Genomic DNA, 55,696 nt, shown 5'->3' with positions numbered 1-55,696 from the left:
CGTCAGTTCGGGTGGAACACCACCTTCACGCAGCCGTCCGCCTTCTCCTTGAAGGTCTTGTAGAGGTCCGGCCCGTCCGCGAGGTTCGTGGAGCGGTGGGTGATGAGGGAGGTCGTGTCGATCTTGCCCGTCTGGATCAGCTTGGTCAGCGGCTCCAGGTAGCGCTTCACGTGGGTCTGCCCGCTCTTCATCGTCAGACCCTTCTGCACGATCGAGCCCATGTTGATCGGCACGGGACCGCCATAGACGCCCGGCACCGAGACGATGCCGCAGGGCCGCACCGCCTTGATCGCCTCGGCCAGCACGATGGGGCGCTCCGTCGAGGTCAGCTTCTCCTGCAGCGTGGTGACGAGGCCGGACAGGCCGTGCCCGCCGCTCGCCTCCATGCCGACGCAGTCGATCACCCCGTCGGCCCCCTGGCCGTTGGTGATCTCCTTGATCCGCTCGAAGACGTCTTCCTTCGCGAAATCGATGATGTCGGTGGCACCTGCCTTGCGGGCCAGCGCGATGCGCTCGGGCACAGTCTCGATGGCGATGATGCGCTCGGCCCCCATCAGCTTGGCGGCCTGGATGGCGAAGAAGCCGACGGGCCCTGCGCCCCAGACAGCGATGGTCTCGCCGCCCTGGATCTCGCAATGCTCGGCGCCCTGCCAACCGGTCGGCAGGATGTCGGTGAGGAACAGGACCGACTCGTCGTCCATGCCGTCGGGCACCTTCATCGGCGCGACGTCGGCCATCGGCACGCGCACGTACTCGGCCTGCCCGCCCCAGTAGCCGCCGGTCATGTGCGAGTATCCGAACAGACCGGCCGTGGTGTAGCCGAACTGGGCGGCGGCCATCTCGGCATTGCGGTTCGAGCGCTCGCAGACCGACCAGTTGCCGAGCTTGCACTGGCGGCATTCGCCGCAATTGATGTTGAAGGGCACGACGATGCGGTCACCCTTCCGGAACTTGGTGAAGCCCGCGCCGACCTCGACGACCTCGCCCATGAATTCATGGCCGAGCACGTCGCCGCTCTCCATGGCCGGCATCAGCCCGTCCATCAAGTGGAGGTCTGAACCGCAGATGGCGCAGGAGGTCACCTTGATGATGACGTCGCGCCCGTCCTCGATCTGCGGGTCCGGCACCGTGTCGCAACGGATGTCGTTCTTGCCGTGCCAGCACAATGCCTTCATCGCGGGGCTCCAGCGAAGGCGCCCCGAGCAGCGGCCTCGCACAACGGTTCTACGGGAGATCGAGAGCGCCCAAGATGGGCATCCTCCAGCACGAACCAGCCGCCGCGCGAAGTGTTCCTCAATTCATGACGGAATTCTGAAGCTTAACCCCAAGACTAATCTATGTTGCATCAAGGCTTTTTCGATGTTTAAGCCTGAAAATCACGCTTCGTCACCTTGGCATTCGCGGACCATGCGCCTTTGAGCCGCAATGATGGGCCAAGTCCGGAACTTTGCCGCGATGCTCTCGGTTCTCACGACCCCAAAGCGGCTGGAGGCACTCATACGACATCCGGGCGATCCCTTCAGGATGGCGGATGTCGCCTTCGCTCAAGCGCCGCGCCGGCTTGCTGAGACCGCGTGCGCGAACGAGACTCCGACGGGCTGAAGGATCGCGACGGGGAGGGCAGGGAGGACGCGTTCGGCACCGAGGCCGGCAACGCAAGCTCCATCAGGGAGATGGAGTGGAGCGGGTACCGGGAATCGAACCCGGGTATTCAGCTTGGAAGGCTGCTGCTCTACCATTGAGCTACACCCGCGCGGCACGCCGGATAGCACAGGGCCGCAAGCTTGAGAAGCGTGACGGCTGTGCGGCGTGTGATGCTCGGATCGGGATCGTTTGGTGGGGGAAGTAGGACTCGAACCTACGAAGCTTACGCAGCGGATTTACAGTCCGCCCCCTTTGCCGCTCGGGACATTCCCCCAAACGCCAGCCCGTCCGGGCCGCGGGGGCTCTTATGGTGGGGGGTCGCGCGGGTGTCAACAGCGCGTTGCGCGCCAATCCCTCATTCCGCACGGTCCGCGGAGGCGACGTCGCAGATGCGCAACTGCGCCCGCTCGGCGCCGCGCCAGCGGTCGCAGGCCAGCGTGCCGGCGACGTGGAACTCGCGGCCGATCCCGTTGAGCAGGGCGAGGCCGAGCGGGCTCTGGGCGCTGCGGAAGCTGATCGCCCCGATCGCCTGGCCGTCCCGGCTGCGCAGGCGGGCGCGGACATGGCCCGCGCCGACGATTCCCGCATCGACGATGCGGTGGTTGGCGAGCGCGAAGACCGGCTCCGGTGCGCCCTGGCCGAAGGGGCCGGCCCGCCCGATCAGCCGTACGGTCTCGGCGGTCGCCCCGCCCGCGCTCAGGCTCGCATCGATCAGCAGCACGTCGGCGGCCCGGGCCTGGGCCACGGCAGCGCCGAGGCACTGGGTGAGATGGGCCTCGAAGCGGGAGAGGTCGGTCCCGATCAGCGTCACGCCCGCCGCCATGGCATGGCCGCCGCCCTTGGCCGCCAGCCCCGCCTCGACGCAGGCGCGCACCGCCTGGCCGAGATCGGCGCCGGGCACCGAGCGGCCGGAGCCGGTGGCGGTGCCGTCGGGCCGCAGGGCGAAGGCGAAGGCGGGCCGGCCGAACCGCTCCTTGAGGCGGGCGGCGATCAGGCCGACCACGCCCGGATGCCAGTCGGCGCTGCCGGCGACCAGGACCGGCCGGTCGGGATCGAGGCCGAGCAGGCGGTCCATCCCGGCCTCGGCATCGGCGACCGCCTGCGCCTCGATGATCTGGCGCTCGCGGTTGAGCCGATCGAGCTCGGCGGCGATGCGCACGGCCTCGATGGCATCCTCGGTGGTCAGAAGCCGGGCGCCGAGCGCCGAATCGCCGATGCGCCCGCCCGCATTGATGCGCGGCCCGACGAGATAGCCGAGGTGCCATGCCTCCGGCGGGCCGTCGAGGGAGGCGGCGTCGAACAGGGCGGAGAGCCCGGTGCGGCCGCGGGCGCGCATCACGGTCAGCCCCTGGACCACGAAGGCCCGGTTGAGGCCCACCAGCGGCACCACGTCGGCGACGGTCGCCAGAGCCACGAGGTCGAGGGCATCGGTGAGCTTCGGCTCGGGGAAATCCCTGCCGAAGAAGCCCTCGGCCCGCAGGGCCCGGTTCACCGCCACGAGCGTGAGGAAGACGACCCCGGCGGCGCAGAGATGGCCGAGCCCCGAGAGGTCGTCGAGGCGGTTCGGGTTCACCAGGGCGCGCACCGGCGGCAGGGTCTCCGGCGCGGCGTGATGGTCGAGCACGATCACGTCGAGACCGAGCTTCTCCGCCTCCTCCAGCGGGCCGTGGCCGCTGGTGCCGCAATCGACGCAGACGAGGAGGCTGGCGCCCTCCGAGGCCAGGGTCCGCACCGCGGTGACGTTCGGGCCATAGCCCTCGCTGATCCGGTCGGGGATGTGGATGCGGGCGGTGACGCCGAGCTCGCGCAGGTAGCCGGCGAGCAGGGCCGCGCTCGCGGCGCCGTCCACGTCGTAATCGCCGAACACCGCGACGATCTCGCCCCGGCGCACCGCCCGGGCGATGCGCTTGGCGGCGAGCTCCATGTCGAGCAGGCAACCCGGATCGGGCATCAACTCGCGCAGGCGCGGGCGCAGATAGGCTTCGGCCTGGTCCGGCAGGACGCCGCGGCCAGCGAGCACCCGGGCGAGCAGGTCCGGCAGGCCATAGGCCTGGACCATCTTGGTGGCGTAGCCCTGCAGGGCCGGATCGGCGCAGCGCTCGCGCCAGGACCGCCCCTGGATCGAGGCGGCGACGCCGAGAAAGGCACGGGGTGCGGGGGAGGGGGCTGGCACGAGTCCCATCCTATAGCGGCGCGGCACGTCCGGCGCTGCCGCCCGAAAACGACAGCGGGGCGGGCATCGCTGCCCGCCCCGCCGATCCGCCCGAGGCTTCCGCCTCAGAACGCCTTGAGGATGTGGTCGACCACCTTCTTGGCGTCGCCGAACAGCATCATGGTGTTGTCGCGGAAGAAGACCTCGTTCTCGACGCCCGCGTAGCCGGAGCCCATGCCGCGCTTGATGAAGAGCACGGTCTTGGCCTTCTCCACGTCGAGGATCGGCATGCCGTAGATCGGCGAGGTCTTGTCGGTCTTGGCGGCCGGGTTGGTGACGTCGTTGGCGCCGATCACGAAGGCGACATCCGCCTGCGGGAACTCGCCGTTGATGTCCTCCAGCTCGAACACCTCGTCGTAGGGCACGTTCGCCTCGGCGAGCAGCACGTTCATGTGGCCCGGCATGCGGCCCGCCACCGGGTGGATGGCGTACTTCACGTCGACGCCCTCCTTCTTCAGCATGTCGGCCATCTCGCGCAGCGAGTGCTGCGCCTGGGCGACCGCCATGCCGTAGCCGGGGACGATGATCACACGCTCGGCGTTCTTCATGATGTAGGCCGCGTCGTCCGCCGAGCCCTGCTTGACGGGGCGCGTCTCGACCTGTCCGCTGCCGGCAACGGCGGTGTCTCCACCGAAACCGCCGAGGATGACCGAGATGAACGAGCGGTTCATCGCGTGGCACATGATGTAGGACAGGATCGCGCCCGACGAGCCGACCAGCGCGCCCGTGATGATGAGCGCGAGGTTGCCGAGGGTGAAGCCGATGCCGGCCGCCGCCCAGCCCGAGTAGGAGTTCAGCATCGACACGACGACGGGCATGTCGGCGCCGCCGATCGGGATGATGATGAGTCCGCCGAGCACCAGCGAGAGGATGACGATCAGCCAGAACAGGCCCTTCGACTCGGTGCCGATGAACAGCGCGAGGAGCAGGACCAGGCCGGCGGCGAGCAGCGCGTTGATCAGGTGGCGCTGCGGCAGCATGATCGGCTTGCCCGACATCCGCCCGTCGAGCTTGGCGAAGGCGATGACCGAGCCGGTGAAGGTGATGGCGCCGATGGCCACGCCGAGGCCCATCTCGAACAGCGACTGCTTGTGGAAGTGGCCGTTCTCGATGATGCCGAAGGCTTGCGGCGCGTAGAGCGCGCCAGCCGCCACCGCCACGGCCGCGAGGCCGACCAGCGAGTGGAAGGCGGCCACGAGCTGCGGCATGGCCGTCATCGGCACGCGCTTGGCGATCACCGCGCCGGCGCCGCCGCCGAGCCCCAAGCCGAGCAGGACCAGCACCCAGGCGCCGGCACCGGACGGCGGATGGCCGACCAGCGTCGTCAGGATGGCGAGCCCCATGCCCACCATGCCGTACATGTTGCCCTGGCGGGAGGTGGTGGGGTGCGAGAGCCCCCGCAGCGCCATGATGAACAGGACGCCGGAGACGATATAGAGAAGGGACGAGACGTTCTCGGACATCCGCTCAGCCCTTCTTCTTGTACATGGCGAGCATGCGCTGCGTGACGAGGAAGCCGCCGAAGATGTTCACGCTGGCGAGCACGATGCCGATGAAGCCGAACACCCGCGCCAGGCCGGTGCCCTTCTCGATCAGCGGCACGCCGACGGCCAGGAGCGCGCCGACGATGATGACGGAGGAGATCGCGTTGGTGACCGACATCAGCGGCGTGTGCAGAGCCGGGGTCACCGACCAGACCACGTAGTAGCCGACGAAGATCGCGAGCACGAAGATCGCGAGGCGGAAGACGGTGGGATCGACGGCGCCGTGGGTGGCCGCGGCCAGGCCGTGGCCGAGGCTGTCGGCGATCACCTGGGCCTGGTCGGCCGCGTTGCGCGCCGCGGTCGCCGCGGCCCGGGCGGTATCGGCCAGGACGCGCGTCTGGTCCGCCGCCTGATCAGGGGGGATGGTAGCCATTCGGATTCTCCGCGGGATCAGGCCGCTTTGGGCTGGAAGGAGGCGTGCACGACCTGACCGTCGCGCGTGAGATTCGTCGCCTTGACGAGCTCGTCGTCCCACTTCACCGCGAGCGCCTTCGACTCCTTGTCGATGAGGGTCTCGAGGAAGGCGTAGAGATTGCGCGCGTAGAGGCTGGAGGCCGTGGCGGCGAGGCGGCCGGCGACGTTGAGGTGGCCGACGATCTTCACGCCGTTTCCGGTCGTCACGATCTCGCCCGCCTTCGCGCCGGCGACGTTGCCGCCGCGCTCGACCGCGAGGTCGATCAGCACCGAGCCCGGCTTCATCGAGGCGACCATCTCCTCGGAGACGAGCTTCGGCGCCGGACGGCCCGGGATCAGGGCCGTGGTGATGACGATGTCCTGCTTGGCGATGTGGCCCTTGACCAGCTCGGCCTGCTTCGCCTGGTACTCGGCCGACATCTCCTTGGCGTAGCCGCCCGCGGTCTCGGCCTGCTTGAACTCGTCGTCCTCGACGGCGACGAACTTGGCGCCGAGCGATTCGACCTGCTCCTTGGTGGCCGGGCGCACATCGGTGGCCGTCACCACGGCGCCCATGCGGCGGGCGGTGGCGATGGCCTGGAGGCCGGCGACGCCGACGCCCATCACGAAGACGCGGGCGGCGGGCACGGTGCCGGCGGCCGTCATCATCATGGGCATGGCGCGGCCGTACTCGGCGGCACCGTCGACCACGGCGCGGTAGCCGGCGAGGTTGGCCTGCGAGGAGAGCACGTCCATCACCTGGGCGCGGGTGATGCGGGGCATCAGCTCCATCGCGAAGGCGCTGATCCCGGCCTCGGCCATCCCCTGGAGGGCGGCCTCGTTGCCGTAGGGATCCATGATCGCGACGACCGCGGCCCCCTGCTTGAAGAGCTTCAGCTCTTCGGGCGCCGGGCGGCGGACCTTCAGGACGAGGTCGGCGTCGCGCGCGGCCTCCTCCGCCGAGGCGGCGACGGTGGCGCCGGCCGCCTCGAACTCCGAATCGGGCACGCCCGCCTTGAGGCCGGCACCCGACTGGACAACGACCTCGGCTCCGAGCCCCTTGAATTTCTTGACCGTCTCCGGCACCGCCGCGACCCGCGGCTCCGCGGTGTCGGTCTCCGAAAGCACAGCGATGCGCATTCAGCCAAACCCCTTGTAACGACCGCCACCGAATGCGCGAAGCGCGACGGGTTTTCGAGGTGGTCAGGCTGCGTGTTGGTGATGGAAACGGTAGTCTGTAACCGTCACGCTCTTGCCGAGCGCACGACCCGATCAGGCGAAAGCGAGATACAGGCCAAGCAGCGCGGCGACGATTGCGGGGGCCTTCCAGCCGATCGGGCGGGCGAGGGCGCCGATCGCGCCGGCCGCGGAAGCGGCCACGACGCCGACGATGGCGGTGAGCCAAGCCTCGCGGATGCCGCCGACGGCGAGCGCGAGCACCCAGCAGATGACGACGCCGGTCGCGATCTCGACGAAGCGGACGAAACCACGATAGGTCTGTTCGTGGGTCTTGGCGTCCATCGCGGGGCTGTAGGCCGCCCCGGACACGGTCTTCGTATCAGCCATCGTGCGTTCGTCCCCTTTGACGCCTCTTTGTTCTGTCACGGGGGATGTAGCCTAAGCCCTTTCCTGCGGCAATCGTGTCACCCCCCCACAATCGGCCTAGTTTTTGGGCCGCGGGGGCGATTTTTCGCGGATTAATCCGGGCGGGGCAGGCCGACGGCAGCGAGCGCCGCGGCCTGGCGGGCCTCCAGCGCGTCGAGGGAGAAGCTCTCGATCTCCGCCTCGAACAGGCGGTGATAGTTCAGCTCCGAGCGCAGGTGGAGGAAGACCGCCCCGAGCCCGACCGCGGCCCGGTCCATGAAGACGAATTCCTGCGGCACCGTCACCGGCCCGCGCTCCTTCAGGGCCTGATGCACCTGGAAGGCCTGCCGGCGGCCGTACTCGCCCGGCTTGACGCCATCGGCCACGGTGCGGGTGCGGTCCTCGAGCAGCGGGCCGTAGATGAAGCGTGCCCAGATGTTGAGGATGTCGATGATCTCGCGGCTGAGGTTCTTGAAGCCCCAGACCTCGTAGGCGTGGACCATGCGGGCATCGTCGTTCTCCAGGAGGCCACGGTAGAGATCGACCACGCCGCCGACGAAGCGCGGGTGGAAGATGCGCACGCAGCCGTAATCGAGCAGGTTGATGCCCTGCGGCTCGGCCCCGTCCGAGAACACCGTGTAGTTGCCGAGATGGGGGTCGCCGTGGATCACCGCGGCGCGGCTGAAGGGATGCCACCAGGCCTTGAACATCGCCTGGGCGATTCGGTTGCGCACCTCCACGGGGCTGTCCGAGAAGGTCAGGATGCGCTCGCCGTCGAGCCAGCCGAGCGTCAGCAGGCGCTTGGTGGAGAGATCCTCCAGCACCCACGGGACGCGCACCGCATCGATATCCTTGAGCACCGCGCCGTAGAGGCGGGCATGCTTCGCCTCGCGGGTATAGTCGAGCTCCTCGCGCACGCGCGCGCCGATCTCCTTGGAGATCTCGCGGGTGTCGAGCCAGGTGTTCATCCGGCGGTGCAGGGCGAAGGCGAGTTCGAGCTGCTTCAGGTCGGCCTCGACCGCCGATTGCATGTCCGGATACTGCAGCTTGCAGGCGAGCGGCGCCCCGTCGAGGCCGGTGGCGCGGTGGACCTGGCCCAACGAGGCGGCCGCGGCCGGTTTCAGGTCGAAGCTCTGGAACTTCGCCTGCCAACCCGCGCCGAGTTCGGCCTGCATGCGCCGCTTGACGAAGGCCGCGCCCATGGGCGGCGCATCGGCCTGGAGTTTCTGAAGCTCGGCGGCATATTCGGGCGGCAGCAGGTCGGGGATGGTGGCGAGAAGCTGCGCCACCTTCATGATCGGCCCCTTCAGGCCACCGAGCGCCTGGGCCAGGGCCGCTGCGTTGGTGGTGCCCTCCTTGCCGAACAGGCGGGCGCCCGCCATGCGCGCGGCGACGGTGCCGACATTGGCGCCGACGCGGGCGTAGCGGCTGGCGCGGGCGGAGAAACGGTTGGCTTCGCGGTCGGTCTCGGCCATCTCGGGGACTGCTCACTCGTTCGAGAGGGCGAGATATGCCGCGCGCGGCGCAGCAACCAGGGGCCTGGGGCCCCGCGCCGCGGCTCGGAGCCCCCTGTTTCGACGCGCACGCTATGCCGGCCAGTTGTCGCGGATCCAGCGGGTGAGGCCGGCCTCGTCGATCTCGCCGGCGGCGAGGCCGAGGATAATCGCGGTCGCCTGCGCCTGATCCGGGGCAAAGCGCGCGCCGTTCAGGCGCAGGAACAGCATCATCGCCACGAAGGCGATCCGCTTGTTGCCATCGACGAAGGCATGATTGCGCGCGAGGCCGAACGCGTAGGCCGCCGCGAGGGAAGCCAGATCGGCTTCCTCGTAGCGCCAGCGGTTCACCGGTCGGGCGAGCGCCGATTCGAGAGCGTTCTCGTCGCGCAGGCCGGGCGGGCCGCCGAAACGGACAAGCTGGCGCTCATGCGCGACCCTGACCTCCTCCGAGGTCAGCCTACGGGGCTCGGTCATTTCGCGAGCGTCCGCAGGGTGTCGCGATATTCGTCCATGATCTCGTCGACCATCGACATCGCCTGATCGAAATCAGGGTCGTAGGGACTCAGGCGCACGCCCCCATCCGGCAATTCGGAGACGTGGAGCCACTGCCCCTGCTGGAGGTTCAGCCGCGACACGAGCTCCTTCGGCAGGATCAGGCCGGTCGAGTTGCCGACGCGCTTGACTTCGAGCTTCATGATCGGGCTCCCAGAGCGTTATACAGAACGTATAACACCCTGGGAGCCCTGCCGGAAGCGCAGCGTCAGCCCTCTCCCTCCATCGCCTCCAGCTCGGCGATCATGCCCTCGATCATGCCGAGGCCGATCTGCCAGAAGCCCGGATCGGTCGCGTCGAGGCCGAAGGGCTTGAGGAGTTCGCCGTAGGGCTTGGCGCCGCCGGCCGAGAGCAGGGCGAAGTAGCGCTCCACGAAGCCGCCCTCGGCTTTCGCATAGACGCCGTAGAGCGAGTTCACGAGGCAGTCGCCGAAGGCGTAGGCGTAGACGTAGAAGGGCGAGTGGATGAAATGCGGGATATAGGCCCAGTAGGGCTCGTAGCCCGCATCGAGCCGGATCGCCGGGCCGAGGGATTCCGCCTGCACCGAGAGCCAGAGGGTGTTGATCTGCTCGGTGGTCAGCTCGCCCTTGGCGCGGGCGAGGTGGACCTTCCGTTCGAAGGCATAGAAGGCGATCTGGCGCACCACCGTGTTGATCATGTCCTCGACCTTCGCGGCGAGCATGGCCCGGCGCTGGGTCGTGTCGGTGGTGGCACCGAGCAGTTTGCGGAAGGTCAGCATCTCGCCGAACACGCTCGCGGTCTCGGCAAGCGTCAGCGGCGTCGGGGCCATCAGCGCGCCGTTCGGCCCGGCGAGCACCTGATGGACGCCGTGGCCAAGTTCGTGCGCCAGCGTCATCACGTCCCGCGGCTTGCCCTGGTAGTTCACCAGCACGTAGGGGTGCACGGACGGGACGGTGGGGTGCGCGAAGGCGCCGGGCGCCTTGCCGGGCCGGGTCGGCGCGTCGATCCAGCGGCGGTCGAAGAAGCGCCGCGCGATGTTCGCCATGTCCGGCGAGAAGGCGTCGTAGGCCGAGAGCACGGTGTCGCGCGCCTCCGCCCAGGGGATGGTGCGCTGCTCGACCCGCGGCAGCGGCGCGTTGCGGTCCCAATAGGGCAGGGCGTCCACGCCGAACCACTTGGCCTTGAGGCGGTAGTAGCGGTGCGACAGGCGCGGATAGGCCGCCTGCACCGCCTCGACCATCGCCGCCACCACCTCCGGCTCGACGCGGTTGGCGAGATGGCGGGCATCGGCCACGTCCTTGAAGCCGCGCCAGCGGTCGGAGATCTCCTTGTCCTTGGCGAGGGTGTTGGTGATCAGGGTGAACACGCGCAGGTTCGTGCGCAGCACCTCGCTGATCGCGCCCGCCGCCTCGCGGCGCACCTCGCCGCTCGGGTCCTGGAGCTTGTTGAGGGTCGGCTCCAGCGGCAGCATCTCGCCCTGGATCGGGAAGCGCAGCGCCGCGATCGTCTCGTTGAAGAGCCGGTCCCAGGCGGCATTCGCGGTGACCGACTTCTCCAGGAACAGCTTCTCGACGCGGTCTTCGAGCTGGAAGGGCTTCTCGCGGCGCAGGTCCTCGATCCAGGGGGCGTAGTGCGCGAGGGGCTCCTGCGCGATCGCCGCATCCATCACCGCGTCCTCGACGCGGTTCAGCTCCAGCCCGAAGAACAGCAGCTCGCCGGAGGCGTCGGTCAGGCGCTCGCGGGTGTCGCCGTAGAACTTGGCGCGGACCTCGTCGGTGGTGTCGCCCGAATAGACGAGCCCGGCATAGGACATCAGCTTGCCGAGGAGATCCTCGATCGCCTCGTAGTCCCGCACGGCCTCGCAGAGGCGCTCGGCCGCGTCGGGCCCGGCCGCGAGCGCGGCGATGCGGCCGGCATAGCGCTTCCCGAAGTCCCGGCAGACGGCCTCCGCCCGTTCGAGATCCGCCCGGAATTCCGGCGCGTCGAGCCCCGGATAGAGGTCGCCGAGATCCCATTCGGGCAGGACGCCGAGATCGACCGCCTGCGCCGCGGCGCGGGCAGCCTGCGTCCCGGCCTGAGCCCCTGCGGCCCCGCGGCAGGGAGACACTGAGAAAAGTCGGTTCGGCATCGGTGCTCGGATCCCTCGCGGGCCGCCGGTCGTGGAAGCGGGGCCCTGGCTCGCCCTGATATCGAGCCGACGGGCGTGGGCTTCAACCGAGCCCCCGTCACCACCCGTGACAACACCGTCCGCGAAATCCTCGCATCGTCGTTAAGCGCAGCTTTACGCATCTGAGCGAGGCTGCATCTCGAAACGAAACACCCGCGCGACGAGCACCGGACGGCCGCCCTGGCGCGGGCGGTCCCGGCGCGACCGCGCGTGGACCAAGGGGATGGGCCGCATGACCACAACGGTGCTGATCGTCGACGACGATCCGGTGCAGCGCCGCCTCGCCGAGGCCGCCGTGCGCCGGTTCGGCTTCGAGACCCGCACGGCGGAGAACGGCGCCGACGCCCTGACGCTCGTGCGCACCGAGCCCGCCATCGACGTGGTGCTGCTCGACCTCGTGATGCCCGGCGGCATGGACGGGCACGCGGTCCTCGCCGAGATGCGCAAGAGCGGCCTCGACACCCCCGTGATCGTGCAGACCGCCAACGGCTCGATCGATGCCGTCGTCAACGCCATGCGGGCGGGCGCTGTCGACTTCGTGGTGAAGCCGGCGGGCGCCGAGCGCCTCCAGGTCTCCATCAAGAACGCGCTGCGCGTGGACCAGCTGGAGGAGGAGGTCCGGCGCATGCGCCGCCGCGCCTCCGGGTCGCTCAGCTTCAAGGACCTGACCTCACGCAGCCCCGACATGGACCGGGTGATGCGGCTCGCCGAGCGCGCGGCGAAGTCGAGCATCCCCGTGCTGATCGAGGGTGAATCGGGCGTCGGCAAGGAGGTGCTCGCCCGCGCGATCCAGGGCTCCGGCGAGCGCCGCGGCAAGCCCTTCGTGACGGTCAATTGCGGGGCGATCCCCGAGAACCTCGTCGAGTCGACCCTGTTCGGCCACGAGAAGGGCGCCTTCACGGGCGCCACCGAGAAGCATGCCGGCAAGTTCGTCGAGGCGTCGGGCGGCACGCTCTTCCTCGACGAGATCGGCGAATTGCCCCTCGACGCCCAGGTGAAGCTGCTGCGCGCCCTGCAGGAGGGCGAGGTCGACCCGGTCGGGGCCAAGCGCAGCGTGCGCGTCGACATCCGCTTGGTCTCGGCGACGAACCGCTCGCTCCTCGACCTCGTGAAGCAGGGCAAGTTCCGCGAGGACCTCTACTACCGCCTCAACGTCTTCCCGATGACCCTGCCGCCCCTGCGGGCGCGGCGCGAGGACATCCCGGACCTCGTGCGCTCCTTCTGCGCCCGCTTCTCGGCTGAGGAGGGCAAGCGGGTGCGCGCCGTGACGCCCGAGGCGATGGCGATGCTGACCCGCTACGGCTGGCCCGGCAACGTGCGCCAGCTCGAGAACGCCGTGTTCCGCGCCGTGGTGCTGGCGGACGGGGACGAGCTGACGGTGGCCGAGTTCCCGCAGATCGCCGCCCATGTGGAGGGGTTCGACGTGCGCGTGCCCGTCGCCCCGGGCCAGCCCATCCCGGCCTCGGGCGCCGTGCCGGAGCCGGTCCGCGAGATCGTGCGCGTCGAGGTGCGCGACCCGCACGCCATGTCCCTCGTCGCCGAGGAGACCGGCGAGATGAAGACGATGGACGTGCTCGAAGCCGAGATCATCCGCTTCGCGCTGCAATTCTACCGGGGCCGGATGTCGGAGGTCTCGCGCCGCCTCGGAATCGGCCGATCCACCCTGTACCGGAAGCTCAAGGACCTCGGCCTCGACGGCGAGGACAAGGCCGAGGACGCGGCCGCCTGACTTCGCCGCAGCGCTCCGCCGCGTGCGGGGGCATACGGCGGCGCTTGATCTCGTTATGGTACAGCAGGCGAAGCGGCCCCCGGGGCCGCCTTCCCCGGGAGTCTCGATGATGGGCGTTCCGCGCACAGCCCTGGTCGCACTGGCCGCGCTTCTCGCCGGCTCGGTGGCGGCGCGCGCCCTCGAGACCGCGACGCTGCGGACCGCGGCGGTGGGCACCGACGCGGCCGTGCCGGGCGATCCGGCCCGTCCGGCCGAGGCCGTGAAGGATCCGGCCAAAGACCCGGCCAAGGATTCCTCCAAGGACGCGGCCAGGGACACAGCCAAGGATCCGACGAAGGACGGAACGCAGCCGACGACGCCCGCCGAAGCGGTCGGCGTGCCGGCGAATGCCGCGCCCGCGACGGACGCGCCCGCTTCCTCCGACGCTGCAGGCGCGCCGGTCGAGCCGAGCGATCCCCAATCCGCCGCGCTCTACCGCCGGCTCGCCGCGCCCGCCCCGCTGCTCGCGCGGCTGACGGGCAAGGAGCGCGAGGCGATCCGCGCCTTCTACGCGCTCGGCGCCTTCAAGCCGGTCTGGATCGCGGACGGCGCCTACACGCCGGCGGCCAAGGCCGCGGCGGCCCGGCTCGCGGCGGCGGGGGAGGACGGGCTCGACGCCCGGGCCTATCCCGTCCCGGCCCTGCCGGCCGCGCCGAAGCCCGGCGATGCCGATGCCCAGGCCGCCTCACTCGCGGCCGTGGCGGAAGCCGACCTCAAGCTCTCGGCGGCGATCGCCCTCTATGCCCGCGATGCCCGCGGCGGGCGCGTCAACCTCGCCGCGATCTCGCGCCTGATCACCCCGAGCCTCGACCTGCCCAGCGCGGACGCGGTGCTGGCGCGCATCGCCAGCGCGGGCGCCGCGGCGGGCGACCAGCTCCAATCCCACAATCCGCATTCGGCGGGCTACCTCGCGCTCAAGGCGCGGCTCGCGAGCCTGCGGGGTCCGGCGCCCGAGGCCAAGGCCACGACCAAGGCGGCGCTCCGGCTGCCGCCCGGGCCCGTGCTGCGGCTCGGCATGCGCGATCCCCGCGTGCCGCTGCTGCGCGCGCATTTCGGGCTCGAGACGCGCAGCGCCGGCACGCTCGATGCCGGCCCGGGCGAGCCCGATGCCTACGACACGGCGGTGGCCGACGCGGTGCAGGGCTTCCAGCGCGCCCGGGGCCTCGCGGCCACGGGCGTGCTCAACGCCCAGACCGTTATGGCGCTGGCGGGCTCCGACGGGCGGGGCAAGGCGGCGACCGGCGACGAGGCCGCGCTCATCGTCAACATGGAGCGCTGGCGCTGGCTGCCGGCCGAGCTCGGCCCCGACTACGTGCTCGTGAACGTGCCGGAATACCGCCTGCGCGTGTTCCGCGGAGGCGCCCTGCGGGACGAGGCCCGCGTCATCGTCGGCAAGGCGGAATCGCCGACGCCGATCTTCTCGGGGGCGATGGAATACGCCGTCGTCAACCCGTCCTGGTACGTGCCGCCCTCGATCCTGAAGACCATGCTGCCCAAGATCGCCGCCTATGGCGGCAAGACCTGGGGCGGCTACGAGGTGGTGCGCCGCGGCGGCCAGGTCTCGCTGCGCCAGCCGCCGGGCGAGAAGAATGCGCTCGGCTTCATCAAGTTCATGTTCCCGAACGCGCATGCCGTCTACCTGCACGACACGCCGAACCGCTCCCTGTTCTCGGCCTCGTCGCGCGCCTTCAGCCATGGCTGCGTGCGCGTGGACGATCCCTTCCGCTTCGCCGGCACAGTACTGCCCGAGGCCTGGACCAGCGAGCGGCTGAAGAAGCTGATCGGCAAGGGCGAGCGCACCATCCGCCTCGACCAGAAGCTGCCGGTGCATCTCGCCTACTTCACCGGCTATGTCGACGATGCCGGCCAGTACCGCACGGCCCCCGACCTCTACGGCTACGACGCGCCGATGCGCGCCGCCCTCGGCCTGCCCGGCGGCGGCGGCCCGGCGATCGCGAAGGCGCCCAAGCGCGAGCCCGCCACGCGGAACGCCGAGGCGGCTCCGCCCCGCCCGCAGCGGCCGCATGTCCAGGCCCGGCAGGCGGCACGGCCACTGCCGCGGCCCGCGCGCGAGGAGGCCGGCATGGTCTATGCCGATCCGGATCCGTGGGCGGGCCGGCCCGCCCCGGTCGTGCGCGGCTGGTGGTGAGAGCCCCCTCAAGAAAACGTGCCTGAGGACAAGAATCCGTGAGCGTGCGCGGCCACACTTGCGGGCACGATTTCGCCACGGTCGAGCCTTAGCCGTAGGGAATCGAGCGGTGTCCAGGACGAGGACCCGATAACCGGCCGTTGACGGTTTTCGGCAACCTTGCGTTCACCATGATTCCCGCCGTCGCGGGTACCCGCATTGGGCAAGGATCATCGTGCGCAGGATCTCCCGCATCCGACCCGCCCGCCGTCTCGTCATCGCCGTCTCCGGCCTCACGCTCGCCCTGCTCGGCGGCACACGCGGCACCCAGGATGCGGTCGCCAACGGCGATACCCGCACGCTCTCGATCTATCACACCCACACCAAGGAGAGCGCGACCATCACGTTCAAGCGTGACGGTCGCTACGACCGCGCGGCGCTGGAGCAGCTCAACTGGCTCCTGCGCGACTGGCGCATGGACGAGCCGATCAAGATGGACCCGCGCCTGTTCGACACGGTGTGGGAGGCCTACCGGCAGGTGGGCGCGTCCGAGCCGATCCACGTGGTTTCGGCCTACCGCTCGCCCGGCACCAACGCCATGCTGCGCCGCCGCTCCCGCGCGGTGGCCGAGTACAGCCAGCACATGCTCGGCAAGGCGATGGACTTCTACCTGCCCGACGCGTCGATCGACCAGATCCGCGCGGTGGGGATGCAGATGCAGCGCGGCGGCGTCGGCTGGTATCCGCGCGCGGGCTCGCCCTTCGTGCATCTCGACGTGGGCTCGGTGCGCTCCTGGCCGCGCATGAGCCACGACCAGCTCGCCCGCCTGTTCCCGGACGGCAAGACCGTGCACCTGCCCGCGGACGGCCATCCGCTCGCCCGCTACGAGGAGGCCCGCGCCGAGGTGCTCGCCCGCGGCGGCTCGGTGGCCGGCATCACGACGCAGGTCGCGGCGGCCGAGGAGGATGACGGGCCGAGCGTCGGCAAGTTCCTGGCGAGCCTGTTCGGCGGCGGATCGAGCGCGCCCGAGCCGGCCCCCGCCCCGACTGCGAGCCGGCGGCGGCAGAAGCCGGCCATCGCGGTGGCCAGCGCCGATCCGGACGTGCAGATCGGCTCGGGCAACGCGCTCGCCTACGCCGCCCCGAACGCCGACCAGGCACTCCGCGGCTCGGCGCTCCAGCGGGGCGCCAAGGCGGATGCCAAGCCCGCCGACGCCAAGAGCCTGCTCACCGCCGAGACGCCCGCGCAGGCCGCCGCGAAGCCGGCCGACCCGCTGCTGCAGACGGTCGAGGCGCCGCTGCCGCCGCGCCGGCCCGCCGAGTTCGCCGCCGTCGCGGCCGCGGCGATCATGATGCCGCTGCCGCCGCAGCGCCCGGTCCAGCTCGCCGCGATGGGCCCGGTGGCTCTAGCCGCCCCGCCCTCCATGCTCCAGAAGAGCGAGATCCCGGCCGCACCCGCAATGACGCGCCGCGTCGCGCTGGTGCCGGCCGATGCCGACCCGAAGGCGCAGCTGCGCGCCCTGTTCGAGGCCGCGGCTGCGGACGAGGCGGCCACGCCCGCGCCGCGCGGCGCGCCGGTTCGGATCGCGACGGCCAAGGCGCAGGCCGATGCCGCGCCGGACGATCTGGTGGTGCCGGGCCCGGACGCGGTCGCGACGCGCTTCCGCGCGGCGAGCCCGGGCGACGACCTCACGACGCAGCGCTTCACCGGCTCGGCGACGCGCGCCGTACCCAATCGCCGCTGATGTCCGGGTGTCGAGAGGGCTCACCCCTCTCGCGGGTCCAGGGCGGAGCCCTGAAAAGCCTCGGGGCGCCGCCCCGAGACCCCGCCAAAGGGATGATCCCTTTGGGATTCCCTTACTGGGTGCGGCGGGCCTGGGCGACGGCGAGGGCCGAGACCAGCGTCTCCGCGTAGCTGCTTCCGCCCGCGATGCGCTCGGCATCGGCGCCGCTCTGCGTGGCGACGGCGAAGACCATGAGCGCGCCCGTGGCGAGGCCGCCGAGCGCGGCGATGGCCCACAGGTAGCTGCGTTCCACCAACCGCGGCAGCGGCATGGCAGGCGGGATCAGGGCAGGGGAGGAGATCGGGTCGCTCATGGCCGGCAATCCCGCGCATGGCTGAAAAGGGCCCGCGCGCAAGCGTTCAGGCACCTAGCATTCAACGTGCCTGAACGGCGCATGTTCGCCGCGCCGACCGCATTTTTTCCACAGGCCGGGCGCGGCTTGGCTAACCGGCGGTGAAGGCCGGGCGCCGAAGCGCCCGGCCTCGTCGCTCAGCCCTCGCCGCCGAGCACCTTGCCGAGCGCCGCCTGGGCCGCGGCGAGGCGGGCGATCGGCACGCGGTAGGGCGAGCAGGAGACGTAGTCGAGCCCGACCTCCTGGCAGAAGCCGATCGAGGCCGGATCGCCGCCATGCTCGCCGCAGATGCCGAGCTTCAGGCCGCTGCGGACCTTCCGGCCGCGCTCGACGCCGATGCGCACGAGTTCGCCCACGCCCTCCTGGTCGATCGTCACGAACGGGTCGGAGGGCAGGATGCCCTTCTGCGTGTAGGGGCCGAGGAAGGTCGCCGCGTCGTCGCGGGAGATGCCGAGCGCCGTCTGCGTCAGGTCGTTGGTGCCGAAGGAGAAGAACTCCGCGGTCTCGGCGATCTCGCCCGCCTTCAGCGCGGCGCGCGGCAGCTCGATCATCGTGCCCACCTGATAGGCAAGCGTGGCGTTTTTCTCCTCAGAGACGGCCTTCGCCATGGCGTCGATACGCGCCTTGACGATGTCGAACTCCGCCCGGGTGAAGACCAGCGGCACCATCACCTCGGAGGTGACCGGGCTGCCCGTCTCCTCGGCCGCCTGCACGGCCGCCTCGAAGATCGCCCGCGCCTGCATCTCGGCGATCTCGGGGAAGGCGATGGCGAGGCGGCAGCCGCGGAAGCCGAGCATCGGGTTGAACTCGGAGAGCTCGCGCATCCGGTGCCGGATCTTGTCCTCGGGCACGCCCGTGGCCGCCACCACCTCCTGCACCTCCGCGTCGGTGTGCGGCAGGAACTCGTGCAGCGGCGGATCGAGCAGGCGGATCGTGACGGGCAGACCCGACATGATCTTGAACAGCTCGACGAAGTCCTGGCGCTGGTAGGGGAGGATCTTGGCGAGCGCCGCGCGGCGGCCCTCCGCATCGTCGGCCAGGATCATCTCGCGCACCGCGATGATGCGGTCGCCCTCGAAGAACATGTGCTCGGTACGGCAGAGGCCGATGCCCTCCGCGCCGAAATTGCGCGCGGTGCGGGCGTCGGTGGACGTGTCGGCGTTGGCGCGCACCTTCATGGTGCGGTGGGCGTCGGCCCAGCCCATCAGCTGGGCGAAGTCGCCGGAGAGCTCCGGCTCCAGCATCTTCACCTCGCCCAGCAGCACCTGGCCGGTCGAGCCGTCGATGGTGATCCTGTCGCCGGCCTTGAGCGTCTGCCCGCCCACCGACAGGGTCTGGGCCTTGTAGTCGATGCGGATCGTGCCGACGCCGGAGACGCAGGGCTTGCCCATGCCGCGGGCGACCACGGCCGCGTGGCTCGTCATGCCGCCGCGCGTCGTGAGGATGCCCTCCGAGGCGTGCATGCCGTGGATGTCCTCAGGCGAGGTCTCGATGCGCACGAGGATGCACTTGCGCTCGGCCTTGCGGCAGGCCTCCGCGGCCTCCGAGTTGAACACGATCTCGCCGGTGGCGGCGCCGGGCGAGGCGGGAAGCCCCGAGGCGATCACCTTGCGCTCGGCCTTCGGGTCGATGGTCGGGTGCAGGAGCTGGTCGAGGGCGCCCGGCTCGACGCGCAGGATCGCCTCCTCCTGCGTGATCAGCCCCTCGCTGGCGAGGTCGACGGCGATCTTGAGGGCGGCCTTCGCCGTGCGCTTGCCGTTGCGGGTCTGGAGCATCCAGAGCTTCCCGCTCTCGATGGTGAACTCCATGTCCTGCATGTCGCGGTAGTGCTTCTCCAGGATCCCGTAGATCCGGGTCAGCTCGGCGAAGCTCTCGGGCATCGCCGTCTCCATCGAGGGCCGGTCGGACTTGGCCTCGATCCGCGCCTTCTCGGTGATGTCCTGCGGCGTGCGGATGCCCGCCACCACGTCCTCGCCCTGGGCGTTGATCAGGAACTCGCCGTAGAGCGCCCGCTCGCCGGTGGAGGGGTTGCGGGTGAAGGCGACGCCGGTCGCCGAGGTGTCGCCCATGTTGCCAAACACCATGGCCTGCACGTTGACGGCCGTGCCCCAGCTCTCGGGGATGCTGTTCAGCTCACGGTACTTCTTGGCCCGCGGGATCATCCAGGAATCGAACACCGCGCCGATCGCGCCCCAGAGCTGGTCCTGCGGCTCCTGCGGGAAGTCGGATCCGTGCTCGTCGCGGACGATCTTCTTGTAGGTCTGGATCAGGGTCTTCCAGTCCTCGGCCCCGAGCTCGGTGTCGAGTTCGACGCCCTTGCGCTCCTTGTAGTGCTCCAGCGCCTCCTCGAAGGCGTGGTGCTCCACGCCGAGCACCACGTTCGAGTACATGGTGATGAAGCGGCGGTAGGAATCGTAGGCGAAGCGCGGGTCGCCCGCGCTCTCGGCGAGCGCCGAGACGGTGGCGTCGTTGAGGCCGAGATTCAGCACCGTGTCCATCATGCCGGGCATCGAGGCGCGGGCGCCCGAGCGCACGGAGACGAGGAGCGGGCTCTCGGCGTCGCCGAAGGTGCGGCCGGTCAGCGCCCCGACCTTGGCCAGCGCCTCGTCGACCTGCGCCTTCAGCTCCGGCGGGTACTGCTTGTCGTGGGCGTAGTAGTAGGTGCAGACCTCGGTGGTGATGGTGAAGCCGGGGGGCACCGGCAGGCCGAGATTCGACATCTCGGCGAGGTTCGCGCCCTTGCCGCCGAGCAGTTCGCGCATCTGCGACTTGCCCTCGGCCTTGCCGTCACCGAAGGCGTAGACCCACTTCGCGTTCCCCGCGGTGCCCTCGCTTGCCATGTCGATCCCGTCCGTTCTGAAGGGTGCGCGACCGTGACCGGTCCGTGACCGCGGGTTGGACCATCTCGCGGTGCAACGCAAGGTGAACGCCCCTCACATCGTGTCGGATCGGGGGTGATGTTCTGCGGATGCGCCGCCGATTCCGGAGGGCTTCGCCCTCAGGTCAGGCTGCGGAACAGGCCGAGCCCGATCAGCCCGACCAGGATGAGATAGGCCGCGACGATATAGTTCAGCAGCCGCGGCATGATCAGGATCAGGACGCCGGCGATCAGCGCGATCACCGGCTGCAGGTTCGTGATGGTGATGGTCATCGGAGGCCTCGGCGGACTGGCCGGCCGGCAAGCTCGGTCGACAAGCTTGGCCGGCAGCTCGGCCATGATGCGACGCGCGATCCCGCCGATTGGTTCCCCGGCCGCCCCGCCAGCCGATGGGCAGAGGCTCGACTGTCGTCGCCGGAATTAGCGCCTCTCACAAAACTCCCGGCGACCGGGAGATCTCCCTCTGGGCACGACGGCGCAGCGGGAGTTGTGTGAGGTGCTCTTAGCCGCGCATTAACGACGTTTTGAGAACCTGGGCGGGTCGTCAAGGATTGTTCACGCCATGCCGAACGCCGATCCGCTGCTGCCGCGCCCCACCCTCCTCAGCCCGAGCCACCTCGCCCGCGCGCTCGATGCCCTGCGCTCCAGCGCGGCCTCGAGCGCGGAGGTCTGGCAGCTGCTCACGCAATCCTACACCGTCGATCTCGACGCGGTGGCCGCCCTGATGCCGGCCGAGGAGCCGGAGCCGGTCTGGCTCGACGCCCGCCGCTGAGAAGCGCTGGCACCGGTCCTGCAGTGCCTATGCTGCACTGCAACATTCCGGGGGCGGCGACTGTCGCCGGCCGGACTACCGGACGCCGCGGCGCCATCGCGGCATCCGGGGAAAGACAGGAACGAGAGACGGCGGGCGCCGCATGGCGGCCGATGCCGGCCTGAGAGGAGGGGACACCCGGAGCAACAACCACGCGGTGGCTCGGACGCCGGAGCACCCCGCGGACCTGTCGTTCACGCGCCGATCGAGGCGCCATGGGGGTCCGTCATGTCCGAACTTCTCGCCGTTGCCCTCGTCTGCGCCGGCACGCTGCTGGCCCAGGATTGCTCCCGCGACACCGCCCTCGACGTTGTCGTCACGCCAGCCCGCACGCCGATGGAATGCCTGATGCACGCCCAGGCGATGGCGGCCTCCGCCGGCCTGCCGGGCGGGGGCGACCGCTATCTCAAGATCGCCTGCGAGCATCGCCGCGCCGACGGCGTGCGCACCGTCGCGGGCCGGCCCTCCTGAGGCGCCCGGGCGCGCTTCAGGCCACCGCCCGGAGCGCGTCGCCGGTCCGGAGCGCGCCGCCCGCGATCACCTCCGCGTAGATGCCGCAATCGCGGTGGCCGAGGCGCGCGTCGATCGTCCAGGGGATGTCGAGGTCGCGGATCCCGCTCACCGGATCGACGTTCGTCGCCGCGCAGCGCTGCGTGCGCTGGGTCAGCTTGAGCCGCAGCCCGCTCGGCGCCTCGATCACGGCGCCCGACATCGCGAGCTCGGCCCAGGCGTCGAGCCCCTCGACGAGGAGGTTGCCGCGGAAGCGCAGCGGGTCGACCGGCGCGCCGACGAAATCCTCGATCGCCCGCACGCTGGCGAGGTTGATCAGCGAGACGAAGCCGATCTTGGAATCGGTGAAGCGGTAATGCGGCGGCGCCTCCAGCACCCGCGGCTCGCCGCGCAGGGCGTCCGGCAGGAGGCGCCGCATCAGGTCCTCCAGGACGCCGCGCCCCTCCGGCGTGTCGAGCCGGGCCGCGAGGGTCTCGCCCTCCGCCTCGACATACAGTGTCGCTGTGGCATCCTCGTACCGGGTGCGCAGCCGGGCCAGCGCCTCGTCGCGCATCAGCATCAGGTACTTGGTCTTGGGCAGGTGCCGGACCACGACCGGGTCGAAGCCGGAGGGCCCGTTCTCGATGGCGTAGAGCCGGTCGCCGGGGAAATAGCCGCTGGTCTCCAGCTCGGCGGATTCCACCCGCTCGGGGCTGAGGCCCTTCACGGGGTAGCGGTAGAGGGCGTGGATCGAGAGCGCGGCCATGCGCGCAGCGTGGCCCTGAAATGCCGCCGCGCGCAAGAGCTCTGCCGGGACTTGTGGTGCGGATTTGCAACACCACATCCCGGATACCGGCGGCCAACGGCGCCGGGGCCCTCGCGCGGCGGATAGCCGGAGGGCGACGTTTCGGTGGCGCCGCGCCTCTTGTCGGGCGGCGGATGCCGGTACGGGAGGGTTGTGAATGAATTTCGAGAAATACACCGAGCGCGCCCGCGGCTTCGTGCAGGCGGCTCAGAACCTCGCGATGCGCGAGGGACATCCCCAGCTTCAGCCGGGCCACCTCCTGAAGGTGCTGCTCGACGATCCGGAAGGGCTCTGCGCCGGCCTGATCGACCGCGCCGGCGGCCAGTCGCGCGTGGCACTCGCGCAGGTCGAGCAATGGCTCGCCAAGCAGCCGAAGGTCTCGGGCAACAGCGCCGCGCCCCAGGCGACGCGCGACCTCGTGCGCCTGTTCGACACCGCCGAGAAGGCCGCGGAGAAGGCAGGCGATTCCTATGTCACCGTCGAGCGGCTGCTGCTCGCGCTCGCCGTCGAGGGCAACACCGAGGCCGGCCGCGCGCTCCAGGCCGCGGGCGTGACCCCTGCCTCCATCAACGCGGCGATCAACGCGCTCCGCAAGGGCCGCACCGCCGACAACGCCTCGGCCGAGAACGCCTACGACGCCCTGAAGAAATATGCCCGCGACCTCACGGAGGCGGCGCGTGAGGGCAAGCTCGACCCGGTGATCGGCCGCGACGAGGAGATCCGCCGCACGATTCAGGTTCTGTCGCGCCGCACCAAGAACAATCCCGTGCTGATCGGCGAGCCCGGCGTCGGCAAGACCGCCATCGTCGAGGGCCTGGCGCTGCGCATCGTCAACGGCGACGTGCCGGAGAGCCTTCGCGAGAAGAGCCTGCTCGCCCTCGACATGGGCGCCCTGATCGCGGGTGCGAAGTATCGCGGCGAGTTCGAGGAGCGCCTGAAGGGCGTGCTCTCCGAGGTCCAGGCGGCCGAGGGCGGCATCGTCCTGTTCATCGACGAGATGCACACCCTGGTCGGCGCCGGCAAGGCGGACGGGGCCATGGACGCCTCGAACCTCCTGAAGCCCGCGCTCGCCCGCGGCGAGTTGCATTGCGTCGGCGCGACCACGCTCGACGAGTACCGCAAGCATGTCGAGAAGGATGCGGCGCTCGCCCGGCGCTTCCAGCCGGTCTTCGTCTCCGAGCCGACCGTGGAGGACACGGTCTCGATCCTGCGCGGCATCAAGGAGAAGTACGAGCAGCACCACGGCGTGCGCATCCAGGATTCGGCGCTCGTGGCCGCCGCGACCCTGTCGAACCGCTACATCACCGACCGCTTCCTGCCCGACAAGGCCATCGATCTGGTCGACGAGGCGGGCTCGCGCCTGCGCATGCAGGTCGATTCCAAGCCCGAGGAGCTCGACAACATCGACCGCGAGATCGTGCGGCTGAAGATCGAGGGCGAGGCGCTCAAGAAGGAGACGGATTCTGCCTCCCGCGACCGCCTGCAGCGCCTGGAGAAGGAGCTCGCCGACCTCGAGGAGCAATCCGCCACCATCACCGCGCGCTGGAAGGCCGAGAAGGACAAGCTCGGCGCCGCCGCGGAGCTGAAGAAGAAGCTCGACGAGGCCCGCAACGAACTGGCCGCGGCCCAGCGCCAGGGCCAGTACCAGCGCGCGGGCGAGCTCGCCTACGGCGTGATCCCCGGCCTGGAGAAGCGGCTTGCCGAGATCGAGGCCGCGGCGGAATCGGCGGTCGCCCGCGACGGCATGGTCGAGGAGGCGGTGACGCCGGCCCATATCGCGGGCGTCGTCTCGCGCTGGACCGGCGTGCCCGTCGACAAGATGCTGGAGGGCGAGCGCGAGAAGCTGCTCGCGATGGAGACGGAGCTCGGAAAGCGCGTGGTCGGCCAGCGCGAGGCGGTGGAGGCGGTCTCGACCGCGGTCCGCCGGGCGCGCGCCGGCCTGCAGGATCCGAACCGGCCGATCGGCTCGTTCATGTTCCTCGGGCCCACCGGCGTCGGCAAGACCGAGCTGACCAAGGCGCTCGCCGGCTTCCTGTTCGACGACGACACGGCGCTCGTGCGCATCGACATGTCCGAGTACATGGAGAAGCACGCGGTCGCCCGCCTCATCGGCGCGCCTCCGGGCTATGTCGGCTACGAGGAGGGCGGCGCGCTCACCGAAGCCGTGCGGCGCCGGCCCTATCAGGTCGTGCTGTTCGACGAGGTGGAGAAGGCGCATCCGGACGTGTTCAACGTCCTCCTGCAGGTGCTCGACGACGGGCGCCTGACGGACGGGCAGGGCCGCACGGTCGACTTCCGCAACACGCTCCTGATCATGACCTCGAATCTCGGGGCCGAGCACCTCGTGAACCAGCCCGCGGGCCAGGATTCCGACGCGGTCCGCGACGAGGTCATGGGCGTCGTCAGGCACCACTTCCGGCCGGAATTCCTGAACCGGATCGACGAGATCATCCTGTTCCACCGCCTCGCGCGCTCGGAGATGGGGGCGATCGTCGACATCCAGCTCAAGCGGCTCCAGAAGCTCCTCGACGAGCGCAAGATCACGCTCGACGTGGATGACGAGGCCCGCACCTGGCTCGCCGACAAGGGCTACGACCCGGCCTACGGGGCGCGGCCGCTGAAGCGGGTGATCCAGAAGAACGTGCAGGACCCGCTGGCCGAGCTCCTGCTCGCGGGCAAGGTCCATGACGGCGAGACGGTGCCGGTCACCCTCGGGCCGATGGGCCTGATGATCGGCGACGTGGCGGTCGGCGCCGAGCGCCGGCCGGCCAGCGCGACGCTGAACTGACCCTGAGCGGGCCCCGGCGCGGATGCGCCGGGGCCACCTTATTGAAGCGCAGCCCGGTCCGATCCCGTGCTACGCTCGCCCGGGCCGCTGGAGACCGGTGATTGATGGCGGAAACATCGACGCTCGTCGTTCGTCTACCGAAGGAGACGAGGGCCAAGCTCGATCGTTTGGCCAACCTGAACCGCACGACCGGCGATGTGCTGGCCGGAGAAGCCGTCACGGGCTATGTCGAGCGGGAGCTTGCCGTGATCGAAGCGATCGAGCGGGGGCGCCAGGACATTCGTGCGGGCCGCAGGACCGGGACGGACGATGTGTTCCGTGAGGTCGAGGCCGTCATCGCGGACGCCGAGGCGGCCCGGGCAGGGCAGTGACGCGACCGGTCATCTGGTCACCGGGGGCGCGGCAGGACGTCCTCGCCGTCGCGCGCTACATCGCCTCGGAGAACCCGTCTGCCGCCCGAACCGTCACAGCCCGGTTCAGGGCTGCCGCCGAGGCGCTAGGCGAAACGCCGACCGGCAGGCTGGGCCGGGTGAGCGGCACGTTCGAGAAGTCCGTCTCGGGACTGCCCTACAATCATGGCCTACGAGCGCGTGTCGCAAGCCGGCGGCGAGGTCTTGGCCATCCTGCACGGCATCCATACGGCCCGGGACTGGCCGTCCGAGGGATGGCCGGATTGATGTCGGGTGCCGATCCGGCAGGACACCCGGCCTGCGTCAGCATCCTCTTGCACTGCGAAGCCATTCCTCTGACAACATCTCAATGACCGCCGAACCGCTCACCTACTCCGTCGGCGACATCCACGGCTGCGCCGACCAGCTCGACGGGCTGCTGGAGCGGATCGAGGCGCATGCCGCGGGCCGGCCGCGCCGGCTCGTCTTCCTCGGCGACTACATCGACCGCGGGCCCGACAGCGCCCGGGTGATCGAGACCCTGCGCAAGCTGCAATGGCGCGAGCCCGATTCGGTGGTCTGCCTGATGGGCAACCACGAGGCGATGCTGCTGGAGAGCCTGCGGACGCCGGGCGCCGATGCGCACTGGATGGTCAATGGCGGCCTCACCACGCTCGAATCCTTCGGTGTCGAGGAGGCCGCTGCCCTGCCGCGCGACGTGCTCGACTGGATCGAGGCGCTGCCGACCCTGCACGCGGATGCGCGGCACTGGTACGTCCATGCCGGCTTCCACCCCGCGAGCCCGGCCCCCGACCCGGAGGTCCGCAACCGCCTCTGGATCCGCGAGCCCTTCCTGACCGAGGACCGCGATTTCGGCCGGCACGTCGTCCACGGCCACACGCCGCAGGGCGGGGGACGGCCGGAGGTGCGGCCCTACCGCACCAACCTCGATACCGGCGCGGTCTATGGCGGCCCCCTCACGGCGGGCGTCTTCACGGCCGGGGCGGGCGCGGCCGAGACATTCCTGCAGGTCCGTACCGGCTGAGCACCCGCGGCGCTTGAAGCGCGGCCGTTCTCCGACAGTTTCACCCCCGCCGCGGCCTGGGCCGCGTGGGAGACGCCGATGCCGATGGACGCGCCCGTGACACAGAGTGACCGCTCGAAGGACAGCGCGCTCGCGCGCCTCGCGCTGCGCTTCACCGACTGGGCGGTGAAGTGGTTCCCGGACGCCTTCGTCTTCGTCGCCATCGCGGTGGTCGTGGTGGCGCTCGCGGCGCTCCTCAACGGCGCGCCGGCCCAGGCCGTGAGCAAGAGCTTCGGCGACGGCTTCTGGAGCCTGATCCCCTTCACCATGCAGATGGTCTTCGTGACCATCGGCGGCTACGTGGTGGCGACCTCCGCCCCCGTCCAGGCGCTCATCGACCGGATGGCGCTGGTGCCGAAGACCGGCCGCGGCGCCATCGGCTTCGTGGCGCTCGCCACCATGCTGTCCTCGTTCCTGAGCTGGGGCCTCAGCCTGATCTTCGGCGGACTGCTCACCCGCGCGCTCGCCCGCCGCACCGACCTGCGCATGGATTACCGGGCGGCGGGGGCGGCGGCCTATCTCGGCCTCGGTGCCACCTGGGCCATGGGCCTGTCCTCGTCGGCCGCGCAGCTCCAGGCCAACCCGAAGAGCCTGCCCCCGGGCCTCCTGCCGATCACCGGCGTGATCCCCTTCAGCGAGACCATCTTCCTCTGGCAGTCGATCCTGATCGCCGTCGTCCTCGTGGTGCTCTCGACGGTGATCGCGCTGGCCTCCGCCCCGGGCCGCGAGACGGCGGTGACGGCCGAAGCCCTCGGCGTCGACGTGTCGAAGGAGGACGACCGCCTCCCGCCCCCGACCCAGCCCGGCGAGTGGCTGGAGCACGCGCCGATCCTCACCGTGCTGATCGGCCTCCTCGCGGCCGGCTGGCTGGTGCAGGAATTCGCGCGCCAGGACTGGAAGGTCGCGATCTCGAACCTCAACACCTACAACCTGCTCTTCCTGATGCTCGGCTTCGTGCTGCACTGGCGCCCGAAGCGCTTCCTCGCAGCCCTCGGCAAGGCGGTGCCGGCCACCGCCGGCATCCTGATCCAGTTCCCCTTCTACGCGGCCATCGCCGCGATCCTGACGGGGGCCAAGAACGGGGCCGGCCACAGCCTCTCGGACGTGATCGCCCATGCCTTCGTGGCGCTCAACACGCAGGGGTCCTTCCCGCTGGCGATGGGCATCTACTCGGCGATCCTCGGCTTCTTCATCCCCTCCGGCGGCGGCAAGTGGCTGCTCGAGGCGCCCTACGTGATGCAGGCGGCCAACGAGCTGAAGGTGCATCTCGGCTGGGCGGTGCAGGTCTACAATGCCGCCGAGGCGCTGCCGAACCTGATCAACCCGTTCTTCATGCTGCCGCTGCTCGGCATCCTCGGGCTGAAAGCGCGGGACATCGTCGGCTTCAGCTTCCTCCAGCTGATGGCGCACCTGCCGGTGGTGCTGTTCCTGCTCTGGGCGCTCGCCTTCACGCTGGAATACCATCCGCCCGTCATGCCCTGACGGGACGGTCCGGGACCGCCGATTGAGTCGCATTGACCCCGCGGGCGGGTGCATGCTCGCTTGCCCGCGACGACAGACCGGGAGGAACCATGCAGCACGACGGTTCGGGCGACGGCGCGGCGCCGGCCCGGGAGGCGGGACTGACCGGCCTCGTCACGCCACCCCTGTCGCGACGCGGCTTCGTGATGACGAGCCTGATGAGCGGCCTCACGCTCGCGACGACCCGGGTGGAGGCTCAGGCGATCCACACCGACAGCGACGGGATCGAGGCCGGCGAGGTCAGGATCCCGGCCCAGGACGGGCCGATGCCGGGCTACCGCGCCGTTTCCAAGGGGCCCGGCCCCTTCCCGGTGGTGCTGGTGATCGAGGAGATCTTCGGCGTCCACGACTACATCAAGGACATCTGCCGGCGGCTCGCCAAGGCGGGCTACTGCGCGGTGGCGCCAGAGCTCTACGCCCGCCAGGGCGACCTCTCGACGATGACGGACGCGCAGCAGATCGTGCGCGACGTGATCTCGAAGACGCCGGACGCGCAGTGGATCGCCGATCTCGACGCGGCCGCGGCCTATGCGGGCTCCGCCGCCAAGGGCGATCTCGGCCGGCTCGGCGTCATGGGCTGGTGCCGGGGCGGGCGGGGCGCCTGGCTCTACGCGGCGCATCGTCGCGACCTGAAGGCCGCGGTGGCCTGGTACGGGCCCCTCGGCGGCCAGCGCAGCGACATCCAGCCCCGCAATGCCGGCGACGTGGCAGGCGAGATCAACGCGCCGCTGCTCGCCCTCTATGGCGGCGCCGATACCGGTATCCCGGTCGCCTCCGTGGAGGAGGCGCGCGACAAGGCGAAGGCGGCCGGCAAGTCCGTGGAACTCGTGGTCTATCCGGAGGCGCCGCACGGCTTCCACGCCGATTACCGGCCGAGCTACCGCAAGGCCGCCGCCGAGGACGGCTGGTCGCGCGCGCTCGCCTTCCTCAAGGCCAACGGCGTCGGCTGAGCGGGCCGCCGCCGCGGCTCAAGTTCCGCGGGCTGTGCCCTGCGGGACACGGCTTCGCAGTGCGGAATATGCCAGGGTGTTCAAGCGGAGCCGCGCCTTCCCGGGCCCGGGGACCCGTCCGGCCGAGATGCGGCGGACGGGTGCCGGCGGCGGCGGCGATGCGTTGATCGATTGGACGGACGCACCGTTCAGCCCCTGTTGTGAAGTGTCCCGGCCCATGAGCGACGCGAAACCGCCAGGACATAAGCCCGTCATCCTCGTGGTTGAGGACCAGCCGGACGAGCGCTTCCTCGCGGCGACGCTGCTGGAGGATACCGGCTTCCGCGTGATCGAGGCCGAGACGGCCGAGATGGCCCTCGCCATCCTCAACGACCGCGCCGACGAGGTCAGCGTGGTCTTCTCCGACGTACGCACGCCCGGCCCGATCGGCGGCTTCGAACTCGCGCGCATCATCGGCGTCACCTGGCCGCGCGTGCGGGTGCTCCTGACCTCGGGCGATGCCGGCGATCAGCCGAGCGACCTGCGCGTCTCGGCCACCTTCATCCCGAAGCCGTGGCGGGCGGAGGACATCCTGGCCTGGGTCGAAGAGGCGGCCGGGCGCCCCCCGAGCGCCGATTCGGGCCCCACGGTGATCGGCCCGGGTGGCAAGATAATTTCCGGCGGCATGGAAACCTGAGGCGCGGGGCGCCCGTTGACGGGGTCCAATCGTGCCCGGCTTCAGGGCATCGTCTCGACGCGCTCTCCTTCGCCGGGCCGGCATCCCATCCGGCTCGAGGGTGCGCCAGCCCCCCAAGAAAGCGCCGGCATCCGAGCCCGTCATGAAGATCATCGCCGAGAACCACGCCGCCGACCTGCCGCGCGACGCCTATGCCGCCCCCGCGCCCCTGATGCTCGACGCGATCGCCTGCGACCTGCGCGCACTCTACGGCGAGACGGCGAGCGACCTTCCTGACCGGCTCCTGGCACTGGCGCGCCGGCTCGACCGCGCCCCACGGCACGGGTCCGCCCAGGCCGCCTGAGACCAGACGGCGCTGAGCTCGGCTCATCGCCATCTGCCCGCGCGACGGCGCGGCGGTCGTCCGCCGGACGCGTTGATCCCGACCACGGGTCGGGATCAACGCACTTTGGCATGACCGCACCGCTGCCCATCGGGCAACACGCGCGCGAATTCTCGATCCCGCGCGCCGATCGCAGGCCCTGATCTGCCCAGGCGCATCGCCAGGGCGGCGAGATCTGCTATGAAGCCGCCTCCGGCGTAGCCGGCACCGCCCCGCGTGATCGAGTCCTCCATGCGCCTGAAAGCCCGCCGCGTTCTCCTTGCCGCCGGCCTTCTCGCCGCCTCGGGCCTCCTCGCGCCCGCACTGGCGGCGGCGCCTCCCGGACAGCCCAAGGACGGCCCGGGCGGACCCGGGGACAAGCAGGCCACGGTCACCAAGCGGGCCGTCGGGCGCGCCAGCGCGGCGACCTTCGTCTTCTACGCCGCGGGCCCGGCGCCGTCATCGGGACGGCCGGTGGCGATCTTCCTGCACGGCTGGGGCGCCGTGAACCCGCAGAGCTACGGCGCCTGGATCGACCACCTCGTGCGCAACGGCTACCTCGTGCTGTTCCCGCGCTTCCAGGAGGTGAACCGCACCCGGCCGGCCGATGCGAGCGCGCTCGCCGGGCGCCTGGTCAAGACCGCCCTCGACGAGCTGGCCGCGGACGCCGACGCCAAGCCCGACACGAGCCGGGTCGCAGTGATCGGCCATCTCGCCGGTGTGCCGATCGCGATGAACCTCGCCGCCGAGGCAGCGGGCCTCGGCCTGCCCGCGCCGAAGCTCGTCTTCGGCACCATGCCGGGCGGTATCGCGAGCGGCCCGAAGGCGCGCGGCATCACGCTGGCCGACCTCTCCGCGGTGCCGGCCTCCACCATGATCATCACCGTGATCGGCGATCGCGACGCCCGCGCCGCCGACGCCGCCGCGCGCCGCCTGCTGCGCGAGGCCGACAAGGTGCCCGTGGAGCGCAAGCTCTTCGTGCGCGCCCTCTCGGACGACCACGGCTTCCCGGCACTCACCGCGACGCTCGCCGCCCCGGCCGGGGTGGATTCCGCCTATGACGGCGCCGCGATCAAGCTGCCGCCCGAGCCGAAGGATTCGAAGCCCGCACCGTTCAAGTGGTCGGCCGACATGGCGCTCTCGGGCGAGCAGCAGACCCTGGTCTCGCAGATCAACAACGCGCGCACCGATACGCTCGACTACCTCGCCTTCTGGAAGGCCTTCGACCTCGCTGCGGCGGCGGCCTTCTCGGGTAGCGACGCGGCCTCGCTGAAGATGAACCCGCGCTTCGCCGACATGGAGCGCTGGAGCGACGGCTGGCCGGTGAAGCGGCTCGCTGTCGAGACCCCGCGCCCGCCGGCCGCCCACACGGCCCCCGCCGCCGCGCAGGGCGCCGCACCGGCCGCCCGCCGGTAGGGCCATCGCGCGGCCTGTGACGGCGGCGCAACAAGCTTGGCTTTTCGCGGGCGCCCAGGCGATTTGCTGGCGCACCACTTGCTACGCTCGGCCCCTGGAACAAGGGGGTGCGAAGCCATGCCTGATTTCGTCGCCGCGCTGCTCTCGGCGGTCGCCTTCTGCGTCGCGCTGGTTGCGCTGAACGCGCTCACCCGCAGCCTCGTGCACTGGCACCTCGCCCCGCACGCCCTGTCCGAGAACGGCATCCTGCAGTTCGGCGGCGCCCTGGCACTGGCCCGCGTCGCCTACCGGCGCGTTCCCACCCGGCGGATGCCGAGCTGAAACCGCGGAATCCAAAGGGATCATCCCTTCGGCGGGGTGCCGGGGCAGTGCCCCGGCGTCTTCCAGGGCTTCGCCCTGGACCCACGAAAGGGATGATCCCTTTCGAAACCCGGACCTTCAGGGATAGAGGCGCGAGCGGCTCCAGCCCGTGCCCGCGCGGGTGAAGCGCACCCGGTCGTGCAGGCGATACTCGCCGTTCTGCCAGAACTCGATGGCGACCGGATCGATACGGAAGCCCGTCCAGTTCTCGGGCCGCGGGATCGGGCCGTTCTCGTAGCGGGCGGCGAGTTCCGCCACCTCGGCCATCAGCGTCGCCCGGTCGGCGAGGGGCCGGGATTGCCGGCTCGCGCGGGCGCCCAGCCGGCTCTGCGGGTGGCGGCTCGCGAAATAGGCATCCGCCTCCTCCGCCGCGACCCGCGACACGGGGCCGCGGGCGCGCACCTGCCGGCCCAGGCTCTTCCAGTACAGAACCAGGGCAGCCTGAGGGTTCTGCGCCAGTTCCTCGCCCTTGGCGGATTCGACGTTGGTGTAGAACACGAAGCCGCGCGCGTCGAAGCCCTTGAGGAGGACGATGCGCACGTCCGGCAGCCCGTCCGAGCCGGTGGTGGCGAGCGCCATCGCGTTCGGATCGACGGGCTCGGACCCTTCCGCCTCGCGCATCCAGTCCGAGAACAGGGCGAAGGGATCCTCGGCCAGGGTGAAGTCCGGAACCGTCGGATCACCGTTCCTTAACGCTCCCACGGGCTATGTCCTCTCGTGGCATCCGGGTCGGGGGCACCGATGTGGAGCCCGCACGTTAGGCCCCGCATGGTCATGATCGCACGGTGTCAGGTGTAATGCGTCGCCGCGGCTGTAAATACCCCGCCAGCCCTCCCGTCCCCGGCCTACGCCCCCATCGTGTCGCTCTCTGCCTGGGGCTGCTCGCCCTGCTGGGCGGATGCAGCCAGCCGCTCCTCGTCTTCCGCGGCGAGGCACCGGCCGAGGTGGTCGCAGAGGCCGCCCCGCCGGAGGAGCCCATCGTCACGGGCAGCATCTCCAAGCGGCCGGCGCGCTTCGGGTCCGATCTCGGCGAGGAGGATTGGCGCCGCGCCAACGCCGCGCTCGGCGTCGCGCTGGATCCGCAGGGCAACGGGCGCCCGGTGAAATGGGACAATCCGGAGACGGGCCTGCGCGGCTCGATCAACCCGACGAGCCTGCCCTACGTCTCCAACGACCTGATCTGCCGCGACTTCCTCGCCTCGGTGATCGGTCCCGAGACCAGCCGCTTCGTGCGCGGCACCGGCTGCAAGCCCTCGGGCGGCGCCTGGGAGTTGCGGAAGCTGCGCGCCTCGAAGAGCGCCTGACGGGCGCGCGCCGCGCTGTCGCCAGGGGGTGCTTGACGGAGCGGCGGAACGAGTCGACTTTCGGCACCTGAACCGTTGCAGGGATGCAACATGGACACCACATGCCGGTCGAGACCGCCGATCGGCGACGGTGTACGACAGGCAAGTTCCGAACCTAAGCGATGCGCAATCCCTACGACGTGCTGGGCGTCTCCAAGACGGCGAGCGAGGCCGAGATCAAGAAGGCCTATCGCCGGCTGGCCAAGGAATTCCACCCGGACCGCAACAAGAACGACGTGAAGGCGAAGGACCGCTTCGCCGAGGCGAACTCCGCCTACGAGATCGTCGGCGACGCCGAGAAGCGCAAGCAGTTCGACCGCGGCGAGATCGACGCGGACGGCAAGCCGCGCGCGACCGGCTTCGAGGGCTTCACCGGCGGCTTCGGCGGCCGCGGCGGCGGCTTCGAGGGGTTCCCGGGCGGCCGCGGCGGCGGTGGCGGCATGGGCGAGGACATCTTCTCGCACATCTTCGGCGAGGCGTTCCGCGCGGGCGGGGCCGGGCCCGGCGGCGGCTTCCAGCGCCAGGCGGCGCGCGGCGAGGACGTGGCGGCCGAGCTCAGCGTCACCCTGGAGCAGGTGGGCGCCGAGGAGAAGCTGCGCCTCGCGCTCCCCACGGGCCGCGAGGTCGACGTGATGGTGCCCAAGGGCGTGGCGGACGGCCAGACCATCCGCTTGCGCGGCCTCGGCCATCCGGGCGGCCCCCGCTCCGAGCCCGGCGACGCGCTGCTCACCATTCGCATCCTGCCGCATCCCCGCTTCAAGCCGGAGGGCGCGGACCTGCGCGTGACGGTCGACGTGCCGCTGGAGGAGGCGATCCTCGGCGGCACCATCCGGGTGCCGACCCTGACCGGCGCCGTCGAGATGAAGATGCCGGCGATGACGAGTTCCGGCCGCACCTTCCGCCTGCGCGGCAAGGGCCTGCCGAAGAAGGACGGCACGCGCGGCGACCTCTTCGCCATCACCGCAATCGTGCTGCCGGACGCGGACGAGGCGGCCCTCACCGAATACGCCCGCACCCGCCGCGCCGCCCGCGCGGCCTGAGGGCTCCCGCAGGGCACGGTCAGCGAAGAACTGATCCATATCTCAAATTGAGATATGGACGCCCATGCGCGTGATCTCGAACAAGGCCCTGACGGATTTCGCACAGCTCCATTCCCAAGCCGGTCCGCCCATGCAGGCGTGGCGCAAGACGATCGAGACGAATGCGTTCCTGAACTCCGCCGACCTGAAGAAGGCTTTCAACGCGACGGATCGCGCGAAGGGGTTCTGCATCTTCGACATCGGCGGCAACAAATTCCGGATCGTAGCTGCCATCCACTTCAATGCGCAGAAACTGTTCGTGCGGCATGTCTTCACGCACGAGGAATCCGACGCATGGAACAGGTGACGTTCAGCCGCTCGGAAGTCGACGACCTCGCCGGCCATTACCGCGCGCTCGCGCATCGGATCCCGCTGCACACCATCGAGACCGACGAGGGGTACGACGCGGCCGTGGTCTGCCTGAACGGCCTGCTCGATGCGGGCGCCGGCGACGAGCATCATCCCCTGCCCCCCTGCTCGATCTCCTCGGCGCGTTCATCGCCGCCTATGACGACGAGCACCATCGCCGTCCCGATGCGCCGCCGGCCGAGATGGTCCGGCTGCTGATGGACCAGCACGGGCTGCGGCAGGGCGACCTTCCGGAGATCGGCAGCCAGGGCGTCGTCTCCGAGGTCCTGAACGGCAAGCGCGCCCTGAACACCACCCAGATCCGGCGCCTGTCGGAACGGTTCCAGGTCAGCCCGGCCGCCTTCTTCTGAGGTGACATCGGGACTCCGCCGGCATACAGGCCCGCCTCCCTGTGTCCGCCCCGCCCTTCCGTCCCCCGCTTGCCTCCGCTAAGGAAGCCGGCGGCGCGCGGCGTTCCCGGATCCGGGTCCGGGCCGCCGGGCTGCGTCGGCGGCATTGTCAGGTGAGTCATGGCGGAAAACGGCGCGGGTGAGGATCGCGGAGCACGCGCCGGGACCGGCCTGCTCGCTGGCAAGCGCGGCCTGGTGCTCGGCGTCGCCAACAACCGCTCGATCGCCTGGGGCATCGCCAAGAGCGCCCACGCGCACGGCGCCGAGCTCGCCTTCACCTACCAGGGCGAGGCCCTGAAGAAGCGGGTCGAGCCGCTCGCCCGGGAGCTCGACGCCCGGGTGATCGGCCATTGCGACGTCACCGATCCCGCCTCGATCGACGCCGTCTTCGCCGAGGCCGCGAAGGCCTTCCCCGAGGGCATCGACTTCGTCGTCCACTGCATCGCCTTCTCGGACAAGGACGAGCTGACCGGGCGCTACATCGAGACCAGCGAGGGCAACTTCACCAAGTCGCTGCTGATCTCGTGCTACTCCTTCACGGCGATCGCCCAGCGCGCCGAGAAGATCATGCGCCCCGGCGGCTCGCTGCTGACGCTGACCTATTACGGCGCCGAGAAGTGGATGCCGCACTACAACGTGATGGGCGTCGCCAAGGCCGCGCTGGAGGCCTCGGTGCGCTACCTCGCCGCAGATCTCGGGCCGAAGGACATCCGCGTCAACGCGATCTCGGCCGGGCCGATCAAGACGCTGGCCGCTTCCGGCATCGGCGACTTCCGCTACATCCTCAAGTGGAACGAGTACAACGCCCCCCTGCGCCGGACGGTGACGATCGGCGAGGTCGGCGAGACCGCCGCCTACCTCATCTCCGACATGAGCCGCGGCATGACCGGCGAGATCCTGCACGTGGATGCGGGCTACCACGTCGTCGGCATGAAGAACCCCGAGGCGCCCGACCTCTCGCTCGACAAGGATTGAGGCTCGGAGCCTGTTCGACGCGCTGGTCCGCCGGTGAGCCGACGCGACCGGCTTGGTCCCAAACAACCACCTCATCCTGAGGTCGCGGATGGGACCTGCCGGCTGAACAGGCGCTCAGTCCGGCACCTTGAGGTCCGCGATGCCCTTCGCGGCCTCCGGGTAGCGCGGGTCCATCGCCTCCAGCGTGTCGGCCACGGTGCGGGCGACGACGAGGTTGCGGAACCACTTGCGGTTTGCCGGCACCACATGCCACGGCGCGTAAGGGGTCGAGCACTGGGTGAGGGCATCGCCGAAGGCGGCCTGATAGGCGTCCCAGGACTTGCGCTCGACGAGGTCGGCGGGATCGAACTTCCAGTGCTTCTCGGGATCCTCGATGCGGGCCTCAAGCCGCGCCTTCTGCTCCGCCTTGGAGATGTGCAGGAAGAACTTCAGGATCGTGGTGCCCGAGGCGGTGAGCAGCCGCTCGAAATCGTTGATGAGGTTGTAGCGGGCCCGCCAGACCTCCTCCGGCACGAGGCCCTTCACCCGCACCACGAGCACGTCCTCGTAATGGCTGCGGTTGAACACGCCGATCATGCCGCGGCCCGGCGTCCTCGCATGGTAGCGCCAGAGGAAGTCGTGATCGAGTTCCTCCGTGCTCGGCACCTTGAACGAGGTCACCGCGCAGCCCTGCGGGTTCACGCCCTGGAGCACGGCGCGCACGGTGCCGTCCTTGCCGCCCGTATCGATGGCCTGGAGCACGATGAGCAGGCTGCGGCGGCGCTCGGCGTAGAGCCGCTCCTGCAACGCCTGGATGCGCGCGCGCTCCACGTCGAGCGCATCCTTCGCCTCGGCCTTGTCGAAGCCGCCATCCGCGTCGGGATCGACCTCGGCGAGGCGGAAGGGCATGCCGGGTGTCACCGTGACGATGCCCGGAGCCACCCGCACCGGCGGCTTGGCGGCCGGCTCCGGCACCCGCTCCTCGATCGCCGGGGCCGCGCCCGCCCAGAGGGCGGAGGAGGGCGGACGCCCGGCGGCGAGGCCGTGGCTCGCGGCGGCACCCGACGCCGCGGCCGGCCCTGTCACCTGCTTTGCGCCCGGCGACTGGCCGCGATGCTGCTTCCCGTGCTTCTTCGGCATCGATGGTCCGTGGTCCGGGGTCGGATGGTGCCGACCGGCGGGATGAGGGGGAATGGCGTGAGCTTGGCAACGACCGGCGGGACCCGTGGTTCCCGGCCGCACGGGTCGGCCTGACCATGCGGACGATCTACTTCGTCCGCCACGGGCAGACCACCTGGAACGCCGAGGGTCGGCTCCAGGGGCAGCGCGATGTCGACCTCAACGCGGTGGGCCTCGAACAGGCGGCGCAGGTCGGCGACCGCCTGCGCGCCGTCGCGGGCGATGGGCTGGCCGAGGCTGTCTACCTGGCGAGCCCGCTCACCCGGGCGCGGCGCACCATGGAGATCCTGCGTGGGCGCCTCGGCCTCGAGCCGGAGGGCTACCGGACCGATCCGCGCCTGATGGAGATCCATTTCGGCGCCTGGGAGGGCTCGACCTGGTCCGAGATCCGGCGCCGCGATCCGGCCGGCGCCCATGCGCGCGACCGCGACCGCTGGGGCTACCGCCCGCCCGGGCTGAAGGCCGAGAGCTACGCCATGCTGACCGAGCGCGTGGGGCCCGTCATCGCCGGGCTCGACCGCGACGCCGTCGTCGTGGCCCATGGCGGCGTCGCCCGCGCCATGCTGGTCGCCCTCGGCCTGCTCGACATCCAGGCCGCCCCACGGATCGGCGTCCGCCAGGGCGTCGTTCTGGTGGTGGAGCACGACGGCTGGCGCTGGGCGTGAACGCCGCGGCGACCGGCCGTTCAAGCCGGATTCACCAGACCTGCGCGATCTTTGCCGGTGGCGCGGGCGGCCGAACCCGCCTATCCCCGGACGCCCGCCGGCTCCCTGCCCTGATAACGGCGCGATCGGGGACGAAGAGTCCGGGCAGACAGGGGAGGCCGGGCATACGGGGATCGGCGCTCCCCGGCGTAGCGGCAGCGGAGTAGCGGATGAGCAGTCTCGCCGAGATGTCCCGGCCCGAGACGGACCGGCACGGGGCGAGGCCCCGCGCGGTCCTGCGCGGCGAGACGCGGCCCGACCTGATCCGCGACGAGGTCCTGGCCGAGATCTTCCGCGAGACGGCGCGGGCCAGGGCCGACCATCCGGCCCTGATCGACGGCGCGACCGTGGCGGCCGGCGGCCTCCACCCGCATCTCAGCTACGCGCAGGTGCTCGCCCGTGCGGAAGCGATCGCCGCGGGCCTCGCCCATCGCGGGATCGGGCCGGGCGACGTGGTCGGCCTCTGGATGGCGCGCGGGATCGACCTCCTCGTCGCGCAGATCGGCATCACGCTCTCGGGCGCGGCCTGGCTGCCCTTCGACGCCGAGGCGCCCGCCGACCGCGTCGGGATCTGCCTCGGCGACGCCGCGGCCAAGGCCCTCCTCGTCTCGCCGGCGCTCGCCGCGCAGGCCCCGGACGCCGCCCCGGCGCTGACGCCGGAGGCGCTCGCCGCCGCGACCCCCGCGGACGCGACGCTGCCGGACCCGCGCGCCGCCGGCCTCACCCCGGAGCACCCGGCCTACCTGATCTACACCTCGGGCTCGACCGGCGTGCCCAAGGGCATCGTCATCAGCCACGCCAACATCTGCCACTTCCTGCGCTCGGCGAACGCCCTCTACGGCATGCGCGCCGACGACGTGGTCTTCCAGGGGGCTTCCGTCGCCTTCGATCTCTCGATGGAGGAGATCTGGGTCCCCTATCTCGTCGGCGCGACCCTGTTCGTGGCCTCGCCCGCCATGATGGGCGATCTCGAGTCGCTGCCCGGCATCCTGGAGGCGCAGCGCATCACGGTGCTCGACACCGTGCCGACCCTGCTCGCGATGATCTCGGGGGACCTGCCCCATCTGCGCCTGGTCCTGCTCGGCGGCGAGGCGCTGCCCGAGCCCCTGGTCGCCCGCTGGGCCACGGGGCGGCGCCAGCTCTTCAACACCTACGGGCCGACCGAGGCCACGGTGGTGGCGACCGCCGCCGAGATGCGCCGGGGCGAGCCCGTCACCATCGGCGGCCCGATCGCCAACTACACCGCCTACGTTGCCGACGAAGCTCTGAACCTGCTGGGGACGGCCGAGCAGGGCGAGTTGCTGATCGGCGGCCCCGGAATCGCCAAGGGCTACCTCAAGCGCCCGGAGCTGACGGCGGAGAAGTTCATCGCCAACCCCTTCGCGGAGGGCGGCATCGACCCGGTGCTCTACCGCTCGGGCGACGCGGTCTCGCTGGACGAGGCCGGCAACATCCTGTTCCACGGCCGCATCGACGATCAGGTCAAGATCCGCGGCTTCCGGGTGGAGCTCGGCGAGATCGAGTCCCGCATCCGCGCGCAGGACGGCATCAACCAAGCGGCCGTGGTGCTGCGCGCCGATGACGGCGTCGACCGTCTGGTGGCCTTCCTCGTGCCCGAGCGCGGCCACACCGTCGACCGGGCCGCGCTCCGGCGCAGCCTCTCCGAGCAGATGCCGCCCTACATGGTGCCCGGCCATTACGAGCTGACCGAGACGCTGTCGCGGCTCACCTCCGGCAAGGTCGACCGCAAGGCGCTCAAGATCGCGCCCCTCACCATCGTCGCGGCCGACGGCGAGCAGGAGCCGCCGGCCAACGAGACCGAGGCGGTGCTGCTGGCCGCCGCCAAACAGGTCTTCGGCAACCAGCCCATCGACCTCTCCGGCGACTTCTTCGCCGATCTCGGCGGCCACTCGCTCATCGCCGCCCGCTTCGTCTCGGCGGTGCGCGAGGCGCCGGCGCTCGCCGGCATCACCCTGCAGGACGTCTACGCGGAGCGCACCCTGCGGGCCATGTCGGACGCGCTGATCGCCCGCACCGGGGGCGTCGGCGCCGAGACCGCGATCCGCGACCTCTCCTTCGAGCCGCCGCCGCTCCTGCGCCGCGCCCTCTGCGGCCTCGCCCAGGCCGTGGCGCTGCCCTTCGTCATCGCGCTCGCCACCTCGCAATGGCTCGGCATCTTCGTCACCTACCTGCTGCTCACCGGCGGCGGGCTCGGCTTCTTCGGCGAGATGGCGGTGCTGCTCGCCGTCTATGTCGGCATCAACGCCACCACCGCCTGCATCGCGGTCGGGGCCAAGTGGCTGATCCTCGGCCGCACCAAGCCGGGCCGCTACCCGCTCTGGGGCGCCTATTATTACCGCTGGTGGCTGGCCCAGCGCCTCGCCCCCCTGGTCCACGTCAAATGGCTGCAGGGCTCGCCGGCCATCGCGATCTATCTCCGCCTGATGGGTGCGAAGGTCGGCCGCGACGCCCTGATCTCCGATATCGAGGTCGGCGCGCCCGACCTCCTCAGCATCGGGGAGGGCGCCTCCCTCGGCGGCCGGCTCGTCATCGCCAACGCCGAGATCGTCGGCAACGAGTTGGTGATCGGCTCGGTCCGGATCGGCGCGGATGCCGCGATCGGCACCTCCTGCGTCGTCAGCCACGACACGGTGATCGGGGACCATGCCGAGATCGCCGACCTCACCACCATCCCCGCCGGCACACGGGTCGGTCCCTGCGAGCGCTGGGACGGCTCGCCCGGCCGCAAGGTCGGAACGGCCGACCCCGCGGCGCTGCCGCCCCCGGCCGAGGCGCCGGCCGGACGCCGGGCCCTGTTCCTCGCCCTCTACGTGGCTTTGCTGGCCGCGATCCCCGCGATCGGCCTGCTGCCGATCTTCCCGGCCTTCTTCATCTTCGACCAGATCTCGGACCAGCTCGGCTTCATCACCGACATCGACTACCACTGGTACCTGCCGCTGCTGACCTGGCCCACCGCCATGCTGATGACGGCCGGCACGGTGCTGCTGATCGCAGGGATCCGCTGGCTCGTCCTGCCCCGCCGGCGCTCCGGCGCCTACTCGGTCCATTCCTGGTTCTACCTGCGCAAGTGGTCGCTGGCGCTCGCCGTCGAGGTGACGCTGGAGACGCTCTCCTCGCTCTTCGCCACGGTCTACATGCGCGCGTGGTACCGCCTGATGGGCGCGCGGATGGGGCAGGGGGCCGAGATCTCCACCAACCTCTCCGGGCGCTACGACCTCGCCGAGATCGGGGCGAAGAACTTCATCGCCGACGAGGTTGTCTACGGCGAGGAGGAGATCCGTCGCGGCACCATGCATCTGGCCGAGGCGCGCACCGGGGCGCGCGTCTTCGTCGGCAACGACGCGGTGATCCCGCCGGGCGCGGTGATCCCCGACGACGTGCTGATCGGCATCAAGTCGAAGCCGCCCGCCAACGAGCAGATGGCGCCGGGCGAGACGTGGTTCGGCTCGCCGCCGATCCGGCTGCCCGTGCGCCAGAAGGTCGATCTCGGCTCCCTCAGCCAGACCTTCGAGCCGGGCCTGTGGCCGAAGCTCAGGCGCGGCATCTTCGAGGCCTTCGCGACCTCGTTCTCACCGATGCTGTACATCACCTTGGCGATCACCGCGATCGACTGGTATTTCTATCCCGAGATCCTGGAAGGCGATTGGTGGGGGCTGGCCGGCACCTTCGTGGCGGCGAGCGTCGTCATCGCACTGATCCAGTGCTCGGCGGTCATCGCGATGAAATGGCTCCTGATGGGCGTCTACCAGCCCGGCATGCGGCCGATGTGGTCGTGGTGGGCGATGCGCACCGAAGCGATCGCGGTGGCCTATTGGGGCTTGGCCGGCAAGGTGCTGCTGGAGCACCTGCAGGGCACGCCCTTCCTGCCCTGGGTGCTGCGCCTGTTCGGCGTGAGCGTGGGGCAGGGGGTCTGCATGCTGACCACCGACATCACCGAGTTCGACTGCGTCGAGATCGGCGACTTCTCGGTGATCAACCGGACCTCGGCCCTGCAGACCCACCTCTACGAGGATCGCATCATGAAGATCGGCCGGGTGAAGCTCGGCCGCGGCGTCTCGGTGGGCGCCTTCGCCACGGTCCTCTACGACACCAAGGTCGGCGACTACGCGCGGCTGCGCCCCCTCACCATCGTGATGAAGGGCGAGTCGATCCCCGCGAACTCGGAATGGGAGGGCGCGCCCGCCGTGCCGGTGGTGCACGCGCCGGAAGCCGCGAAGGCGGCCGCCTGATCTCAGGGGCGATATCGGCCGGCCGGATAGGAACGGCGGACCGCGACGCGCTCCCTCTCCCGTTCGGGAGAGGGGACCCGGGCCTCATCTGAGACTGTCGGGTCAGGCCACCTCTTCCCGGGCGCCCAGGCGCTTGTCGAGATAGGTGTCGACCGTCTGGGTCAGCTCGTCGACCTTGCCGTCGAAGAAGTGGTTGGCGCCCTCGACCATCTGGTGCTCGATGATGACGCCCTTCTGCGTCTTCACCTTCTCGATCACCGGCATGACCTCGCGCGCCGGCGCCACGCGGTCCTCCGAGCCGTGCACGAACAGGCCGGAGGAGGGGCAGGGGGCCAGGAAGGTGAAGTCGTAGCGGTTGGCCATCGCGGCGATCGAGATGAAGCCTTCGATCTCGGGGCGGCGCATCAGGAGCTGCATCCCGATCCACGAGCCGAAGGACACGCCCGCGATCCAGCAGGATTTCGCCTCGGGATTGACCGACTGCACCCAGTCGAGGGCGGCGGCCGCATCCGAGAGCTCGCCCGAGCCATGGTCGAACGAGCCCTGGCTGCGCCCGACCCCGCGGAAATTGAAGCGCAGGGCTGCGAATCCGCGATTGGCGAAGGTGTAGAAAAGGTTGTACACAATTTGATTGTTCATCGTGCCCCCGAACTGGGGGTGCGGGTGCAGCACGATCGCGATCGGGGCGCCGCGCTTCTTCGGCGCCTGGTAGCGGCCTTCCAGCCGGCCGGCGGGACCGTTGAAGATGACCTCGGGCATGGTGCGTCTTGACTCCTGTGGCCGGCCCGGACGCGGCCTCGCCGCACGGATCGACCGCCTTGACTCGGCTCGCGCGCGATCTACAAGCGCTCTTAGAATAGTTCTAGGTGATTAGAACTATTCTAATCTGTGACGTTGCAGGCCGACCTTCAAGAGGGTCGACCGGCCAGGGTCACACGCCCGTCGCCGATCGTGCGGACCGGGATCCGCGGGTTTCCGCGGGGCCTTAGCACGATCGCCGGGTGCGAAAGCAAGGAAATGTCGACGCCACGGACGATGGACGCCGCAGCGGAGCGCGCAAGAACCAAGGCATGAGCCAGGACATAAGGCAGGATACCGGAGACCGCGGCGAGCCCCGCGCCTATCTCGACCACAACGCCACCTCGCCGGTCAGGCCGGAGGTCGCGGCGGCGGTCGCGGGCGCGCTCGCCCTGCCGGGCAACCCGTCCTCGGTCCATGCCGAGGGCCGGGCGGCCCGGGCGGCCCTCGACCATGCGCGGGCGCAGCTCGCCCGCCTCGTCGGCGCGACCCCGAGCCAGGTGGTGTTCACGAGCGGCGGCACCGAGGCGGCCAACGCCGTCCTGTCGGGGGCGCTCCGCCGCCGCGGCCTGCCGGCGCCGACGCGCCTCCTCATCGGCGCCACCGAGCACCCTTGCGTCTCGGCCGGCCACCGCTTCCCCGACGATGCGGTCACGATCCTGCCGGTGACGGAAGCCGGCCTCCTCGACCTCGACGCGCTCGCGGGCCAGCTCGACGCACTGCGCGACGAGACGGTGCTGATCTCCGTGCACGCCGCCAACAACGAGACCGGCATCGTCCAGCCGCTCGCCGAGGTCGTGGCGCTCGCCCGCGCCCATGGCTGCGCCCTGGTGCACAGCGACGCCGTGCAGGCTTTGGCCAAGATTCCCTTGGATTTCTCCGCCCTCGGCCTCGACGCGCTGACCCTCTCCGGACACAAGTTCGCCGCGCCGAAGGGCGTCGGGGCGCTGGTGCTCGCCGAGGGCGTGAGCCTGGAATCGGCCTTCCTGCGCGGCGGCGGCCAGGAATCGCGCCTGCGCTGCGGCACCGAGGCGCTGCCCGCCCTCGTCGGCATGGGCGCGGCGGCGGAGATCGCCGCCCGCGCGCTGCCGGAGGAGGCCGCCCGGCTCGCAGCCCTGCGGGACGCGCTGGAGGCGGGCGTGCGGGGAATCGCGCCGGAGGCGGTGGTGTTCGGCGCGGGCGTGGCCCGGCTGCCCAACACCCTGAGCTTCACCGTGCCGGGGCTCGACGCGCCGACCGCGCTGATCACCCTCGACCTTGCGGGGATCGCGGTGTCGTCCGGCTCGGCCTGCGCCTCGGGCAAGGTGGCGCGCTCCCCCGTGCTGGCGGCGATGGGTGTGAGCCCTGCGCTGGCTGCGGGGGCGCTACGCGTGAGCCTCGGCTGGAATACGCGCGCGGAGGACGTGCCCCGCTTCCTCCGCGCCTTCGAACGGGTGATCCACACCCTATATAGACGGCGAGGGGAGGCGGCCTGAGCCGCGAGAATCCCAAGCCATCCGTGAGACAGCCCCGGCCCTTGACGCCGGAGATGCTTAGGAGACGCTGATGCCTGCTGTGCAGGAAACCATCGACCGGGTCCGATCGATCGACCTGGATCAGTACAAGTACGGGTTCGAGACCACGATCGAGATGGAGAAGTCCGAGAAGGGCATCTCCGAGGACGTGGTCCGCTTCATCTCGGCCAAGAAGAACGAGCCCGACTGGCTGCTCCAGTGGCGCCTCGACGCCTACAAGCGCTGGCTCACGATGAAGGAGCCGGAATGGGCGCGCGTCTCCTACGACAAGGTCGATTACAGCGACATCTACTACTACGCCGCGCCGAAGCGTAAGGGTCCGGAATCGCTCGACGAGATCGACCCCGAGATCCTGAAGACCTACGAGAAGCTCGGCATCCCGCTGCGCGAGGTCGAGGTGCTGGAAGGCATCGCGCCGGAGCGCCGCGTCGCGGTCGACGCCGTGTTCGACTCGGTCTCGGTGGCGACCACCTTCAAGAAGGAGCTCGAGAAGGCCGGCGTGATCTTCATGCCGATCTCGGAAGCCGTGCGCGAGCATCCCGAGCTGGTGCAGAAGTACCTCGGCTCGGTCGTGCCGGTGACCGACAACTTCTTCGCGACGCTGAACTCGGCCGTGTTCTCGGACGGCTCGTTCGTCTACATCCCGCCGGGCGTGCGCTGCCCGATGGAGCTGTCGACCTATTTCCGCATCAACGAGCGCGATACCGGCCAGTTCGAGCGCACCCTCATCATCGCCGACAAGGGCTCCTACGTCTCGTATCTCGAGGGCTGCACCGCCCCGAAGCGCGACGACAACCAGCTCCACGCCGCGGTGGTCGAGCTCGTCGCCCTGGACGATGCCGAGATCAAGTACTCGACCGTCCAGAACTGGTACCCGGGCGACAACGACGGCAAGGGCGGGATCTACAACTTCGTGACCAAGCGCGGCGATTGCCGCGGCGCCCGCTCGAAGATCTCCTGGACGCAGGTCGAGACCGGCTCGGCCATCACCTGGAAGTACCCGTCCTGCATTCTGCGCGGCGACGATTCCCGCGGCGAGTTCTACTCGATCGCGGTGTCGAACGGCATGCAGCAGGTCGATTCCGGCACCAAGATGATCCATCTCGGCAAGAACACGACCAGCCGGATCATCTCGAAGGGTATCTCGGCCGGCCGCTCGCAGAACACCTATCGCGGCCTCGTCTCGGCCCACAAGAAGGCCAAGAATGCTCGCAACTTCACCAACTGCGACTCGCTCCTGATCGGCGACCAGTGCGGCGCGCACACCGTGCCCTACATCGAGTCGAAGAACGCCTCGGCCGTGTTCGAGCACGAGGCGACGACCTCGAAGATCTCAGAGGACCAGAAGTTCTACTGCCTGCAGCGCGGCCTCTCCGAGGAGGAGGCGACCGCGCTCATCGTCAACGGCTTCGTCCGCGACGTGCTGCAGCAGCTGCCCATGGAGTTTGCCGTCGAGGCCCAGAAGCTGATCTCGATCAGCCTGGAAGGCTCGGTGGGCTGACGGCCTGAGCGACCGCTATGAAGACGGCATGCTGAGGGCTGCGCACCGCCACAGCTTTCGGCATGCCGACGAGGTCAGGAGCAGCATGCTCTGCGGTTGCTTCTACTGCCTCGAGATTTTCGCACCGGACGAGATCGTGGACTGGGTCGCCCAAGAGGGCACCGCCCTGTGTCCCCGGTGCGGCATCGATGCGGTGATCGGCGATCTGTCCGGCTATCCTGCCGGAAACGTCGCGTTCCTGCAGGCGATGCATCGGAAATGGTTTTGAAGGACTTGGACTAGAATGCTTGAGATCAAGAACCTCGTCGTGCAGATCGAGGACAACCGCATCCTCAACGGCCTCAACCTCACCGTCAACGACGGCGAGGTCGCCGCGATCATGGGCCCGAACGGCTCGGGCAAGTCGACGCTCTCCTACGTCATCGCCGGCAAGGAGGATTACGAGGTCCTCGACGGCGAGATCCTGCTCGACGGCCACAACCTGCTGGAGATGGCGCCCGACGAGCGCGCCGCGGCCGGCGTGTTCCTCGCCTTCCAGTACCCGCTGGAGATCCCGGGCGTCGGCACCATGACCTTCCTCAAGGCCTGCCTGAACGCCCAGCGCAAGGCACGCGGCGAGGACGAGCTCTCGACCCCCGACTTCATCCGCGCGGTGAACGCGGCGGCCGACAAGCTCGAGATCAACAAGGAGATGCTCAAGCGCGCCCTCAACGTCGGCTTCTCCGGCGGCGAGAAGAAGCGCATGGAGATCCTCCAGATGGCGCTCCTCCAGCCGAAGTTCTGCGTCCTCGACGAGACCGATTCCGGCCTCGACATCGACGCGCTGCGCATCGTCTCCGAGGGCGTGAACGCCCTGCGCGCGCAGGGCCGCTCCTTCCTCGTCATCACCCACTACCAGCGGCTCCTCAACCACATCGTGCCCGACACCGTGCACGTCATGTCGAAGGGCCAGATCGTGAAGAGCGGCAGCAAGGAGCTGGCGCTGGAACTCGAGGCCTCCGGCTACGCCGAGTACAGCGCGAGCGAGGCTGCGTAAGCCATGGCCGACATCACCAATCTCCGCTCCCCCGCCGAGGCCGGCCTCTCGAAGCTGTTCGAGGCGGCCCGCCGGAGCTTCGCCAGCGAGGAGGCGATCGCCCGCGAGGAGGCCTTCCGCTTCTTCGAGGCGACCGGCCTGCCGAGCCGCCGGGTCGAGGCCTTCAAGTACACGGACCTGCGCGCCGCCATCACCGAGGCGGCCCCGCCCGCCGAGGCGCCGACGGATGAGGCGGCCAGGGCCGCTGCCGCCGGGGCTAAGGGCTTTTCCGAGGTCGAGGCCGCCCGCCTCACCTTCGTGAACGGCCACTTCGTCGCCGCCCTGTCGGATCTCGACCGGGTGCCCGCGGGCGTCACCGTCACGCCGCTCAATGAGGCGATGGGGAAGGGCGACGCGCGCCTGAAGCTGCTCGCCCCCGTCGAGCAGGTCCGCGAGAACCCGATCTACCAGCTCAACACCGCCTTCCTGGCCGATGGCGCGCTGATCTCGGTGGCGGCGGGCGCCAAGCCGGAGCAGTCCCTGCACCTGCGCTTCATCGGCACGGGTGAGGCTGCCTTCTCGACGGCGACCCGCGTGCTGGTCGATCTCGGTGCCGGCTCGGAGCTGTCCGTGCTGGAGAGCCACGAGGGGCCGTCCGGGCTGACCTACCAGCCCAACGACGCCCTCGACGTGCGCATCGGCGCGGAGGCCGCCTTCCGCCATGCCCGGCTCAACCGGGAAGGGGATGCGGCCATCGCCCTCTCGACGCTGTCCGTGCGGCTCGACGCCCGGGCGCAGCTCGAGACCGTCAACCTCGTCACCGGGGCCAAGCTCTCGCGCCACCAGATCTACCTGCATGTCGCGGGCGAGGACGCCAACGCCGTGGTGAACGGCGCGGCGCTGCTGGGCCACGGCCAGCTCGTGGATTCGACCCTGCTCGCCGACCATGCGGCGACGGGCGGCGTCGGCCGCGAGATGTTCAAGACGGTGATCGACGGCGATTCCACCGGCGTGTTCCAGGGCAAGATCATCGTCCGGCAGGTCGCGCAGCAGACCGACGGCAAGATGAAGTCCGACTGCCTGCTCCTGACCGACGACGGCCAGATGATGAACAAGCCGGAGCTGGAGATCTTCGCCGACGACGTCGCCTGCGGCCACGGCGCCACCTGCGGCGCGCCGGACGAGGACCTGCTCTTCTACCTGATGGCCCGCGGCCTTCCCCGCGCCACCGCCGAGAGCCTGCTCGTCCAGGCCTTCATCGGCGAGGCGGTGGAGACGGTCACGCACGAGGGCGCCCGCGCGGCGCTGATCGGCGAGATCGAGGCCTGGCTGGCGTCGCGGGGCTGACACGCCGTAACCCTCCCCCCCTCTGCGGGGGAGGGTGCCTGCGGAGCAGGCGGGAGAGGGGCAGCGCGACGGATCCGGGTATGGCACCGGTCGCGACCTTTCCTGCACCGTCGCTCCCCTCGTCCGACCCTCGCTGAAGCGAGGGCCACCCTCCCCCGCAGAGGGGGAGGAATTCTTGCGAGACTGATCGATGAACGCACCCGTCCTTACCCCCGGCTACGACGTCGAGACGATCCGCAAGGACTTCCCGATCCTCTCGGAGACGGTCTACGGCAAGCCGCTCGTCTATCTCGACAACGCGGCCTCGGCGCAGAAGCCGAAACAGGTCATCGACGCGATGGTCTCCTGCATGGAGACGGGCTACGCCAACGTCCATCGCGGCCTGCACTACATGGCCAATGCCGCGACCGAAAGCTTCGAGGGCGCGCGCGAGACCACGCGCCAGTTCCTCAACGCCGCCTCGACGGACGAGATCATCTTCACCCGCAACGCCACCGAGGCCTACAACCTCGTGGCCTCGTCCATGGGCTGGGCCGGGCTGATCGGGGAGGGGGACGAGATCATCCTCTCGATCATGGAGCACCACTCCAACATCGTGCCCTGGCACTTTTTGCGCGAGCGGCGCGGCGCGGTCATCAAGTGGGCGCCGGTGGACGACCAGGGCAACTTCCTCGTCGAAGAGTACGAGAAACTGTTCTCGCCGCGCACCAAGATGGTGGCGATCACCCACATGTCGAACGTGCTCGGCACGGTGACGCCGGCCGAGGAGATCGTGCGCATCGCCCATGCCCACGGCGTGCCGGTGCTCCTCGACGGGGCGCAGAGCGCGGTGCACCGGCCGGTGGACGTGCGGGCGCTCGACTGCGACTTCTTCGTCTTCACCGGCCACAAGGTCTACGGCCCGACCGGGATCGGCGTCCTCTACGGCAAGAAGGAATGGCTCGACCGGCTGCCCCCCTACCAGGGCGGCGGCGAGATGATCCGCACGGTGACCGAGGACACGATCACCTACAACGATCCGCCGCACCGCTTCGAGGCGGGCACGCCGGCCATCGTCGAGGCGGTCGGCCTCGGCGCGGCGCTGGAATACATGATGAGCCTCGGGCGCGAGGCGATCGCCGCGCATGAGGCGAAGCTCACGGCCTACGCGCAGGAGCGCCTCGGCGCCATGAACGCGGTCCGGCTCATCGGCACCGCCGCGGGCAAGGGCGGCGTCATCGCCTTCGCCATGAAGGGCGCCCACGCCCACGACATCGCCACGGTGATCGACCGCCAGGGCGTCGCGGTACGGGCCGGCACGCACTGCGCCATGCCGCTCCTCAACCGCTTCGGCGTGACCTCTACCTGTCGCGCCTCGTTCGGCCTGTATAATACGACCGCCGAGATCGACGCGCTGGCCGAGGCGCTGACCAAGGCCGAGATGCTGTTCGCCTGACGTTTCGATTCGGCCCCGTCGCGAGGCGCGAGGGGCCGGAGGAGGTTTCGATGAGTACCGATGCGACCATCACCGGCGGCACCAACGCCCCCACCCTGGCGGGCGCCTCGGCGATCCCGCCGGCCGAGCTCGACCGGCTCACCGACGAGATCGTGGCGGCCCTGAAGACCGTCTACGACCCGGAGATCCCGGCCGACATCTACGAGCTCGGCCTGATCTACAAGGTCGACATCGCCGACGACCGCTCGGTGGCGATCGACATGACGCTGACCGCCCCGGGCTGCCCCGTCGCCGGCGAGATGCCGGGATGGGTCGAGAACGCCGTCACCGCCGTGCCGGGTGTCCAATCCTGCACCGTCACCATGGTGTTCGATCCGCCGTGGGACCAGAGCCGGATGTCGGACGAGGCCCGCGTCGCGCTGGACATGTGGTAGGGGCCGGTCAGGCCGGCGCGCGACCGGGCTCGAACGCCACGTCGTCGTAGATATCGGCGAGGGCGAGCCGCGCCCCGATCTCCGGAAGGTCGATGATATCGCTCATCGCCTCGTAGGTCTCGGGCTCCCAGGTCTCGCCCACGCGCCGATAAAGCAGGGCGCTCGGGAAGCGGGTCTCGACGAGGAGGATGCAGCGCAGGGTCGGGTGGCGCCGGTACTCGTCGAGCTTGCGGAAGCGGTCGACGCTGCTGGTCGAGGGCGAGAGCACCTCCACCACCAGGCGGGGCGAGCGGCTCTCGTAGGTGTCGCGCACGAGCTCTCCGCATTCCACGGTGATGTCCGGGCGCCGGAGCGTCGCGATGCTCGTGCGCAGGGCGATGTCGTCGGTGGTCGGGTGACAGCCGCTGCCGCGAAGCTGGCTTCCCAGGCTGACGATGATGTTGACGGTCGCCCGGTCGTGCTGAGCGCTGGCACCTGTCATCATCTTGACGTGGGGCACCGGCACGCCGTCCACGAGCTCGTACAGCCCGTCCTGTCCGAGTTGCCATTCGAAGAACTCTTCCGGCGTCATGCGCCGGATCGCGGGGTCGGCCACGGCAATCTCCTCAGGAGGCCACTTCAGCCTATCACGGAAGGGGTGTGCCGTGCCCGCCGCGCAGTGGATTCCGCCGCGCGCGATGCTTATCTTGTCGTGGGCTGAACGCATGGGCTGAACACTCACCCGCCCGGGCCTTGAACCCGGAGGCAGGAGAGGAAGAAGATGTCTGGTTTCAAGGTGATGTCGCTGACGGACGCGGCGGCCGATCGGATCAAGTCGATCATGGCGGATGCCGACCGGCCAATCGCGGGGCTCCGCGTCGGCGTCAAGAACGGCGGCTGCGCCGGCATGTCCTACACGATGGAATATGCCGAGGCGCGCAAGGCCGGCGAGGACGCGGTCGAGGACAAGGGCGTGACCGTCTTCATCGACCCGAAGGCGGTGCTGTTCCTGCTCGGCACGGAGATGGATTTCCAGACGAGCAAGCTGTCGTCGCAGTTCGTGTTCAACAACCCGAACCAGACCTCGGCCTGCGGCTGCGGCGAATCCGTCGCCATCACGCCGGTCAGCCCGGAGCGCCTGCACGCACCCGCCTGATGTGATCGGGGTCGTTCCTTTCCGCCTTGCGGGGAGGGACGGCGCGCTCGCAACCGCGGTGCCCGCCGTCGTGGGTCAGGCGACGTTCTGCAGGATCTCGGCCGCGACGGAATCGTCGATGGTGCGGTTGCGGCCGGCGCGCTTGGCGGCGAACATGCACAGATCCGCCCGCTCCAGCATCGAGACAGGCGTATCTTCGGGCCGGAACACGGCCACGCCCACCGAGATGGTGACCTTGCCGAGCGACTCGCCCGTCGAGCGCTTGATCAGCTCCCGGCCCATCACGCTGAGGCGCACGCGCTCGGCGATCTCCTTCGCCGCGGCCCTGTCGACGCCCGGCAGGACGATGCTGAATTCCTCGCCGCCGAACCGCGCCAGGGTCGCGTCCTTGGAGACATGCTCGCGCATCACGATCGCCACGAGGCGCAGGACCTGGTCGCCGGTCAGGTGGCCGTAGAGGTCGTTGAAGCGCTTGAAGAAATCGATGTCGAGGACGATCAGGCTGGAGGGCAGGGCGCGCTGGGCCGAGGCGTCGATCGCCTTGGCCAGCATCTCCTCGAAATGCTTCCGGTTCGACAGGCCGGTGAGCGTGTCGGTCAGGCTCTCGAGCCGGGTCTCCTCCAGCTTCTCGCGCAGGGTCTCGATCTCGGCGCGGCTCTCGCGCATGCGCGCCTCGAGCACCTGATTGCTGGCGGCGACCTCGCGGGTCGTTGAGACGAGGCTGCTGACGATCTCGCGCAAGCGCGCGCGGTTGAGGGTGGTGAGGGCGAGATCCTGGCTGAGCATGCGCAGCGACTCGCCGTACTGGGCGGCCGAGCCCACCGAGAGATCCAGCATCTCCATCACGGTCTCGATCTCGGCGAGCATCGTGGCGCTGGTCTCGCCCGCCACGGAGGCGAGGCGCCGGCCGCCGAGATACTGGTCGTGCAGCTCGTCGGTGTCGTGCTCGGTGAGGCCGCGGTTCTGGGTGATGAGCCGCTTGATCGCGTCGTTGAGCAGGGGCTCGTCGCCCGCGACATAGGTATACCAGACGGCATAGGCCCGCGGCGTGGCCGAGGGCCCATAATCGCGCATCAGCTCCTGGGCCCGCTGGGCCAAGGCGAAACTGCGATCACGATCCGCGTGGTGCCCCTGGCTCATCCTGGTCCCGTCGCCCGCTCGTACCGGCCGCGCATGCGCGGTCCGGCATCGGATCAACTTAGCGCGCAAGACATGGATGGAGGGTTAAGGCGCTGAACAATCGATCCCGGGACGTGAACCCGTGCTGCGACTGTAACGCCACCTCGAATTGCGCGCGAAATCGAAACCCGACAGCGTCACGCGCGCTCGGACCGTCAGATTATGCTATCGTGATGCGGTATCCGAATGGCGCCAGAACCGGCAAGTTGCAGAATTCGCAAGGTCTGGACGCACCCTCGCATCGCCGCCGGCCAGATCCCGATCACATGGCCGGGCGGACGCCTCGCGCCCATCCGGCACCCATCTCAGCGAAAGAGCGCGCGCCGGACCGGCGGTCCTCAGCGCTCCTTCTTCACCGGCGCCGGGCGGAGCAGGAAGGCCGGGACGTGGGAGCCCAGGCCGATCGGCGTATCACCCTCGGGCTCGCGGCGCTCCTTCGCCCGCATCTCGCGCGGCGGAGACGCCTCGGCCACGCGGGCGGCCGGCTCATGGACGCGGGGCTCATGCGTTCGCGACTCCTGGGCGCGCGGCGCGGATTCGCCGCGCTCGCGCTGGCCCCCGCTGCGGCGGGGACGGCTCTCGCCGCGCGCTTCCCCGGCGCCCTTGCCGCGGGTGCGGCGCTCGGTCCCGCCGGAGCGGCCGCCGCGATGGCGGCTCCTCGGCTCGGCCTCATCCGATTCTTCGGGCAGCGAGGCGAGGTCGCCGTCCATCCAGGCGATCTGCTGGCCGATCAACGCCTCGATCGCCTGCAACGAGCGGCCGTCGCTGCGGCTGACCAGGGTGAAGGCGTGGCCCGCCCGGCCGGCGCGGCCGGTGCGGCCGATGCGGTGGACATAGTCCTCCGGATGGTGCGGCACGTCGAAGTTGAAGACATGGCTCACGGCCGGGATGTCGAGGCCGCGTGCGGCGACGTCCGAGGCCACGAGCAGGGGCATCTCGCCGCTGCGGAAGGCGTCGAGCGCGGCCATGCGGGCGCGCTGGTCCATGTCGCCGTGGAGGGCGGCGGCCGCGAAGCCGTGGCTCACCAGGGACTTCTGGAGCTGGGCCACGTCGCGCTTGCGGTTGCAGAAGATGATGCCGTTCTTCAGCTCCTCGGCGCCGCGGATCAGCCGGCGCAGGCGCTCGCGCTTGGTATGGCCTTCCGAGCCCGTGGCGACGAGGCGCTGGACGATGGTCTCGGCGGTGGAGGCGGGGCGGGCCACCTCGACGCGCTCGGGATTGTGCAGGAACATGTCCGCGAGGCGCTCGATCTCGGGCGGCATCGTTGCCGAGAAGAACAGCGTCTGGCGCGTGAAGGGCACCATCTTCACGATGCGCTCGATGTCGGGGATGAAGCCCATGTCGAGCATGCGGTCGGCCTCGTCGATGACGAGGAGCTCGACGCCGGTCAGCAGCAGCTTGCCGCGCTCGAAATGGTCGAGGAGGCGCCCGGGCGTCGCGATCAGCACGTCGGTGCCGCGGGTCAGCTTGGCGTCCTGGTCGGCGAAGGAGACGCCGCCGATGATCAGCGCGACGTTGAGCTTGTGGTTGGTGCCGTAGCGCTCGAAATTCTCCTCCACCTGGGCGGCGAGCTCGCGGGTCGGCTCCAGGATGAGGGTGCGCGGCATCCGTGCGCGGGCGCGTCCGGACTCCAGCAGCGTGAGCATCGGCAGGGTGAAGGCCGCCGTCTTGCCGGTCCCGGTCTGGGCGATGCCGAGAACGTCGCGCCGCGCCAGGACGTGGGGAATGGCCTGGGCCTGGATCGGCGTCGGCTCGGTATAGCCTGCGGCCGAAACGGCCTGCAGGACCTTGTCGCTCAGTCCGAGGTCGGTGAAAGGCATCAGCTCAGAAGACCGTTGCGCGCGGCGTGACGACCGGCCGGCGCGTAGAGGACAGTCGCGGCAACGGCTACGGGGCCGGGAAGATCGGAATTCGTATCGGCTATTGCCGTCTCGTCGGGAACCTGGCCTGGCACCCGGCATGCACGCGTGACCGGACACTTAGGGCCTTGCTACGGCTTGTCAATCTCGCGGACGCGAGACAGCCCGGCTTTTCCCGCAGGGATCGGGCTTCGCGAAGCGCGTGGAACACCCTGGTCCGGCGCTTCGTCGAGAGCGTTGAGCGGGCCCGGTCAGTGCCGCAGGAGGGCGCAGGGATCGAGCCGGGTCTGCCGTGCGGCGCCGATCGAGCCGGTCATCTCGGGATCCGTCACGGCCTGTGCCTGACGCGCGCGCCCCGTTACCGGGACAGGCTCGCCGAGGGCACCCGGGCGCGCCAGATAATGTGCGGCGCCGACGGCCGCGATCGCGGCCACGGCGGTCACCCGGAGCGCCCAGGTCACGGCGCCCGAGCGCAGGAGAGAGCCCGGAGCCTCGCTCGATTCCGCCTCGTCCACCTGGCCTGCCCCGCTCGTCCGTGCGTCCGACCGGATCAGCTTCGGCCATCTTGGTTAAGCGTCGGTTACGACCGCGAAGCCTTCAGACGGGCGATACTGCAATAAAACGCCGAGCCGCAGAGACCAGCCGCAAAGTCCTGCACAAATGTGGCAGAACGCCGCCCAGTTTTTGCCCCATTCTCGCGCTGGTCCCCCGCTCGCTTCCAGCGAGCCGATGCTTGAAAGACGCCCATGTGCGCCAGAGCACATCGGCGTCGTCTCCTCCGGCAGTCGCGCGTAACTTTCACCTTTCGTTGACGGGTCGGATTTTATCTAGCCACGCTTGTTGCAGGAAAGCGACAGACCCACCCGGCTCAAGGACCTACAAGCACGCCGGCTTTGCCACACAGGACCCAGGACACAATGAAAAAGCTTCTCCTTGCATCGACCGTTCTCGCCGGCATGACCGCCGCCGCCGCCGCTGCCGACCTTCCGCGCCGCGCCGCTCCGCCGCCGGTCTTCACCCCGGTGCCGGTCTTCACCTGGACGGGCTTCTACGCCGGTTTCAACGCCGGCTACGGCTTCGGCACCGGCAACGACCGTGGC

The 55,696-nt window shown here is 70.1% G+C and carries 52 protein-coding genes, 2 tRNA genes and 1 pseudogene; 32 read left to right on the top strand and 23 right to left on the bottom strand.

Features of this window, described 5'->3' with window-relative positions; all coding sequences use genetic code 11:
* Positions 1–2 precede the first annotated feature (2 nt).
* From MTDSW087_RS15005 to MTDSW087_RS14950, 12 genes are all read right to left on the bottom strand, one after another.
* Positions 3–1,175, bottom strand: a complete 1,173-nt coding sequence (locus MTDSW087_RS15005) for a zinc-dependent alcohol dehydrogenase (protein ID WP_144765226.1) — start codon at positions 1,173–1,175, stop codon at positions 3–5.
* Between the two features lie 504 nt (positions 1,176–1,679).
* Positions 1,680–1,753: transfer RNA gene (locus MTDSW087_RS15000), tRNA-Gly, on the bottom strand.
* Between the two features lie 81 nt (positions 1,754–1,834).
* A tRNA-Tyr gene (locus tag MTDSW087_RS14995) sits at positions 1,835–1,918 on the bottom strand.
* Between the two features lie 81 nt (positions 1,919–1,999).
* On the bottom strand, positions 2,000–3,826 hold the full coding sequence (recJ, locus tag MTDSW087_RS14990) for a single-stranded-DNA-specific exonuclease RecJ (RefSeq protein WP_144765224.1): 1,827 nt from the start codon (positions 3,824–3,826) through the stop codon (positions 2,000–2,002).
* A 95-nt stretch (positions 3,827–3,921) separates the two neighbouring features.
* Positions 3,922–5,319 carry an NAD(P)(+) transhydrogenase (Re/Si-specific) subunit beta gene (locus MTDSW087_RS14985; RefSeq protein WP_144765222.1) on the bottom strand — a complete coding sequence of 466 codons (1,398 nt, stop codon included), beginning with the start codon at positions 5,317–5,319 and terminating at the stop codon, positions 3,922–3,924.
* A 4-nt stretch (positions 5,320–5,323) separates the two neighbouring features.
* A complete protein-coding gene (locus MTDSW087_RS14980) occupies positions 5,324–5,773 on the bottom strand; it encodes a proton-translocating transhydrogenase family protein (RefSeq protein WP_144765220.1) in 450 nt (149 codons plus the stop codon).
* A 17-nt stretch (positions 5,774–5,790) separates the two neighbouring features.
* Entirely contained in the window at positions 5,791–6,933 is a 1,143-nt protein-coding gene (locus MTDSW087_RS14975; protein ID WP_144765218.1) for a Re/Si-specific NAD(P)(+) transhydrogenase subunit alpha, read from the bottom strand.
* A 132-nt stretch (positions 6,934–7,065) separates the two neighbouring features.
* Positions 7,066–7,359 (bottom strand): aa3-type cytochrome c oxidase subunit IV, encoded by a 294-nt coding sequence (locus MTDSW087_RS14970; RefSeq protein ID WP_142582837.1) that lies wholly within the window; start codon positions 7,357–7,359, stop codon positions 7,066–7,068.
* A 131-nt stretch (positions 7,360–7,490) separates the two neighbouring features.
* Positions 7,491–8,852 (bottom strand): ABC1 kinase family protein, encoded by a 1,362-nt coding sequence (locus MTDSW087_RS14965; RefSeq protein WP_144765216.1) that lies wholly within the window; start codon positions 8,850–8,852, stop codon positions 7,491–7,493.
* Positions 8,853–8,963: 111 nt separating this feature from the next.
* A complete protein-coding gene (locus MTDSW087_RS14960; protein WP_144765214.1) occupies positions 8,964–9,347 on the bottom strand; it encodes a type II toxin-antitoxin system death-on-curing family toxin in 384 nt (127 codons plus the stop codon).
* Complete coding sequence (locus tag MTDSW087_RS14955) at positions 9,344–9,568, bottom strand: AbrB/MazE/SpoVT family DNA-binding domain-containing protein (protein ID WP_144765212.1); 225 nt, start codon at positions 9,566–9,568, stop codon at positions 9,344–9,346. The genes MTDSW087_RS14960 and MTDSW087_RS14955 overlap by 4 nt, the downstream gene beginning before the upstream one ends.
* Positions 9,569–9,633: 65 nt before the next feature.
* Positions 9,634–11,514, bottom strand: coding sequence for a M3 family oligoendopeptidase (locus MTDSW087_RS14950; protein WP_144765210.1), 1,881 nt, complete (start codon positions 11,512–11,514; stop codon positions 9,634–9,636).
* A gap of 271 nt (positions 11,515–11,785) precedes the next feature.
* On the opposite strand from MTDSW087_RS14950, the gene MTDSW087_RS14945 reads away from it, so the two are divergent.
* The 3 genes from MTDSW087_RS14945 to MTDSW087_RS14935 all read left to right on the top strand — a co-directional run bounded on the left by MTDSW087_RS14945 (position 11,786) and on the right by MTDSW087_RS14935 (position 17,193).
* Positions 11,786–13,282, top strand: coding sequence for a sigma-54-dependent transcriptional regulator (locus MTDSW087_RS14945; protein ID WP_144765208.1), 1,497 nt, complete (start codon positions 11,786–11,788; stop codon positions 13,280–13,282).
* A gap of 109 nt (positions 13,283–13,391) precedes the next feature.
* Positions 13,392–15,470 carry a L,D-transpeptidase family protein gene (locus tag MTDSW087_RS14940; protein ID WP_144765318.1) on the top strand — a complete coding sequence of 693 codons (2,079 nt, stop codon included), beginning with the start codon at positions 13,392–13,394 and terminating at the stop codon, positions 15,468–15,470.
* Positions 15,471–15,684: 214 nt separating this feature from the next.
* Positions 15,685–17,193, top strand: a complete 1,509-nt coding sequence (locus MTDSW087_RS14935) for a peptidoglycan L,D-endopeptidase MepK (RefSeq protein WP_373321884.1) — start codon at positions 15,685–15,687, stop codon at positions 17,191–17,193.
* A 112-nt stretch (positions 17,194–17,305) separates the two neighbouring features.
* Here the strand turns inward: MTDSW087_RS14935 and MTDSW087_RS14930 are convergent, their stop codons facing one another.
* From MTDSW087_RS14930 to MTDSW087_RS14920, 3 genes are all read right to left on the bottom strand, one after another.
* The gene (locus tag MTDSW087_RS14930) at positions 17,306–17,545 is read right to left on the bottom strand and encodes a hypothetical protein (protein WP_144765204.1); all 240 of its coding nucleotides are present in this window, start codon (positions 17,543–17,545) and stop codon (positions 17,306–17,308) included.
* Positions 17,546–17,721: 176 nt separating this feature from the next.
* The gene (gene ppdK / locus MTDSW087_RS14925) at positions 17,722–20,424 is read right to left on the bottom strand and encodes a pyruvate, phosphate dikinase (protein WP_144765202.1); all 2,703 of its coding nucleotides are present in this window, start codon (positions 20,422–20,424) and stop codon (positions 17,722–17,724) included.
* A 158-nt stretch (positions 20,425–20,582) separates the two neighbouring features.
* Complete coding sequence (locus MTDSW087_RS14920) at positions 20,583–20,735, bottom strand: DUF3096 domain-containing protein (RefSeq protein WP_144765200.1); 153 nt, start codon at positions 20,733–20,735, stop codon at positions 20,583–20,585.
* A 289-nt stretch (positions 20,736–21,024) separates the two neighbouring features.
* Here MTDSW087_RS14920 and MTDSW087_RS14915 point away from each other — a divergent pair, with 289 nt between their 5' ends.
* Positions 21,025–21,234, top strand: coding sequence for a hypothetical protein (locus MTDSW087_RS14915; protein WP_144765198.1), 210 nt, complete (start codon positions 21,025–21,027; stop codon positions 21,232–21,234).
* 267 nt (positions 21,235–21,501) lie between these two features.
* Positions 21,502–21,744 carry a hypothetical protein gene (locus tag MTDSW087_RS14910; protein ID WP_144765196.1) on the top strand — a complete coding sequence of 81 codons (243 nt, stop codon included), beginning with the start codon at positions 21,502–21,504 and terminating at the stop codon, positions 21,742–21,744.
* Positions 21,745–21,760: 16 nt separating this feature from the next.
* Here the strand turns inward: MTDSW087_RS14910 and MTDSW087_RS14905 are convergent, their stop codons facing one another.
* Positions 21,761–22,528 (bottom strand): MOSC domain-containing protein, encoded by a 768-nt coding sequence (locus tag MTDSW087_RS14905; RefSeq protein ID WP_144765194.1) that lies wholly within the window; start codon positions 22,526–22,528, stop codon positions 21,761–21,763.
* Positions 22,529–22,724: 196 nt separating this feature from the next.
* Here MTDSW087_RS14905 and clpB point away from each other — a divergent pair, with 196 nt between their 5' ends.
* The 10 genes from clpB to MTDSW087_RS14855 all read left to right on the top strand — a co-directional run bounded on the left by clpB (position 22,725) and on the right by MTDSW087_RS14855 (position 32,073).
* Positions 22,725–25,355, top strand: coding sequence for an ATP-dependent chaperone ClpB (clpB, locus tag MTDSW087_RS14900; RefSeq protein WP_144765192.1), 2,631 nt, complete (start codon positions 22,725–22,727; stop codon positions 25,353–25,355).
* Positions 25,356–25,459: 104 nt separating this feature from the next.
* Positions 25,460–25,726, top strand: a complete 267-nt coding sequence (locus MTDSW087_RS14895; RefSeq protein ID WP_144765190.1) for a CopG family ribbon-helix-helix protein — start codon at positions 25,460–25,462, stop codon at positions 25,724–25,726.
* Positions 25,723–26,118: a type II toxin-antitoxin system RelE/ParE family toxin gene (locus MTDSW087_RS14890; RefSeq protein ID WP_244948388.1), complete on the top strand. Its 396-nt coding sequence runs from the start codon at positions 25,723–25,725 to the stop codon at positions 26,116–26,118. The genes MTDSW087_RS14895 and MTDSW087_RS14890 overlap by 4 nt, the downstream gene beginning before the upstream one ends.
* The gene (locus MTDSW087_RS14885) at positions 26,115–26,789 is read left to right on the top strand and encodes a metallophosphoesterase family protein (RefSeq protein ID WP_144765188.1); all 675 of its coding nucleotides are present in this window, start codon (positions 26,115–26,117) and stop codon (positions 26,787–26,789) included. Before MTDSW087_RS14890 ends, MTDSW087_RS14885 begins: the two co-directional genes overlap by 4 nt.
* A gap of 84 nt (positions 26,790–26,873) precedes the next feature.
* Entirely contained in the window at positions 26,874–28,310 is a 1,437-nt protein-coding gene (locus MTDSW087_RS14880; RefSeq protein WP_144765186.1) for a short-chain fatty acid transporter, read from the top strand.
* Between the two features lie 89 nt (positions 28,311–28,399).
* Complete coding sequence (locus MTDSW087_RS14875) at positions 28,400–29,299, top strand: dienelactone hydrolase family protein (RefSeq protein ID WP_144765184.1); 900 nt, start codon at positions 28,400–28,402, stop codon at positions 29,297–29,299.
* A gap of 217 nt (positions 29,300–29,516) precedes the next feature.
* A complete protein-coding gene (locus MTDSW087_RS14870) occupies positions 29,517–29,975 on the top strand; it encodes a response regulator (RefSeq protein WP_144765182.1) in 459 nt (152 codons plus the stop codon).
* 142 nt (positions 29,976–30,117) lie between these two features.
* Entirely contained in the window at positions 30,118–30,318 is a 201-nt protein-coding gene (locus tag MTDSW087_RS14865) for a hypothetical protein (protein ID WP_144765180.1), read from the top strand.
* A gap of 270 nt (positions 30,319–30,588) precedes the next feature.
* Positions 30,589–31,752, top strand: coding sequence for a dienelactone hydrolase family protein (locus MTDSW087_RS14860; protein ID WP_144765178.1), 1,164 nt, complete (start codon positions 30,589–30,591; stop codon positions 31,750–31,752).
* A 117-nt stretch (positions 31,753–31,869) separates the two neighbouring features.
* Positions 31,870–32,073, top strand: a complete 204-nt coding sequence (locus MTDSW087_RS14855; RefSeq protein WP_144765176.1) for a hypothetical protein — start codon at positions 31,870–31,872, stop codon at positions 32,071–32,073.
* A 117-nt stretch (positions 32,074–32,190) separates the two neighbouring features.
* Here the strand turns inward: MTDSW087_RS14855 and pdxH are convergent, their stop codons facing one another.
* Positions 32,191–32,814 (bottom strand): pyridoxamine 5'-phosphate oxidase, encoded by a 624-nt coding sequence (gene pdxH / locus MTDSW087_RS14850; protein WP_373321883.1) that lies wholly within the window; start codon positions 32,812–32,814, stop codon positions 32,191–32,193.
* A gap of 95 nt (positions 32,815–32,909) precedes the next feature.
* Between pdxH and MTDSW087_RS14845 the strand changes: the two genes are divergently transcribed.
* The 6 genes from MTDSW087_RS14845 to fabI all read left to right on the top strand — a co-directional run bounded on the left by MTDSW087_RS14845 (position 32,910) and on the right by fabI (position 36,267).
* Positions 32,910–33,416, top strand: a complete 507-nt coding sequence (locus MTDSW087_RS14845; RefSeq protein WP_144765174.1) for an RT0821/Lpp0805 family surface protein — start codon at positions 32,910–32,912, stop codon at positions 33,414–33,416.
* 161 nt (positions 33,417–33,577) lie between these two features.
* Positions 33,578–34,495 (top strand): DnaJ C-terminal domain-containing protein, encoded by a 918-nt coding sequence (locus MTDSW087_RS14840; protein WP_144765172.1) that lies wholly within the window; start codon positions 33,578–33,580, stop codon positions 34,493–34,495.
* Between the two features lie 64 nt (positions 34,496–34,559).
* Positions 34,560–34,841: a type II toxin-antitoxin system HigB family toxin gene (locus tag MTDSW087_RS14835; RefSeq protein ID WP_144765170.1), complete on the top strand. Its 282-nt coding sequence runs from the start codon at positions 34,560–34,562 to the stop codon at positions 34,839–34,841.
* Positions 34,829–35,101: a hypothetical protein gene (locus MTDSW087_RS30595; RefSeq protein ID WP_210248292.1), complete on the top strand. Its 273-nt coding sequence runs from the start codon at positions 34,829–34,831 to the stop codon at positions 35,099–35,101. Before MTDSW087_RS14835 ends, MTDSW087_RS30595 begins: the two co-directional genes overlap by 13 nt.
* Entirely contained in the window at positions 35,086–35,253 is a 168-nt protein-coding gene (locus MTDSW087_RS30590; protein WP_210248291.1) for a helix-turn-helix domain-containing protein, read from the top strand. The genes MTDSW087_RS30595 and MTDSW087_RS30590 overlap by 16 nt, the downstream gene beginning before the upstream one ends.
* A gap of 159 nt (positions 35,254–35,412) precedes the next feature.
* Complete coding sequence (fabI, locus tag MTDSW087_RS14825; RefSeq protein ID WP_144765168.1) at positions 35,413–36,267, top strand: enoyl-ACP reductase FabI; 855 nt, start codon at positions 35,413–35,415, stop codon at positions 36,265–36,267.
* A 114-nt stretch (positions 36,268–36,381) separates the two neighbouring features.
* On the opposite strand, the gene MTDSW087_RS14820 is transcribed toward fabI, so the two are convergent.
* Positions 36,382–37,386: a polyphosphate kinase 2 family protein gene (locus tag MTDSW087_RS14820; protein WP_144765166.1), complete on the bottom strand. Its 1,005-nt coding sequence runs from the start codon at positions 37,384–37,386 to the stop codon at positions 36,382–36,384.
* Positions 37,387–37,502: 116 nt separating this feature from the next.
* On the opposite strand from MTDSW087_RS14820, the gene MTDSW087_RS14815 reads away from it, so the two are divergent.
* Both MTDSW087_RS14815 and MTDSW087_RS14810 read left to right on the top strand, forming a co-directional pair.
* A complete protein-coding gene (locus MTDSW087_RS14815; protein WP_144765164.1) occupies positions 37,503–38,090 on the top strand; it encodes a histidine phosphatase family protein in 588 nt (195 codons plus the stop codon).
* Between the two features lie 209 nt (positions 38,091–38,299).
* Positions 38,300–42,379 carry a Pls/PosA family non-ribosomal peptide synthetase gene (locus MTDSW087_RS14810; protein WP_144765162.1) on the top strand — a complete coding sequence of 1,360 codons (4,080 nt, stop codon included), beginning with the start codon at positions 38,300–38,302 and terminating at the stop codon, positions 42,377–42,379.
* A gap of 102 nt (positions 42,380–42,481) precedes the next feature.
* Here MTDSW087_RS14810 and MTDSW087_RS14805 read toward each other — a convergent pair whose 3' ends face one another.
* Positions 42,482–43,138, bottom strand: coding sequence for an alpha/beta hydrolase (locus tag MTDSW087_RS14805; RefSeq protein WP_144765160.1), 657 nt, complete (start codon positions 43,136–43,138; stop codon positions 42,482–42,484).
* Between the two features lie 311 nt (positions 43,139–43,449).
* On the opposite strand from MTDSW087_RS14805, the gene MTDSW087_RS14800 reads away from it, so the two are divergent.
* From MTDSW087_RS14800 to MTDSW087_RS14765, 7 genes are all read left to right on the top strand, one after another.
* Complete coding sequence (locus MTDSW087_RS14800; protein ID WP_144765158.1) at positions 43,450–44,652, top strand: cysteine desulfurase family protein; 1,203 nt, start codon at positions 43,450–43,452, stop codon at positions 44,650–44,652.
* Positions 44,653–44,722: 70 nt separating this feature from the next.
* A complete protein-coding gene (gene sufB, locus MTDSW087_RS14795; RefSeq protein WP_144765156.1) occupies positions 44,723–46,192 on the top strand; it encodes a Fe-S cluster assembly protein SufB in 1,470 nt (489 codons plus the stop codon).
* A 28-nt stretch (positions 46,193–46,220) separates the two neighbouring features.
* Entirely contained in the window at positions 46,221–46,460 is a 240-nt protein-coding gene (locus tag MTDSW087_RS14790) for a cytoplasmic protein (RefSeq protein ID WP_144765154.1), read from the top strand.
* A 15-nt stretch (positions 46,461–46,475) separates the two neighbouring features.
* The gene (gene sufC / locus MTDSW087_RS14785) at positions 46,476–47,228 is read left to right on the top strand and encodes a Fe-S cluster assembly ATPase SufC (protein WP_144765152.1); all 753 of its coding nucleotides are present in this window, start codon (positions 46,476–46,478) and stop codon (positions 47,226–47,228) included.
* 3 nt (positions 47,229–47,231) lie between these two features.
* A complete protein-coding gene (locus tag MTDSW087_RS14780; protein WP_144765150.1) occupies positions 47,232–48,554 on the top strand; it encodes a SufB/SufD family protein in 1,323 nt (440 codons plus the stop codon).
* 190 nt (positions 48,555–48,744) lie between these two features.
* Entirely contained in the window at positions 48,745–49,989 is a 1,245-nt protein-coding gene (locus tag MTDSW087_RS14770) for a cysteine desulfurase (protein ID WP_144765148.1), read from the top strand.
* Positions 49,990–50,039: 50 nt separating this feature from the next.
* A complete protein-coding gene (locus tag MTDSW087_RS14765; protein ID WP_142585616.1) occupies positions 50,040–50,423 on the top strand; it encodes an SUF system Fe-S cluster assembly protein in 384 nt (127 codons plus the stop codon).
* A gap of 7 nt (positions 50,424–50,430) precedes the next feature.
* On the opposite strand, the gene MTDSW087_RS14760 is transcribed toward MTDSW087_RS14765, so the two are convergent.
* The gene (locus tag MTDSW087_RS14760) at positions 50,431–51,018 is read right to left on the bottom strand and encodes a Uma2 family endonuclease (protein ID WP_238178623.1); all 588 of its coding nucleotides are present in this window, start codon (positions 51,016–51,018) and stop codon (positions 50,431–50,433) included.
* A gap of 165 nt (positions 51,019–51,183) precedes the next feature.
* Between MTDSW087_RS14760 and MTDSW087_RS14755 the strand changes: the two genes are divergently transcribed.
* The gene (locus MTDSW087_RS14755; protein ID WP_144765146.1) at positions 51,184–51,558 is read left to right on the top strand and encodes a HesB/IscA family protein; all 375 of its coding nucleotides are present in this window, start codon (positions 51,184–51,186) and stop codon (positions 51,556–51,558) included.
* Positions 51,559–51,633: 75 nt separating this feature from the next.
* Here the strand turns inward: MTDSW087_RS14755 and MTDSW087_RS14750 are convergent, their stop codons facing one another.
* The 3 genes from MTDSW087_RS14750 to MTDSW087_RS14740 all read right to left on the bottom strand — a co-directional run bounded on the left by MTDSW087_RS14750 (position 51,634) and on the right by MTDSW087_RS14740 (position 55,111).
* Positions 51,634–52,698 (bottom strand): GGDEF domain-containing protein, encoded by a 1,065-nt coding sequence (locus MTDSW087_RS14750; RefSeq protein ID WP_144765144.1) that lies wholly within the window; start codon positions 52,696–52,698, stop codon positions 51,634–51,636.
* Positions 52,699–53,075: 377 nt separating this feature from the next.
* Positions 53,076–54,557: a DEAD/DEAH box helicase gene (locus tag MTDSW087_RS14745; RefSeq protein ID WP_144765142.1), complete on the bottom strand. Its 1,482-nt coding sequence runs from the start codon at positions 54,555–54,557 to the stop codon at positions 53,076–53,078.
* A 290-nt stretch (positions 54,558–54,847) separates the two neighbouring features.
* Positions 54,848–55,111 carry a hypothetical protein gene (locus MTDSW087_RS14740; protein WP_144765140.1) on the bottom strand — a complete coding sequence of 88 codons (264 nt, stop codon included), beginning with the start codon at positions 55,109–55,111 and terminating at the stop codon, positions 54,848–54,850.
* A 402-nt stretch (positions 55,112–55,513) separates the two neighbouring features.
* Between MTDSW087_RS14740 and MTDSW087_RS14735 the strand changes: the two are divergent.
* Positions 55,514–55,696: pseudogene (locus tag MTDSW087_RS14735) on the top strand (porin family protein); the annotation flags it as partial.

The organism is Methylobacterium dankookense, from assembly GCF_902141855.1.
Lineage (GTDB): Bacteria > Pseudomonadota > Alphaproteobacteria > Rhizobiales > Beijerinckiaceae > Methylobacterium > Methylobacterium dankookense.
This window is presented reverse-complemented; position numbering and strand designations above follow the sequence as displayed.

Bases quoted from the DNA above. Each gene is read 5' to 3' on its own strand.
- MTDSW087_RS15005 (WP_144765226.1), bottom strand. From the start codon at position 1,175: ATGAAGGCATTGTGCTGGCACGGCAAGAACGACATCCGTTGCGACACG.
- recJ (WP_144765224.1), bottom strand. From the start codon at position 3,826: ATGGGACTCGTGCCAGCCCCCTCCCCCGCACCCCGTGCCTTTCTCGGC.
- MTDSW087_RS14985 (WP_144765222.1), bottom strand. From the start codon at position 5,319: ATGTCCGAGAACGTCTCGTCCCTTCTCTATATCGTCTCCGGCGTCCTG.
- MTDSW087_RS14980 (WP_144765220.1), bottom strand. From the start codon at position 5,773: ATGGCTACCATCCCCCCTGATCAGGCGGCGGACCAGACGCGCGTCCTG.
- MTDSW087_RS14975 (WP_144765218.1), bottom strand. From the start codon at position 6,933: ATGCGCATCGCTGTGCTTTCGGAGACCGACACCGCGGAGCCGCGGGTC.
- MTDSW087_RS14970 (WP_142582837.1), bottom strand. From the start codon at position 7,359: ATGGCTGATACGAAGACCGTGTCCGGGGCGGCCTACAGCCCCGCGATG.
- MTDSW087_RS14965 (WP_144765216.1), bottom strand. From the start codon at position 8,852: ATGGCCGAGACCGACCGCGAAGCCAACCGTTTCTCCGCCCGCGCCAGC.
- MTDSW087_RS14960 (WP_144765214.1), bottom strand. From the start codon at position 9,347: ATGACCGAGCCCCGTAGGCTGACCTCGGAGGAGGTCAGGGTCGCGCAT.
- MTDSW087_RS14955 (WP_144765212.1), bottom strand. From the start codon at position 9,568: ATGAAGCTCGAAGTCAAGCGCGTCGGCAACTCGACCGGCCTGATCCTG.
- MTDSW087_RS14950 (WP_144765210.1), bottom strand. From the start codon at position 11,514: ATGCCGAACCGACTTTTCTCAGTGTCTCCCTGCCGCGGGGCCGCAGGG.
- MTDSW087_RS14945 (WP_144765208.1), top strand. From the start codon at position 11,786: ATGACCACAACGGTGCTGATCGTCGACGACGATCCGGTGCAGCGCCGC.
- MTDSW087_RS14940 (WP_144765318.1), top strand. From the start codon at position 13,392: ATGGGCGTTCCGCGCACAGCCCTGGTCGCACTGGCCGCGCTTCTCGCC.
- MTDSW087_RS14930 (WP_144765204.1), bottom strand. From the start codon at position 17,545: ATGAGCGACCCGATCTCCTCCCCTGCCCTGATCCCGCCTGCCATGCCG.
- ppdK (WP_144765202.1), bottom strand. From the start codon at position 20,424: ATGGCAAGCGAGGGCACCGCGGGGAACGCGAAGTGGGTCTACGCCTTC.
- MTDSW087_RS14920 (WP_144765200.1), bottom strand. From the start codon at position 20,735: ATGACCATCACCATCACGAACCTGCAGCCGGTGATCGCGCTGATCGCC.
- MTDSW087_RS14915 (WP_144765198.1), top strand. From the start codon at position 21,025: ATGCCGAACGCCGATCCGCTGCTGCCGCGCCCCACCCTCCTCAGCCCG.
- MTDSW087_RS14910 (WP_144765196.1), top strand. From the start codon at position 21,502: ATGTCCGAACTTCTCGCCGTTGCCCTCGTCTGCGCCGGCACGCTGCTG.
- MTDSW087_RS14905 (WP_144765194.1), bottom strand. From the start codon at position 22,528: ATGGCCGCGCTCTCGATCCACGCCCTCTACCGCTACCCCGTGAAGGGC.
- clpB (WP_144765192.1), top strand. From the start codon at position 22,725: ATGAATTTCGAGAAATACACCGAGCGCGCCCGCGGCTTCGTGCAGGCG.
- MTDSW087_RS14895 (WP_144765190.1), top strand. From the start codon at position 25,460: ATGGCGGAAACATCGACGCTCGTCGTTCGTCTACCGAAGGAGACGAGG.
- MTDSW087_RS14885 (WP_144765188.1), top strand. From the start codon at position 26,115: ATGACCGCCGAACCGCTCACCTACTCCGTCGGCGACATCCACGGCTGC.
- MTDSW087_RS14880 (WP_144765186.1), top strand. From the start codon at position 26,874: ATGGACGCGCCCGTGACACAGAGTGACCGCTCGAAGGACAGCGCGCTC.
- MTDSW087_RS14875 (WP_144765184.1), top strand. From the start codon at position 28,400: ATGCAGCACGACGGTTCGGGCGACGGCGCGGCGCCGGCCCGGGAGGCG.
- MTDSW087_RS14870 (WP_144765182.1), top strand. From the start codon at position 29,517: ATGAGCGACGCGAAACCGCCAGGACATAAGCCCGTCATCCTCGTGGTT.
- MTDSW087_RS14865 (WP_144765180.1), top strand. From the start codon at position 30,118: ATGAAGATCATCGCCGAGAACCACGCCGCCGACCTGCCGCGCGACGCC.
- MTDSW087_RS14860 (WP_144765178.1), top strand. From the start codon at position 30,589: ATGCGCCTGAAAGCCCGCCGCGTTCTCCTTGCCGCCGGCCTTCTCGCC.
- MTDSW087_RS14855 (WP_144765176.1), top strand. From the start codon at position 31,870: ATGCCTGATTTCGTCGCCGCGCTGCTCTCGGCGGTCGCCTTCTGCGTC.
- MTDSW087_RS14845 (WP_144765174.1), top strand. From the start codon at position 32,910: ATGCGTCGCCGCGGCTGTAAATACCCCGCCAGCCCTCCCGTCCCCGGC.
- MTDSW087_RS14840 (WP_144765172.1), top strand. From the start codon at position 33,578: ATGCGCAATCCCTACGACGTGCTGGGCGTCTCCAAGACGGCGAGCGAG.
- MTDSW087_RS14835 (WP_144765170.1), top strand. From the start codon at position 34,560: ATGCGCGTGATCTCGAACAAGGCCCTGACGGATTTCGCACAGCTCCAT.
- MTDSW087_RS30595 (WP_210248292.1), top strand. From the start codon at position 34,829: ATGGAACAGGTGACGTTCAGCCGCTCGGAAGTCGACGACCTCGCCGGC.
- MTDSW087_RS30590 (WP_210248291.1), top strand. From the start codon at position 35,086: ATGGTCCGGCTGCTGATGGACCAGCACGGGCTGCGGCAGGGCGACCTT.
- fabI (WP_144765168.1), top strand. From the start codon at position 35,413: ATGGCGGAAAACGGCGCGGGTGAGGATCGCGGAGCACGCGCCGGGACC.
- MTDSW087_RS14820 (WP_144765166.1), bottom strand. From the start codon at position 37,386: ATGCCGAAGAAGCACGGGAAGCAGCATCGCGGCCAGTCGCCGGGCGCA.
- MTDSW087_RS14815 (WP_144765164.1), top strand. From the start codon at position 37,503: ATGCGGACGATCTACTTCGTCCGCCACGGGCAGACCACCTGGAACGCC.
- MTDSW087_RS14810 (WP_144765162.1), top strand. From the start codon at position 38,300: ATGAGCAGTCTCGCCGAGATGTCCCGGCCCGAGACGGACCGGCACGGG.
- MTDSW087_RS14805 (WP_144765160.1), bottom strand. From the start codon at position 43,138: ATGCCCGAGGTCATCTTCAACGGTCCCGCCGGCCGGCTGGAAGGCCGC.
- MTDSW087_RS14800 (WP_144765158.1), top strand. From the start codon at position 43,450: ATGAGCCAGGACATAAGGCAGGATACCGGAGACCGCGGCGAGCCCCGC.
- sufB (WP_144765156.1), top strand. From the start codon at position 44,723: ATGCCTGCTGTGCAGGAAACCATCGACCGGGTCCGATCGATCGACCTG.
- MTDSW087_RS14790 (WP_144765154.1), top strand. From the start codon at position 46,221: ATGCTGAGGGCTGCGCACCGCCACAGCTTTCGGCATGCCGACGAGGTC.
- sufC (WP_144765152.1), top strand. From the start codon at position 46,476: ATGCTTGAGATCAAGAACCTCGTCGTGCAGATCGAGGACAACCGCATC.
- MTDSW087_RS14780 (WP_144765150.1), top strand. From the start codon at position 47,232: ATGGCCGACATCACCAATCTCCGCTCCCCCGCCGAGGCCGGCCTCTCG.
- MTDSW087_RS14770 (WP_144765148.1), top strand. From the start codon at position 48,745: ATGAACGCACCCGTCCTTACCCCCGGCTACGACGTCGAGACGATCCGC.
- MTDSW087_RS14765 (WP_142585616.1), top strand. From the start codon at position 50,040: ATGAGTACCGATGCGACCATCACCGGCGGCACCAACGCCCCCACCCTG.
- MTDSW087_RS14755 (WP_144765146.1), top strand. From the start codon at position 51,184: ATGTCTGGTTTCAAGGTGATGTCGCTGACGGACGCGGCGGCCGATCGG.
- MTDSW087_RS14750 (WP_144765144.1), bottom strand. From the start codon at position 52,698: ATGAGCCAGGGGCACCACGCGGATCGTGATCGCAGTTTCGCCTTGGCC.
- MTDSW087_RS14745 (WP_144765142.1), bottom strand. From the start codon at position 54,557: ATGCCTTTCACCGACCTCGGACTGAGCGACAAGGTCCTGCAGGCCGTT.